A 57349-nucleotide genomic window follows, 5' to 3' on the forward strand; every position below is an offset into this window, starting at 1 on the left:
CTGATGACGACATTTGCTGCAGCCATGACCAATCGTTATCTCATCCACTACGGTGCCGACAGTGTGGCAGCCATGGGGATCGCCATTAAAGTCAGCATGATCATTTCCATGATTTTCGTTGGCTTTGCTTATGGCGCCCAACCACTGATCGGATATACCTATGGTGCCAAAGATAAGAAGCGCTACAACGAAACTATCAAGTTTGATCTCCAAGTGGTCGTAGGCTTTGCCCTCGTGATGACCATTATCATCCAAATCTTCGCCCCACAATTCATCCGTTTCTTCATGAACCGGCCAACTATTGTCCGTGAAGGTACCCTGATGGTCCGTTGGCTCGTGTCCTCAACCGCTTTTGCCGGTGCAATTTTGGTCTTCACCACCACTTTCCAATCACTAGGAAAAGCTGTTCCGGCATTTCTACTAGCATTAGCACGGCAGGGTATCTGCTTCTACATTGCCTTAGTTGTCCTGAACCATCTCTTTGGTTATACGGGAATCCTGGCAGCCCAAGCCGCCGCGGATACAGCAACCTTGATCATCGGCATGCTGCTTTACCAGCATTACCGGCCGCGTTTCAACCAGGAAAAATAGCATAAAGAAAAAGAGCGACATTTTTTTGTCGCTCTTTTTCTTTACTCATCTCTGTCATGTTTCAACTTAGCTAAATCCGCCATCTTCGGCGAATCCGATGCAATATTCGATCCTAGTCGGGCACCCATCGCCGCATCAATTGTCTGCAAATCCTTATATTGCTCTTGAAGGCGCTGTTTCTCCTGACCATGTCCCAGGTAATGACTGATATTTTGCTGCATCATTAGCTTGCAGATTGCCTCAGTGGTGTCATCATTCACGTCGTGATGAGCCAAGAAGTTCAAGGCCGCCATTTTGTCGTCTTCATAACCTGCATCTTTACCAAAGTACACGTCCAAATACGCACGCTGCGTCGGCCGAACCTGCTTTAACAGTTCTTGGTGTAGATGATCATATGCTTTGTTTTGACTATCGTTCATTTTTGCTTCCTCCCTATCCCAAATATCCAGCTTTAGTGTACTCTTGTTAGGCATTAGGAAGCGAACAAAGAGTATTTAGTCACGATCCAAAGCTTCGCGAACTTTTTCACCCGTTGGGATTGATGGCATGGCGCCCATCTGTTGAACCGTCAGACTGGAAGCCCGTTGCCCATAAACCAGGGCATCCTCAACGTTATCAAGGTTCTTATGCAGCTGTGACACTGTTGCGCCGATGAAGGTGTCACCAGCAGCAGTCGTGTCAACAGCCTTAACCTTAAATGCTGGTACTAAGCCATGACCCTCAGGAGTTGCGTAAAAGACACCCTTAGATCCAAGAGTAATCAGTGTGTACTTTACGCCCTGACTTGCAAAGAACTTAGCGGTCTTAACCATACTGTCTTCGCCGTCCAGCTTGATTCCTGAAAGCAAGGCACTTTCGGTTTCGTTTGGGGTAACCATGTCAGTGTACTTCAACAGATCTGGATGGATCGTTTTAGCTGGAGCAGGATTAAGGATAGTCGTTACGTTATGCTTCTTAGCTTCCTTAAAAGCCGCAGTCGTAACAACTTGTGGAGTTTCAAACTGACTGATCAAAAAGTCGACGTCGTCCAAAACGCTATCTGTACCCTTCAAGTCATCAATTGTCAGGGCCTGGTTAGCACCACCATAGACCATGATGTCGTTTTGCCCATTAGCGTCGAGAGTGATAGCCGCCGTGCCAGTGCCGTGGCCATGATCTACACGGATGCATGACGTGTCAATGCCTTCGTCCTTCAAGGATTCCAGCATAAACTCGCCTTCATTATCATCCCCGACCTTACCGATAAAGTAAGTCTTGGCACCAGAACGAGCAGCGGCAACGGCTTGGTTGGCACCCTTGCCACCAGCTGCAGAGCTCTTGCTCAGTGCGGCAATCGTTTCACCAGGTTGTGGGAACCGCTCAACGTGGTAAGTGGTGTCGACATTAATACTTCCTAAAATTGCAACTTTGTTTGACATTTCGTTCCCTCCTCAAAGGTCTACTTCCATCTTGTAAATCGTTTTACGTCTATCTGTAAGATACCATATTATGGAAACGATTGCAATATATAAGCTGAAAAACCACCTTCTCGGAGCTCCGGATGGGATAGCCTAGGACGGACGTTGGCACGTTCACGTGTCGGCGTTCGTCTGTAGCTATCCTCTAGGAGCTCGGTGGGTTTTCGCGATTGGGAAGTGCGACCAACTCGTACAGAGAGCCCGGTGATCTAACCTAGAACGGGAGCTGGCACAGAATGGGGCGGCTGCCGTTCGTAGTTAGATACTTAGGGCTCTGAGTTGGGAGCACGTTATCTGGGCAACCAACTCGTACAAAGAGCCCGGTGACCTAACCTAGGACGGACGTTGGCACGAAACGGGGCGACGGCCGTTCGTAGTTAGATACTTAGGGCTCTGAGTTGGGAGCACGTTATCTGGGCAACCAACTCGTACAGAGAGCCCAAACAAAAAAGCAGAACCAGCAAACTCATTGCCAGCCCCGCCGTAAATGTCATTCTGCTATTTTGCGTTCTAAGTAGTGTGCCAATTTGTCGTATGGATAAACACCTGTCACCTTTTCTTTGGCTTTTCCATTGCGAAAAAGTACTAGTGACGGCACACTGTAAACTTTAAATTTCGTTGCCTGATCCTGCTGACCATCGACGTTAAAACGCACAAATTTGATCTGCGATCCATAATTTTCTTCCAATTTTTTAAGCACTGGTTCAGTCATCTTGCATGGACCACACCAAGGTGCCCAGAAATCAACAATGGTCAGGGGACCAGCAACTGCTTGATCAAAGTTGTCGGTCGTTGCATCAGTCGCCATTATCTGCTTTTCTCCCCTTTCTTGCGTGGTTAGCCCGCCGGATAAAGTGGATAACCAGCGTCACTGCAAAGATCCCCACAATAAACAGGCCAAACCAGTCTGAAGGAATTTCAATACCGATTGCTGGAATCGTCAGGAAAAGCTTAACCGCAATGATGGCAATCAAGACGTAGGCCATGGGTTCCAACTCTGGAATCTTTCTCATCAGTTTGATAATCACTTCAGCAATTCCTCGCATGCAGAGAATCCCAATCATCCCACCGATCAGCACCACTACCGGATTGCTGGAAACAGCAAGTGACGCCAGCACTGAATCAATGGAGAAAATGATATCCATAAATTCGATCTGTGCGACAACCGACCAGAAGAACTTACGTCCCTTTAGCTTTGAACGCAGCCTCGCCGTCTGTTGTCGACTACGGTGGTGTGCTGGCTTTTTACCGAAGAATTTACTACTAAAGAAACGGTATACCAGGTAAATCAGATAAGCCGCCCCAATTACCTTAATTTCCCAAAAATGGATAAGGTAGGTCCCGACACCGATAATTAGGAACCGAAAGAGGTAAGAACCCCAAATCCCGTAAAAGAGAGATTCTTCTTGTTCCTTCAATGTCGGCAACACCCGAGTCTGAGCCGCCAGTACAATCGCATTATCTACCGAAAGCAAACATTCAATCATCACCAACGATAAAATGATCAACCAGTCCTGGCCGGATGTAATGACGTTCTCCCAGTTTTCAAGACTGAAGAACGGGCCATAAAGTTTGGCTAAAAGTGACAACTAATTCCTCCTTATTGAGTTCTATTTTCTAAGTCAAAGTCTATCAGTTTTTGCTTGAAAAAGCGAGGAGTTGGAGCATGAATAGCTAAAGTTTGCATACTAAAGGGCAATACAAGCCGCAGAGCATAACCATGCAGCATTAGCCGCTTGACTGGTGATGCCGGATTGTACAATGGATCGCCAACTAAGGGGTGCCCCGAATGAGCCAAATGCACCCTAATTTGATGAGTGCGGCCCGTCGCCAACCGCAACTTGACGAGACTAGCACGCGTGCCTAAGCTCAAAACCTGATAGTTGGTAAGCGCATGCTGAGCATGAGTGCCGTCGACCATCCGCTTGCGTTTATCTTCCGGATCGCGACCGATCGGCCACGAGAAGCGACCACTATCTGGACTCAACGATCCCTCCACAATTGCTAGATAATAACGATGAATCTGACCGCTACTAATAAGTCGGTCAAGAATCGGCACCACCACTGGGTTTTTAGCCACGATCATTGCCCCGCTGGTCTGCTGATCCAAACGGTGAACCATGTAAGCCGCACTAGAAGAGGAACTTTGCTTCAGATAGCCAGCCACATCGTTCATCAGTGTTCCTGGTTCACCGTCATAATTAGGATGCGATTTTTGGCCTGCCGGCTTATTGACTACCAATAAATCGCGATTCTCGTAAAGAATATTCAAACGAGGATCTGTCGATGGTACATATGAAGACGTTGCCGTCCGAAATTCGTTTCCCAGGAAATTTAGTTGAACATGGTCGCCAGGATGCACCACCGCATTCATCGATTGATAATGGTCATTTAAAAGCACCCGGCGACCAATTCTCAAAAAATGCACAAAACGTCGCGGTAACAGCCACTGCTTCTGCAACAAATCACGCAATGTTATCTGCTGTTGCTGCTGAGAAAGTTGCTCATCAATTGTCCACCGTACTTTCATCAAAATTCCTCCTGTTTCGAACCATTATAGCAATAATCTCCCGATTGTTAGCTTTACTTTTTCGAGATTAAATAGTTCAATTAGTTAGGTACAGAGATTGGAGGGAATCGCATGCTCAGCACAGAAAAAATCAATAGCAACAGCCAATGGATCAGTGTCTTTGAGCCCTTGCCCAACGAACGACAAGCCTTGATCAATAAGTACGAAGTTACCCAGGAAATGCTTGGCTACGCTATTGACCCGTACGAAAAAGCCCGGGTAGAAGTTGACCCAGCGGCTGGCGTGACCCTGCTGATCTTCGACGTCTACGTGCCAACACATTCCCAAGCTTCAGCGCAAACTGCTCCCATCGGCATTATGCTGACGCGTAACAACCTCATCACGTTTACCAATGCACAGACCAACTTTGTCAACGGATTAATTGCCAAAGAATTAGCCTTGTTACAAAAAAATGGCAGCATTTCCGATCGCTTTAACCTGGTTTTCCCGGTCCTCTACCAGTTGTCAACGGCCTATTTTGGTCCGCTCCGCAAGGCTGACCAGCAGCGACAACAGCTCCAGGAAAGTCTGGGCAAGCATACTGCCCGTAAAGCCATTACCGAGATGACGGAAATTGAAACTGGTCTTGTTTATATTTTGACGTCACTCAAAGGCAACGTTTCTTTGTTGGAAGAACTGAAGCGGCGTTACCCCGATCTTTCCACCAAGCAACAGAACGACTTGGATGACGTCATTGTCGAAGCCCAGCAAGGTCTAGAAATGGCCCAGATGACATCGGACGTTTCTGAGCGGGTGTCCAATGCCTATACCAAAGTTTTGGACAGCAACCTAAACGAAACGATGAAGTTCCTGACTGTCTACTCGATCGTCCTGTCAATTCCGACAATCGTGTCTGGTTTCTATGGGGAAAACGTCAAAACATTGCCATTTGCCAATTCTGCTTTTGCCTGGCAAATCACCGTCCTGATCGCCCTCATCTTAATGGGCATTTGCCTCTGGATCATGTTCAACAAACGCTGGTGGCACTGAAAAGATTGGGTGCGTTATAATTAAAGTGTTTACATTATCGTTTTAACGCGAAAGGGGTATCTCAATGTCAAAGCATAAAATTCAAGGTTCATCATGTACTGCCATCCTCGTTGGCAAGTGCGCATCCATGGACGGATCAACCATTATTGCCCGCGATGAAGACGGCTACGACGGTATCAACCCAAAGAAGTTCGTTGTCATCCCAGCCAAAAACTACGATGGCGTTCACTACGTTTCAAAGTACAACGGCTTCGAATGCGACCTTCACGGTGATGGTGCCCGCTACACCAGTACACCAAACGGCAACGAAGACCAAGGTATGAAGGGAATCTGGGGCGAACAAGGCATCAACCAATATAACGTTGCAATGAGCTCCACCGAAACCGAACTGACCAATCCCCGTTGTCTGGGCCACGACCCGCTGGTCAAAAACGGTGTCGATGAAGACTCCATGTTCTCCATCGTGATGCCGTTTATCAAGACGCCACGTGAAGGGGTTGAATTGCTGGGTAAGTACATCGAAAAGTACGGTACTGGTGAATCAAACGGGATCGCCTTCTCCAACAAAGACGAAATCTGGTACTTCGAAACGGCTGCTGGTCACCACTGGGCTGCTGAACGGATTCCGGATGATTGCTATGCAATTTGTCCCAACATCATGTGCATCGAAGACTTTGACTTCAATGACCCTGACCACTTCCTGTGCGACCCCGACCTGAAGGACTTCGTTGAACGTCACCACCTCAACCCAAACCCTGGCACGTTTAACTTCCGCAACATTTTCGGCAGTCAGAATGAAGCTGACTCCACCTACAACACACCGCGGACTTGGTACGGTCAAAAACTGTTTAACCCATCGATTGAACAAGATCCTACCAGTCAGGATATTCCGTGGTTACGCAAACCTGAAAAGAAGATCGCCATCGAAGACGTTCAGTACTTCCTGAGTTCCCACTACAATGGTACCAAGTACGATCCATTCGACACCTTTGCTTCTGGTGACAAGAAAGATATGCAAAAGTTCCGTCCGATCGCCCTTGACCGTAACCAGGAATCCAGCATCTTGCAAATTCGAAACGACGTCCCTGCTGAATATGCTGCTATCCAGTGGATTGACTTTGGCTTCTACGCCTACAGTCCGTACGTTCCGTTCTACACGAACATCAACGACACCCCAACCAACTACAAGACTGCTGACGAAAAATTTGATATCAACAGTGCTTACTGGATGCACAAATTGCTCGAAGTCGTCGTTGAACCACGCTACCACGACTACATCAACGAAGTTAATGCTTTCCGCGATGGCTGCCAGAGCTATGGTGTTGGCCGGGTCGATGAAATTGACGCCAAGGCTGCTAAGCTATCCGGTCAAGAGCTACAGGACTTCTTGACTAGGGAAAGCATCGCTACGGCTGACCACATCAGTGATAAAACACGTGAATTGTTGGACAGCTTAATTCACCATACCCTGCTGAACTCCAAGTACCAGTATGAGTTGGGTGATAACCTATAAGCTTTATCGATAGTCAAACAAGATAGTCGCAAGAGGTCTTCGATTTCCTGCGACTTTTTTATTCACTGTTTTGAAATAAAAAAGATAAAAAATGTTTCATTTATTTCAAAAATGTGTATAATAACCATCAAGGTGATCAAAATGAAACAAGATAAACGCAAACAGTTAGTGTACCGAATTTTAAATCAGCTTCTCAAAACTGGTTTTGAAAATTTAAAAATGGACGATTTTATCAACATGATGTCAGCTAGTCGTTCGACTGTCTATCGCCATTTCAAATCACGTGAAGACATTATTGACGCCGTTGTGGATGAATATATCCAGTATTTACAACAATTTACTGCCCCACAATTTCCCACCAGCGCTGACGAGTGGGTCAAATCACTCGAACAACAGCTAGAGAAAACATTGGTCTTAAACAGTCATCTATCTTCAATTTTTTTGCATGATCTTCATGATGAGTTCCCCGAAAAGCTAGAGCGATTGCAGACACACATCAGTCAATATGATGACCAACAAATTGCCTTCTTTAATGAGGGCCAGCGACAAAGTATCTTTAACAAAACGCGGCCCGAATTATGGATATTACAGGATCGCTTAATGATCCCCAAACTAATCGACCCCAATTACCTGGTGTCGCATAAGCTCACCGTTAACACCGTCATCGATGACTACGTCTCAATGAAAAAAAGTCAAATCTTGAAGACTGAGTATCAAAACAAGTTTGATCCATCTTTTACCAAGTCCATCATTAGCAAAATTACTAAGGAAATCAGGATGGAATGAAGGTGATCAATATCTTTAACCGAAATTGTGTATTCTGCCATTTAGATGATAACAAGATCATTCTCCAAAACGATGGTGCCAAAGCTTTCTTTGATATCCATCCGATGGCTAAGGGACACTTGCTGGTCGTTCCAAAACAGCACTTTGTAACTTGGTTTGACATTCATCAAGACATTCAAATTCAAATGATTGAGTTGCTAAACCAAGCCAAAACCAAGCTAGACCAAGAATTTCATCCCCAAGGATATCAAATATTTAGTCACGTCGGACGGGTCGCTGGCCAACGAATTGGTCATGCCCATATTCACCTAGTCCCAGTATATTAAGGAGGCCTCACTATGCGTCTTTTTAGTAAAACAGCCAACTCATTCACTGACAGTGATATCGATCAACTGGCAAAGTTAATCAACCAATCACAACATACCTACGCCATTACCGGCGCTGGCATTTCCACTGCTGCCGGTATCCCAGATTTACAACATCTGTCTGGTCTTACGAGCATGTCATTGTCCTCAGAAAGCAATCTCGAACAACACCCTACCAGTTTTTATCGCGGCTTTCACCGGATTTTCATCGATCCCATCTTTGATAACGGCCCAACAACTAGTCACCGTGCCCTAGCGAAACTGGAAGAAACCGGCAAACTCGACGGGGTGGTAACGACCAACGTCGATTACCTTCATGAAATTGCTGGAAATAAGCACGTCGCTGATATTTGGCGATCATTGAATGTCAATCACTGTCTCAATTGTGGAAAAATTTATGACATCAATATTCTCAAAGAAGCTGTCCCACGGTGCCCAGCATGTGGTAGCTTAATCTCGCCAGATCCCATCTTTCATCACATTGGCATCGACGATCATGCATACGAACAGGCTAATGAATGGATGGCCCAGGCCGATCTCGTCATTGTGGTAGGTTCCAACGGTTATTACAGCAACGTCAACTCACATGCAACCGTCGTTAACATCAACCGGGCAGCTAACGATTTTGATAGTCGAGCAAATCTGACTTTGCGTGGCGATGCTGACCAAATCATGGCAGCCGTGATGAAAAAAGTAGCTTAAGCAATAAAGGAGGAAAATCATGAAACGAGCAAAAGTAATTATCCACATGTACGTCTCAATCGATGGCAAGTTCCAAGGTCAATATGGGTCCACAGAATCAGGCGCTTATTATGGTCCAGCCTTGTTTAAAATGAGTAATGCCAATGGCAACGGCAGTGCCACCATGATCGAAAATGCGGCTCCAGCTAAAGATGACTTTAGTGAATATGATGCTACCGGCATCAATTATGACGACTATCTTCCCAACCTGCCTGACACAACTACGTGGGCAATCTCTTTTGACCGTCATGGCAAGTTAAACTGGGCAACTCCTTACTGGAATCAGGATGGTTTTAAGATGCGGGTTATTGAAGCCGTCACAAAAAGTGCTTCCCTGAACTACTTAGCATTTTTGCGGCAGAAAAACATCCCCTACATCGTTTGTGGTGAACGTGAATTCGACCTCAACGAATTGCTAGTGAAGTTAAAAGAACACTATGCCATCGACCCGCTGGTTGTTTCTGGTGGCGCCATTATTAACGGTGTCTTCCTGCGGCAACACTTAGTCGATGAATTATCCTTAGTAGTAGCACCGCACATCAATGGTAACGATGAAATCCGTTCATTCTTTGATACGATGGGTGAGTACGTCGACGACACTTTTGCATTCACCGGTGCTCAAAAATTAGCAGACGGTGGTGTGCATCTGCATTTCAAACGCGTCCGTTAATAACTGCTTCATAGGTATATTTTCATCAAAGGAGTCTCTGAGATGACTAGACGTCGTAAAATAATTACCCTTGTTCTCGCTTTTGTGATTATCATTGGCGGAATCTTCTTTGCTGGGCGATTCATCCACCGAAGCATCCACAGCAAACAATACATTTCTTCAACCACCCCTACCCTCTTCGTTCACGGCTGGGGCAGCAGCTACCGTGCAGAACGTCAGATGGTCAACTACGCCAAAAATGAAGGTGTCTCCAATACTGTTGTTCGGGCCGATGTAGCTAAATCAGGTCACGTGTCTTGGCACGGTAGTATTCCTCGTGGCGCACGAAACCCAATCATCGAAGTTAATTTGCTAGATAATAAGAGCATTACCAGCGCCAAGGACAATAATGCCAAAGGCTACCAACACGTCAGTCGTTACGTCACTGATGTCGTCCTGGCCATGCAAAAGAAGTACCATTTTCAAAAGATGAACTTAGTTGGTCACTCCATGGGTAACATGCAGATTGCTTACTATATTCTTGATCATGGTAACGATCCACATATGCCAACCCTTGAGAAACAAGTTTCCATCGCCGGTCACTACAATGGCCTCAATGCGATCGGCAATGCTAAGCATTACAAAATCATCTCTCAGTCGTTAGGTAAACCCAACCACATGGTTTCAGAATACAAGGGATTACTGAAATTGCGACACAACTATCCTCAAACTGCCAAAGTTCTTAATATCTATGGTGATTTAAAGGATGGCAGTCATTCAGACGGCCAAGTTCCCGTCAATTCAGCTAAATCATATAAGTATCTGGTGAAACCACGGGCCAAATCTTATCATGAACTAGAAATAACTGGGCGAATGGGACAACACAGCAAACTTCATGAAAATAAGCAAGTTGATCGTGCCTTAGTCAATTTCTTGTGGAAAAAATAATAGCACATCAAAAAATAAGATCCATCCAGAATTTGATCACAAATTCCAGAGGGATCTTTTTCTATGTAATTGGAATTAAATTATCTTTTTACAGTTCCTTAGCAATGGCTTCATTGACGGCCTTGCCTTCGTCCTCAACCAGAGAAGCCTTCCCCGCGATGATGTTGGTGTCCATCTTGATTTCACGGGTCAAGCCTGGTGTGTTGATCTTTGGATTGAAGAAGTCTTTAAATTCGTTCAAACGCTTGGTTGTGTGGAAGATACCGGCTGTCACCGTAATGTAGGTAGCAAATTCCATGTCACCACCGACGGTCTTATCCAACCAATCCCACTGGTCACGCAGCCAATCCCAGGCACGCTGCTGGCCCTTTTGGTTGGCCAGGACACCACGGTACCAGGCACGCAGGTCTTGTGGCTTAATCGTAGCTGCATCTTCAAACTTATCAACTAACTTAGCCAGCAATTGGTCATCTGGTGTACTGGTCAAAGCAGCGCAGATGTCTTCCTTGTAGGAAGGATCAGACGTCTGAACATAGTCGTTCAGCAGATGATCGAAGAGAACTCCGCTGCCGTAATTCTGCACTTCATTGCGCAGAACAAAGAGCCGCACATCGGCTGCCAGATCAGCCGGCTTGTCCTGGAAAGCTTCGAAGAGACGGTGAGCCGCTTGAATGGCATCCTCATCCTTGGCGTACAGGGCGGCGCTGAGGATGTAAGGACGGGTCAGTTGGTCATCGTTGCTCTCGCCTTCCTGGCTTTCCCAACCCAGACGTTGCATCTGTTCGTGGCTGAGTTTGCCAAAGAGTTTGCGCAGCTGATCTTCAGTTTCACCTGGGGTGACGAAGTTCTTGAGGTAGTTAGCAATCCGGTACAAGGCGTTGTTAACCACGGCAGAATGGCTGTTAGCAAAGCGCATAATCAGCGGAACCAGTTCTGCGTAAGAACGTTGCTGACCCTGAGCTAGTAACCGGGCATCCTGTAAGATAGCCAGTTGGTCAATTGGGGACAGTGCATCCAGATGATCCAGAATATCTTTCATCAACTGGTCATCATATTTCACGATAAAGTGTGAATTGTTGCCATCATTGATGATTAGTGGCTTGCCAGCTTGCTCGCGCAGCTTGCTGTAGTCACCCACTTTGATTTCTGAGTCTTTCATGATTTCTGGAAGACCATCATAGTTGGCATTCAACGGGATCTGCCAAGTCCGACCGGCATCCTTGTGTTCACCGATGAAGAACTGCTGTTGACGAAGCAATAACTGGCCGTCTTCAACGGTGGCAGAGACAACTGGGTAACCGGGTTGTTCCAGCCATGAATGCATGATCGCCCCGATGTCCATCCCTGAAGCGTCACCAAGGGCTTTCCACAGATCGTCACCGGCAGCGTTGCTGTATTTGTGAGCGGCAAAGTAGTTCTTCAAGCCCTTGCGCAGAGCGTCGTCACCCAGCAAGGAGCGAACCATGACTAGCATCCGTGAACCCTTGGCGTAGACAATGGCTGCGTCAAAGATGGAGTCAATTTCCGCCGGATCGTTGACGTCGACGTGGACCGGTTGAACCCCATCGGTAGCATCACGTTGCAAAGCCATCGGAGCTTCGCTGGTCTGGAACATTTCCCAGATATGCCAATCAGGTTCGAGGGCATCGACAGCAACGTATTCCATCATGTTAGCAAAGCTTTCGTTCAGCCACAGATCATCCCACCACTTCATGGTTACCAGGTCACCGAACCACTGGTGAGCCAGTTCGTGTGTGATGACAGTAGCAACTAACTGTTTATTCTCCAAAGTAGTATTATCCGGATCAACCGTCAGGTAAGCTTCCCGGTAGGTGATCAGGCCCCAGTTTTCCATGGCACCGGCTGAGAAGTCAGGTAAAGCCAGCTGGTATGAATGATCCAGTGGGTATGGCGTCTGGTAGAAGTCTTCGTAGAACTCAATGCAACGCTTGGCAATGTCCAAAGCAAAGTCCAGTTCTTTGGGTTGGTGGGCCTTGGTACTGAAGACGCCAACTTCGACACCGCTCTTGGTGTGAGTGATCTTACTCTGCATTTCACCAAAGGCAAAGGCAACCAAGTAAGTGGACATCCGTACCGTTTGCTTGAAGTAGTGCACGCCGTCCTTAACGTGATCCTCTGGCGTGTTAGCAATGACGGTTTCGCCCTTGTGTTCGTCAAACTTAATGGCCAGGCTGAAAGTTGCCTTGGCTGCTGGTTCATCAACACACGGGAATGCCTGACGGGCTGCCGTAGTTTCGAATTGCGTTCCTACCAACTGCTTTTTTTGACCATCCACCTGGTAGTATGACGGGTAAATTCCCATCATCGTGTCAGTCAGCTTAGCGTGGTAATCGATCTTAACCGTCACTTTACCTTGTGGTGCTTGGACGTTCAGCACCTCATCTTTTTCACTAACGTCAAATGGCACGACCTGGTCATTAACGGTCACGTCATCAATCATCAGGTACTTTTGATTGATGGAAATTGGTGATTGAACCGCTTCACCAGTAATCGTGGTGGTTCCTTTGATTGTCTTGTCTGCCCGGCTGATATCTAAATAGACATCGTAGTGTTCAGGCTTAAATGTATCTAATAAACGTTTATGTTCACCCATCTTAGCTGACTCCTTTATATTCTTTTTTCAGCTTAACTCCTTTATTATAACCTTGATTGTTGAGAAAATGCACATATGTCGCACCACGATACGCAAAAAGCGCTGCAGACCGTTTGAAGTCATACAACGCTTTGAATTGTAAATTAGTCCTTGAAAGAATTCGTCACGTGGTAATTGCCCATCTCAACATTGGCCGGTTGGGTAATAATCCATGATCCCGTGTCCACACTGCGAATCAGCTGCTTAAGTGCTGGTAACTCGCCACGTTGCACAACGATTAGGATCACGTCGGTCTCCTGTTCGGTATAGACACCAGTTCCGTGCAATAAGGTGGCACCATGAACATAATGCTTAAGTACACGTTGTACCTCCTGCCGATGCTTCGTCAGGATCAAGACGCTAGTCTCCTTTTGCATCACAAACAGGTAATCCATCAACCAGCTGACCACGATCATCCCAATCAGGCTGTAGATGATGCGACCCGGGCCAAAATAGATGGCTGCACCTAGCAAAATCAGGCCATTGATGACGTTGTTAATAAAGCCGACTTTCCAGTGATAACGCGACTGGAAAAAGGTCGTTAAAATGTCAGCTCCGCCCGTCGTAAATCCTTGATTAAAGCACAAGCCAACACCAGCCCCAATCAAAGCGTTGCCCACGATTGTGTTGGTTAAGGGATCTGTCACCAGCGTTGCCGACGGAATGACCCGCAGGAAAATAACGTTAGCTAATAAGGCGAAGAGCGAAAAAATAATGTAACGCATCCCAAAGACCCGCCAGGCAAAGATAAAGAGCGGAACGTTGAGTATCAACAGCCACTCTCCAATCGACAGCGGAATCCCGAGAGGATGCAGAATGGCATTGAGTAATTGAGCAATCCCGATGAATCCTACAGAATACGAATGTGCATTGCTCAAGAAAAGGTTTACGCCCATCGCGGATAAGACACCATAAAGCACGGCAAAGAAACTTTGCTTGCTATAAAAGCGCCACTTAGAGTTTGGCTTTATCATCATGTCCTCCGTTATCTTCAAAATTAGCTAGCTGCTCCTGCAATTCTACTAAGAGCTTAAAACTCGGTTGCATCATCTGCTCTAGTTGGGTAAAGATGGGCAAGATATGCTGGTAAACATCTGCAGGCTCTGCTTGTGGCGAATAATGCTGTTTTTTGCCGATGAAATTCTGGACAGCTCCCAAATCATCAACCATTCCCAGACTTTGCATGGCCATTACAACAGCACCCAAGCACCCAGATTGGAAACTGGCTGGAATTTCCACATCACAATCCAATACGTCCGGTAACATTTGCCGCCAAATAGAAGAACGTGCAAAACCGCCCGTCGCAGTAACCTTCTTTGGTTTGCCAACAAGATCAACCAGTAAGCTGTAAACAGAAGCAATGTTCATGTTAATGCCTTCCATCACGGCCCGCAGCATGTCCGCCCTGGTATGTAATTCGGATAAGCCATAAAAACTGCCACGTGCATCAGCATCCCACAATGGAGCTCTCTCACCGCCCAAAAATGGGTAAAAAAGCAATCCATGGGCTCCAGCTGGTGTTGAAGTAATTAATTGATTGGCTCGTGCATAACGTTGTTCCCGGTTTTCCGCAGTCATATGACCATCGAGCAGTTGATCGACAGCCCACTGGTAAACGTCGCCACCGTTATTTAACGGCCCGCCGATGACCCAGTGGTACTTGTCGAGGGCATAGCAAAAGAGTCGTTGCTGGGGATCGATGACCGGATGATCTGTTACCACCCGGACGGCAGCAGATGTTCCGATCGTGATGGCAATAGTGTTAGAGTGCAGAGCCCCCACCCCGAGATTAGCCATTGCACCATCGAAGGCACCATAAACAAACGGTGTTGCGGGTTTCAGCCCCATTGCCTTAGCTATCTCAGGTCGTAAACCCTTCTCCTGGGTCGTTCCGTTAACAATTTCCGGTAATTGATCGATTTTTACGCCGGCTCGTTTGATGGCATCAGCATCCCAGTGGCGTTGGTTAATGTTAAACATCCCCGTTCCACTGGCAACCGAAATATCAACCCGGAAGCAGCCAAAGAAACGGTAAAAGAGATAAGACTTAATATCGGCGACATATTTAGTCCGAGCCATCACGTCCGGGTGAGCTTCTTGGAGCCACATCAGCTTAATCAGTGGTGACATCGGGTGAATTGGCGTCCCCGTTCGCGTGTAGAGTGATTCAGCCGCCAACGATTGACGTAAGCGATCGGCCACGTCAGCTGCCCGGGTATCAGCCCACGTTATTACCCGGGAAATAGTCTGGTGATTTCGATCTAACAAGAGCACACTCTGGTTGGCACTGGAAAAGGCAACAGCCGCCACGTGATTAGCAGCATTGGGCACACTGTCAACAGTTTCACGAATGACAGCCACCACATCTTGAACCAACTGTTCCGGATCTAGTTCTGCCATTCCAGTGGAATCCCGAAAAAGCCGACTATAGCGACTGGCCTGTCCTAAAATATTGGCATGCTCATCATACAGCACAGCCTTAATACTCGTTGTACCAACATCAACACCAATTAGATATGCCATCTGCTCCCTCTCTCCCTACGAATTATTCGTTCAATTTTGTTAAATTATAAGCGGTGACGCTGATCTTGTCACCGTCCATCAACAGCTTCGTCAAACTGCCGTTAGCTGGGCGCTTGGTAACGTCATATTTACCTCCGCCAAAGCGTTCAACCAAGCTGAGCAAGGTATTACCATGGCTGACCCACAAAACATTGTCGCCATCGTGAAGATCACTATTTTGAATCAAGGCCAGTCCTTTGTTGACCCGGTCCCAGTACATCTGATTATTTTCTGCTTGGTGGAAGGGGTCGGCATCATGCAAGTAATCCTTAGCAGTACCGATGGAATGTGCAGTCACAATGTCTTTAAAGGATTTATAGCCGTGTGGTAATCCGGCCATTTCCCAAGCTAGGGACATATTAGTGCCTTCGAAGACACCATAGAATTCCTCCCGGAAGTATGGAGAATAAGTAGCCTTTTTCACTGAATCTGCCTGGTTCATTTCCAGAATTTTTTTGATGGTTTCCTGGGCCCGTGTGGTATCACTGCAAAAAGCCGCTGCAAAGTGAACATTCTTCAGCATTTCACCAGCATGGACGGCGTTTTCCTTACCCTTTTCTGTCAGTGGCGAATTACTCCAGCCCTGCAATTTATTGTAAATATTGAAATAAGTCTGGCCGTGACGAACAAGATATAAATTCAGCTTTGTCATCATCCATTCCTCCATTCTTAATTATTCACAACTTCATTTTACCCCGCTGCTTTGACCGTGCACAATTTTTACTTTCGGTTAAGACTGATTTTTTCAAAAAGCCACTTTAGCAAAGTGTGATAGAATACCATATATAATCAATGAAATATTGAAAGAGTTAATTACGCGAGGATTATTAATCTGATGAAGAAACTCAGCAATTTTGCGGACACACGGATTGGTTTATTCACAATTCTGGTGGTCCTTTTTTGGTTGAAAACTCTGTTAGCTTACTTTGCCGACTTCAAACTCGGTGTTAGCGGCATTTTTCAATACATTATTTTGATCTTAAACCCACTGGGCACGACAATGCTGCTCTTTGGGATTGCCTTTTATTTTAAGCGTTCGCGCTTCTTCTATCCCGTCTTACTAGGAATCGATGCACTGAACACGCTTTTGCTTTACCTCAATGTCATCTACTTTCGTGAATTCACGGATTTCATGACAATTGCCACGATGACCGGCTATTCCAAGGTTAATCAGGGACTTTCTGGTAGTTCTCTGGCGTTGACAAATATCCATGACTTGCTCTACTGGGCAGATCTAGTCATCATTTTGTTATTAATGCTCTTCCGACGGATCCATTTTGATCCCCGGGCACTCAGCACACGGTTATCTTTTGCCATCACGTCAATTGCCATCGTTGTTTGTGGGCTTAACTTAATGGTTGCCGAAATGAACCGCCCACAACTGCTGGCGCGGACCTTTGACCGCACCTACATTGTTAAATACATGGGTGTTGACTTCTTTACCGCCTATGACTTAGTTAAGTCGCAGCACATCAACGATATGCGTAAAACAGCCACACCATCAGAGCTGTCACAAGTCCGAAAATACACCAAGTCACACTACGCCGCCCCTAACAAGAAGATGTACGGCATCGCTAAGGGGCGTAACGTGATCATCATTCACCTAGAAAGTTTCCAGCAATTCATCATCGACAAAAAGATCAATGGTCAAGAGGTCACGCCATTCCTAAATTCCCTGTACCACAGCAAGGAGACTTACGCCTTTGACAACTTCTTCCACCAAGTCGGCCAGGGTAAAACTTCGGACGCCGAAAACATGCTCGAAACCAGTACCTTCGGCTTACCACAAGGTTCACTTTTTGCCACTCTAGGCAGCGACAATACTTTCCAAGGCGCACCTGCTATACTCAAACAGCGTGGTGGTTATACTACCGGGGTTTTCCACGGCAACGTTGCTAGTTTCTGGAACCGCAACAATGTCTACAAAAACCTCGGCTACCAATACTTCTTTGACTCTAGTTACTTTGACACTTCTGGTGATAAGTCGACTGGTTATGGTCTAAAAGACAAGTTGCTCTTCGCTAACTCAGTCAAATACCTGCAAAACTTACAACAACCGTTCTACGTCAAGTATCTGACCGTCACGAATCACTTCCCGTTCGACCTTGACAATGAAGATAAGGATCCCAACTTCCAAACCACCAATACGGGTGACACGACCGTTGACAACTACTTTGTCACAGCCCACTACCTGGATCAGTCTGTCCAAGAATTCTTCAACTACCTGAAGAAGACGGGATTATACAACCACAGTATCATCATGATTTATGGTGACCACTACGGAATTTCCAATAGTGAAAACAAGAGCCTGGCGAGTGTCCTAGGTAAGTCCGCGGACACATGGACCGACTTTGACAACGCTCAACTGCAACGGGTGCCAATGATGTTCGTCATTCCTAATGCTGGCAATCATGGTTACATCAGCCACACGTATGGCGGCGAAATCGATGTTTTGCCAACACTAATGCACCTATTAGGGATCAGCACGAAGCGTTACATTCAATTCGGGACAGATCTCTTCTCGAGTCACCACGACCAAATCGTGGCCTTCCGTAACCAAGATTTTGTCACCCCACACTACACCAGTGTCAGTGGCACAATCTATAAGAACAGTGACGGTCACGTTGCCAAATTGACTAAGGCACAAAAGAAGCACTTAAAGGCAGATCACAAGCACGTCATCAATGAGCTTCGTCTATCCGATTCACTGAACGAAAAGAACTTGCTGCGCTTCTATCATCCAAAGGGCTTCAAGACCGTCAAACCATCTGATTATAACTACTCGGGTGGACTAAAGCGGGAAAAGCGGATTGAACGCAAACTGGGGAATAAATCAACTAGTTTGTACAACAAGAATGGTAACAAGAGTACGGTCAGCGATTACCAGACCAATGCTCCGGAAAAGAACCACAAGTCCACGGATTCCAACCGGATTAAGATTACAAACCCTGATAGCAATAAGGGGCAGTAATGATAATTAAGCTAAGAAGCTGAAAAGGCAGAGCCGATAAGGGCCCCGCCTTTTTCTTTACATCACAATCAACCAGCCAATGATGATTGACAACAACACCATCACCACAATGCCAGCTGGATTCATCTTCAATAAAGCTCCGTATTCACGGACAATTTGGTTAATTAAGCATGGCACTGGCATCACCGCCCCAGCACCACTGATCTGCCAATTCAAGCGACGTACATAGACCAAGGCTCGCAGGACGTGATAGTCATTGGTGACGAGCGTAATAGTCGCATCCTGGTTCTCTTGCCAATCCCGTTGAATCAATTGGCGAGCAAAAAGCAGGTTTTCAGCGGTCGAGGTCGATCGTTGATCCAAAATCATTCGTTCCGCTGGTACCCCTTGCGAACGCAAATAACGAAACATCGCTTGCGCTTCAGACATGGCCTCATCACTGCCCTGCCCACCGCACAAGACTAATTTGGTTCGTGGCGAACGCTGGTAAATTTTAAGGGCCAAATCACAACGCCACTTAAGAAATGGGGAGAGATAATGACGGCCGATGAAACAGCCCAGAACAATGATATAATCCCTATCGGTTGGCAAAGAACTGTGGCGCACCCGCCAAAAATAGGCAAAATAAGTCAGCCAAATAACATCGAGGATGGCACCTAAACAGGATAATGAGGTGAGTGCCCACCGAACGATCCACGGCATGAAAAAGCCAATTTCCAGTTCAAAGATAGTAAATGCGAATGGTAGTAGCAGCAAAATATTAATCAACAATAGGCCCCAAGCCTGATGCCGTGGCCGCCAGCCAATCCGTCTGGCCCGTCGATCTGCAACAGCAAAAGCTAACCAGATCATAATAGTCAATATTCCAGCTGCTAATGTCAGTCCTTCAATCCCAGTCATCATTCACCACCTCACTGAAAAGGAGTCTCCTTGTCAATTACACTCCAGTTATAAAGATACTATAGTTAAAGCCCCAATCTTCGGTAACGTCGGAGACTGGGGCCTTATTATTACTATTTTGCTAACACGTTAGTTGGGCTTCTTCAGGTCCAAGGAGCTGCTGTGACCAGAAACAGTCCGTTCTGGGTAAAGCAGCTTAGTGATCGCCGTGGCAGCAATTGGCGCTTCACCAAAGCCAGTAGCGATCAATGGCGTCCGTCCTTCGTAGTGGACCCCATCCCCGATGGCATAAACGCCCGAAATATTGGTTGCCATCGACGTGTTTACCGTCAGCTGGTTGCGTTCACTAGCCAGATCCAATGACCAGTCTCGCAAAGCGGCATTATTAGCGGTGAAGCCATAGTTAACGATAATGTAGTCCACCGTCAGTGTCTGTTCCTCGTCATTACTGTGCATCTTGCGCAGTGTCAGTTGTACTGAGCCATCACCATTGAGCGTGATCTCACGTGGTAAATAAGGGGTGATTAAGTTAACGTTTTCTGTTGAGCGCAATTCGTCAACAACTAACTTGTGGCCACGGAAGTTATCGCGACGGTGAATGACGTCGACTTCTTTAGCGACCGGTGCCAGCATCTGGGCGTTGTCCAAAGCTGAGTTACCACCACCAAGAACGGCTACCCGCTTACCAGCAAATTCTTCTTTATGACGAACGAAGTAGCGAATTTGCTTGCCAGTCATTTCATCAGCGCCAGGTAATGCCAAGGGACGCGCCTTAAAGGCCCCGTTGCCCAGAGCAATGATGACAGCCTTGCTGTGGGAAACACGGTTACCACTGACAATCTTAAAAGTACCATCGTCTTCTTTAACGACATCCGTTACTTTTTCACCAGTAAATTTGTCGACTGGTACTAACTGCAGCTGGTCTTCAAGCTTTTTCACCAGGTCTGCAGACTTCACACCAGGCAGTCCCGCTACGTCCCAAATCTTCTTTTCCGGATACAGAGCCGTCAGTTGTCCGCCAAATTGTGGCAAAGCCTCAATTAACTGAACCTTCAGTTTATTCAAGCCACAATAAAAAGCCGCGAACATCCCTGCAGGGCCACCACCGACAACAGTTGCATCATACATATCACTCATTATCCTGTCCCTTCTTTTCTCCCCAGTTGATACGACCATTATTGTATCAGATCATTGCCGATCGATGAAATATTCTGCCAGTTTTGGTAAAACATTTTACTTTTTTGCTTGTGTTTGCGCTTCCAAGTCTGTATCATAATAGATGTAACAAGAAAAACGTTTAACGGGAGGACTTAACAAATGGCAAAGAAAAAAATGATCCTGGACCTCGACACCGGTGTTGACGACTCACTGGCCATTGCCTACGCCACCGCTGCCCCTGACGTTGACCTAATTGGGATTGTCGCTTCATATGGCAACAACCTCTTAGACGTCTGTGCCGAAAACTCACTGAAGCTACTGGAACTGCTGGGCCAAACCCAGGTGCCTGTTTACAAGGGGCTGCCGCATTCCAGCACTAGTGACCACTTTGATGTCATGCAGGTTTCCAAGGATATCCACGGTAACAACGGGATTGGTGAAGTACAGCTGCCAAAGCCGAAGCGCCAAGTCGAAGAAGAATCTGGCGTTGACTTCTTCATTGAAGCTGCCCACAAGTATGGCAAAGACCTGATCATCGTTCCAACTGGCCCGATGACCAACTTGGCCGCTGCTATCGAAAAGGACCCGTCGATCACCAAGCTGATCGGCAACGTCACCTTCATGGGTGGTGCCCTGACGGTGGAAGGTAACGTCACTGACGTCGCTGAAGCTAACATCAACCAAGATGCTAAAGCGGCTAACACCGTGCTTTCTAGCGACCTGCCCGAAACTATGGTTGGTCTGGACGTTACCCTGCGGACCCTCTTAACCAAGAAGGAAACTGCTAAGTGGCGGGCACTCGGCACCAAGGCCGGCAAGGCTTACGCTGATATTACCGACTTCTACATCGACGCCTACTACAACCTCGACATCGACAAGAACGGCTGTGCCCTGCACGACCCACTGGCAGTCGGCGTTTCACTTGACCCATCATTCGTCACAACCATTCCAATGCACATGAAGGTTGTTTACGAAGGCCACAACTACGGCCGGACTATCGGTGACAACAAGAAGCTCAATGATCCTAACCCGAACGTCAACGTTGCTGTCAACGTCGACAAGGATCGCTACCTGAAGACCTTCATGGATTACCTGACTGGTCTGTTCAAAGAACACTAATTACAACGACATAATCTAACAAGCCGGAGAAATTCGATTTCTCCGGCTTTGTTGTTTCGCGGCCATCATGTCTTCGCTTATAATAAAAGCTAGCTTGTGTCCGTCTAAGAACGCAGAGAAAGGAAAAAGAGCATGGAAACCGTCGCCGGAATATTCTATTTGATCGTCGCTGTCGTTGCCGCCAACATTGTTCACATGATTTTGCCACGCCTACCCCTGGCCATCTATCAAATCGCAGCCGGGATTATCCTATCCCTATTACCCCTGCACGCCAGCATGTTTCGCTTGCACCCAGAACTGTTTATGATGCTGATCATTGCACCACTGCTGTATAACGATGGGCAAAGGCAATCGGCCCGGCACCTAACTAAAAACATCAAAACCATTATGTCCATGGCGGTGGGACTAGCCATCGTTACGGTCGTCATCCTGGGTCTCGGTCTCCACTTAGCCATTCCTAAGTCCTTTACCCTGCCCCTCTCATTCATGCTGGCTGCGGTTATTACCCCGACGGATGCGGTTGCGGTGAAGTCCTTGACGACTACCGTCAGCATGCCCGAAAATGTCAATAACACCCTCGAATACGAATCGCTATTTAACGATGCTTCAGGCATTGTGCTTTTTAATCTCGCTCTCGCCTCACTTACCGATGGCGTTTTCTCGCTGGGCAGCGGCATCGGTACTTTTCTCTACGTCTTCTTCGGTGGCATTATTTTCGGATTAATCCTCGGTTTTATCATCGTCCGTCTGCGGTTGTGGCTAATGAGCCAATACGCCGACATCACTTCCATCGTCCTGCCAATCGACATGATGACTCCCCTGGTGGTCTACTACCTGGCTGAAGAACTGCATCTCTCTGGCATTTTAGCGGTCGTGGCGGCTGGTGTTGCCCACAGTATCCTCTACAATCGTCTACAACTCACTTCAACCGAAATGCAGGTTGTCGGGGCTGCTTCGTGGAACATCGTTCGCGACATTTTAAACGGCTTGGTTTTCGTTTTCCTTGGCGCTACGCTGCCCCAAATCCTTCATGGCATTGACGTCAAGCTGCTCCTCATTGCCTTGGAAATTGGGGTTGGACTATACGTAGCCATGACCTTGATTCGCTTCCTGTGGGCGCGCTTCGGTTTAGTTAAACTTAATTTTGAAAAATATCAGCAATCACCTAACCGGGGATCGTTTTTGCTGGCAATCGGCGGCATTCACGGAACCATTGCTTTAGCGATGGCCTTTTCCATCCCCGTCGCTATTCGCAACCACGTTGACTCCTTCCGCAACCTGATGATCATCATTACGGCAGTGGTCATTCTGACCAGTCTCTTCGTCGGGGCCGTCATCTTTCCTCGTGTGCTGCCAGCCAAAAAGTGTGGCTATAACAGTGAAGAATTCCAGAGTCACCTGGTAGCCGCTGTGCAAACTGCCATCACGTACCTGCAAACCCACTATGGCGTGCACAATAACCAGGAAACCGGCATCGTCATCAACCAACTGACTAGTCAAATGACAGAAATGACAAGTATTGATAAAGAGGAGTACGAAAGGATTCTGGAAGGAACCCAAAGCGTTGAAATTGCTACGGTGGATCAACTGAACGCCACCGGACAAATTTCAGACGCCACGACGGACTTCTACGAAAAACACGTCACCCGGATGCTCGTTTTCAACGGGCACCACGTCCTGCGCAATATCATTTCTACCTTCCGGCGGCGCATGAAACGGCGGCACTTCCAACGCAAAATGAAGGCCAACAAGGAGAAACTGCATAACGTCAAACCAATATCTTTCTCTAAAATTTTAAAAGAAGTGAACTTAACCGTTGAACAGTACCTATCAGAAGTCCAAACACCTGATAACGTCAACGAAGTAGCCGCTGTCCGGCAAGTATACTTCAATCGCCAACGTTTCTTTAACCAACACGGCACCGTCGACGATGACCTTGTTACCAGTCTCTTTGTCGAAGCATTCCAGCAAGAGCACAGTTACGTTCGCTCGCAGCTTAGTGACGGTCAAATTAACCAGGCTTTGGCGAACGCGCTCAATGCCCGGATATCAACGGACGAAATGGTTCATTCCCAGTCAATAGACTAGAAAAATCCCGGCCAATCGCCGGGATTTTTTAGCCAATAGTTTATTCTTGTTTAATTGCCCCAAACTTCAGTAGCGATATCCTTAACTAGTTTGATCTTAGCCCACTGTTGATCTTCCGTCAGGATGTTACCTTCTTCCGTTGAAGCAAAACCACACTGGGTACTCAAGCAAAGATGATCCAGTGGGTGGAACTTAGCGGCTTCCTGAATGCGTTGTTTGATCTTTTCAGGATCTTCAAGATCACCAGACTTAGAAGTGATCAATCCCAGTACAACGTACTTGTCATCAGGAACCTTAGCCAGTGGTTCGAAGCCTCCGGCACGATCACTGTCGTACTCAAGATAAAAGGCATGCACATTTTCCTGTGCAAAGAGCGTGTCAGCAACGGGTGCATAGCCACCACTGGCTGCCCAAGTTGAGTGGTAATTCCCACGGCAAACATGGGTATTCACGGTCAGATCATCCGCTGGCAAGTTATTTAAGACAGCATTGTTGAGGTCAACAGATTGTTGTTCCAATTTGTTTAATTGATCTTTGTTTAAATTATTAGTAGCATGATCTGGATGTGCGTTCCAGTCAGCGTAAGTGCCCCAGGTACAGTCATCAAATTGCAGCGTCCGACACCCTGCATCGTAGAATTCCTTCACTACCTGTTGGTAAGCCGTAGCTAGATCAGCGGTCAAATCGTCAAATGAACCATAAACTTTTTTAACTCCCGGAATATTTTCGGGACGCAAAAATTCCAGCAAAGCCTGTGCCGGTGACGGAATCGTTTGTTTGACTTGCGTCCCCGCCTTAACGTGGTCCCGCACAAATTTGAAGTGATCGACAAATGGGTGATTGGTTCCGCTGACTTTACCAACCACTTTAGCCGTTTCGGCTCGCGTGGTCTCATCATTGAATTCATACCCTTCATCAGCCTTAGCTTTCGTGATGCCGTTCAGGCCCCAGATAAAGTCGAGGTGCCACCAGCTCCGCCGAAATTCACCGTCAGTCACCGCATGGAGGCCAGCCGCTTCTTCCTTATGCAACAGATCGACGATGGCGTGGTTTTCTACTTCGGTCAACTCATCGTGGCTAATTTCACCCTTAGCATATTTAGCGCGTGCGTCCTTCAGTTCAGTCGGTCGCAGAAAACTACCGACAATGTCATAACGAAATGGTGAAACTGTCCGTTTAGTAAATTCAGTCATTAACAAGAACCCCTCTCAAATAAAAAAGCCCCTAGGATCAGCACTGCACTGATCCTAGGGGCGCTACATCAAAATTGACTTAGCGTGTTACCACCCTAATTAGTATCACTCAAAGAGTCATACTCTCTCAATGGGCGCTCCAAATGGAAAGCCCAGATACGATATCGTGTATCAACCCGTCAGTCGCTAACCAAAAGCTCACGGCTGCCATCGCTCCAAGACCATCTTCGTTACCATTACCAATACTGCATCTCACCAAACACAGCTCTCTGGAAAAGGCGCCGGCAATTACTCATCTCTTCAACGCGGTTTCTGAATGATTGACATTATAATATTAGATATTTCTCATAATGTCAACACGATTTTTTAATTAAAATACTTTTTTGCCTTAACGAACATAGCGGTTCACAAAAGCCTTCACGTGCTGCTGATACTGGTGCGGCTTAGTTTGGTACGAACTAGCATGTTTCGCACCAGGAACAATCCATAATTCCCGTGGTCCCCGCGTTGCATGGTAATTTTGGTAAACCATTCGCGTCGGCACAAAATCATCGCGCGAGCCATGGATGAAGAGCATTGGACGGTAGTTATGGTGCAATGCTTCTGTAGAGCTAGCCTGGCGCAAATAAAAACCATTGAGGACCCTGTTGTATAAACTCATCGCCGTTTCAAATTGTACCGTCACAAAAGCTGGCAAGTGGTAACGTGCCCCAGCTTCATAACTCAATTCATTGAGCACACTGCTGTAGCCACAGTCTTCAATAAAGCATTTCACCTGCGGAGGTAAGTTGAGGCCACTTGTCATCATCGTCGTGGCACCGCCCATACTGACACCAAACATGACAATTTTGCTATTCTTGCCGTTGTGCCTGATGATTCGCCGAATCCACAGTCGTTGGTCCTGCCGTTCGGGCCAGCCATAGCCGATCAACTTGCCAGTACTTTGGCCATGTGCCCGTGCATCAGGAATCAGGACGTTATAGTCCATCTGGTGAAACATCGCAGCGTATGCTCCCATCGTTTCCTTACGGTTCATGAAGCCGTGGCAAATCAAAGCCGTTTTCTCTGTCCGGTGACCTGCTGGAATATAGTCGGCCACTAAGCGGTCGCGACCGTTGGCGGCCGTCATTCTTCATTGCTGTTTATGGATATCCCGGAACCATACTTCCTGGTGATACAGACGATCGGTCCGTCTGATCGGGTGCTGGTGAATAAAACTTTTATGACTCCGGACAAACGAAATTTGAAAAAAGATGGCTCCCCCAATTAAGTCCAGCAGGACGATAATAGCCACGATCCAGCCGATGATCTTCGGCCAGCGTTTTTTATGTCGAGCGGTGGCAGGCATAATTCTCCTCCTCAGCGTAATTCTTTGATTATCAAACTATTTAGCCATTCTAACATCTTTTCCCCTTTCGGTCACGCTCTGTAGAAAATGTTAAAATAGATATTATTGAGATCAATTTAAGGAAGTGATCACACATGTTTCCAGAAAGGCTTCGGGCCCTCCGTCGAGGACAAAAAATCACACTGAAAGAATTAGCAAGCGCACTGAACGAACACCTAGCACCAGGCGAACACGCTAATACTGCTTCACAGATTGGCAATTGGGAACGTGGCATCCGAACACCTAACTACATTGAAGCACGCAAACTAGCTGAATACTTCGATGTCAGTTTAGACTACTTAACCGGTCGCAGTGAACGCGACGATTACGACTTAGGCAAACTTTTCTTTTCCGGCAAAAACCTTACCTTTAACCACCAAAAATTAACTGATGAAGACCGTTACGAAATCTTCCAATTGATCGATGGTTACCTCAAGGGACGCAACAACCGTAAAGACACTGACAAATTCTACGGCAAACAAGAAGAATTGAACCTGCACTTCTAGGAGGCTTCGGGATTGAACAAAAAACAACTCAAACACCTCAAAAAGATAGCGCGTCAAAATCAACAAAAAGAACAGGAAGGCTACATCGATCAGCTGAAGCGCTATGCCCAACTGTTTGATGGCATCCCCCAAATTAAGCTACTCATCAATAACGTCTTAGAAAGCGATCGACTAATTCAGCAGGGGCTGTTACCACAACCACTTCCTAAACTCCTATTACCAGATAACATCCAAGACGTAATTTACCAACAGGTCCAAGCCAAATATCCACCACACGACAAAAAGGGGGACCAGCTTTGGGATCAGTACACCAAGGCTTTGCCACAACTGGACAAGCTTTTGCGCAACTACCGCGATTACTTAGAGGACCGCTATGGCATGTGGTCTTACGTCAATGCCACCTACATCAAAGCATTGAGTGAATACTTAGATGGTGCTCCCGTCCTCGAAATCATGGCCGGTAATGGCTACATTTCTGCTGGCTTACAAAATCTTAATCCTGGCCAAAAAGTCTACCCCACCGACAGCAAAGACTGGACTAAGGAAAACCAAACCGGTCGTCATGATGTGACCAAGGTTGAAAAACTGGATGCCCTCTCGGCTATTCAAAAATATGGCCATGATGTCCAATATGTCATCATGTCTTGGTCGCCTGACAAGCTCACGATCGACATGGATGTCCTTAACCTGATTCGGCAGGATTATCCAGACTTGCACCTACTGGTCATTGGCGAAAAAAACGGGGCCACCGATTCTCCCCAATTCTGGAAAGAAGCGCACCTCTCGCAGAAAGGACTCGAGAAAGTCAACCAACAACTGAAGTCCTTCGATTTAATCGACGAACAAATTTATTTAGCTAGTTAATTTGACAGAAAAACAAAAGAGGCGTTGGCAGCTCATTGCCAACGCCTCTTTCTATGTATTGATACTATCTCAGGAACACAACGCAGTTCACATACGTTCTGCTCCGGGCACCCCGCAATCCGGCGGGTTAACGTGCCCCACTCGAAAAATCAAAATCCGCTCGCGCGGAACAACCAATTATGGGTTGGTTGTCTGACCTCTCGGCTCATCGCAGTATCTAAACTAACACGCGAATGGCCAAAATTCAACTATTTGCTACTCTTAGCCCGTTTGGTACGCTTGGTTGAGGCCTTTTTGGTAGATTTCTTGGTCGACTTCTTAGTTGATTTCTTCTTAGCCTTTTCAGCAGCTTCCTGGTGATTCTCATTGATCATCGCTAGCTTTTCGGTAATCCACTGCTGAGCAGGTTTAACTAAATCACTGGCCTTCTTTGTAGCTAGGACATCCGCGTCAGCCAAGATATCAATACGAAAACCAGAGCGGTTAACGTCATCGTTTTGGATAGTGAGGTAGAGGTTAACTGCCTGTGGTTGGTCAACGCCCTCGATTAGCTTGGGCAACAGCCGTTCGCTCTCACCCATCGGAATGTTGATTAAGTTGGCTTCTAGACGAATTACGGCTGACATCTTGTGGACCAGACTGACGTCCCATTCGTAGCTAGCGAGATAACCACTATCAAGCTGATCCATCACGTATTCCAAACCGGTTTGAATTGTCTTTACTTGTTGTACCTTGGCACCCGTAACCGCGGTCTGTTCTGCATGGACTTGGTCGGCTTGCAACTGTGCTAAGTAATCACTTACGCTGATTTCCATTTGCTGACCCCCTATTGTTAATTCGGTCAACATCGTACTGGCGTCGTTGCTGGATGCCATACCAAATGCCGACTACAGAAATGATAATCCCGAGAATGCTCAGAACTTCAATTGACAGCCCATAAGCTGAAGATTTTGGACTAACGGTGATAAAGCCCCCAAAATCAGCCGCTGCGTAGTAGAGCATCACCAGAATGGTGACGTAGCCACAAAAGCGCATCCGTAATGCAGCCAAAGCCGTCACGACGATCCATAGAACGACGATCAACCCTGCTCGCCATAATACTTCCTCGCTCAATAGATTGGTACCCATTTGGTGAAACATTACCAGATCAATAACCAAAGCAATGATCATCGAAATGAGGGAGAAAGCAATGACTTTTGATACGTTCTTCATCAAAAAACTCCTCTTCAGTTAACTAAAAGATGACAACGGGTTCATCCTTATCAACATTGCTCCATACCTGATCAATTTCACTTGGCCTTACGTTCAAACAACCGTGTGAACCGTTGCTTTCGTAGGCAGTGGAACTCCAGTCATTACGCCAGCTAGCGTCGTGAATCCCACAACCGTCTTCGGTAAATGGCATCCAGCGACTAACCTTGCTGGCATAGGCAGAACCGTTGCTGTTTTTACCCCGCAGAACGCTCGGGCTTTGCTTATAACCAATGTAGAAGACACCAGTTGGCGTGTTGTCGCTACCATTATTAGTCCCAGAAACAATGTTAATGCTAGTAACCACCTTATTGTTCTTGTAAACCCACAGGTGCTGTTTAGCAAGTGAAACGGCAACGTAGTTCTTACCAATGCCGCCATTATCTTTAACGCCATAGCCAGTTCCGTAAATATTAAAGGCATTGCCCTTTAGGTAGTTGCCACCATTAACACTTTGCTTGTTAGAAGTCAGAGCGTTTGAGATGGCGGTAGATGCTTTAGGCACATTAATTTCCCAGCCATAAGTCTTAGCTTTGACATCTTTGTCCCCATCAGGGGTAGTAACATGGTAAGTCTTACCCATTGTGGACTTTTCGGCATTGATCTTGTTTAACTGAGCAGTGATTGCTGCCGGATTGACATGGTAAGCCCCATCTTCATAAGTAGTACCATTCAGCAAGTCGTTAGCCTTGAAGGTATAGGTTGAACCATTAAGTTGGTAACTAACCTTGCGTCCAGCTAAAGCCTTCAGGTGACTCCGCGAACTTTCTGTTCCCTGGTAATACTTTTGGAAGTGCTGAGCTCGCCCAGGCAAAATCTTTCGTTGAGAATTAAACATGGTCTGAACTTCAGCCGTTGACAATTTTTGTTCAGATCCTAATTTTTTATCACGTTTAACTTTGCCATTTTGGAATACCAACTTACCTTCCTGGTTGGCATTGACCTTATCCCGTGCTTGGGCAACGGTCATTCCACCAACGTTAATCCCGTTGATGGTAACATTGTGGCGGAAATGGGTATGTGCACGCATTTGGTAGCCACCGAAAAGAACAACTATTAGCAGAATAACGAGCCCGATAATCAGGTTTTTATTCCTCTTCAAAGTATCCACTTCCTAAAAATCAATTTGAGTTTTACATAGATACGATTATATTACCATATTTCATAGTATAATTAACTCCGAAAAGTTTCTATATATAAGAGGAGTTATCAATTAATGGATAAAATTCATTATCAGCGGATTTTGGCACCAGTGGATGGTTCCAAAGTGACTTCCCGTGTCGTTGACCACGCGACAGCCATTGCCAAACGGAACCACGCCCATTTAGATTTATTGAATGTGGTTCAAATCAACCAGATCAATGACGGTTACGCCAAAGCAGGGTCCATTAGTGGTGACCAAGCTTACAACCTCGTCACCCTTACCCATGCCAGGTTAAACGACCTCAAACGACGGGCAAAGAAAAATGGACTTGATGATGTTTCTATTCACGTCCGTTTTGGCAGTCCAAAACGAGTAATCGCCAAGGATTTCCTAAAAGATCACCAAAACGATTTAATCGTGATGGGATCGACTGGTCTTTCCGGTGTCGAACGGATGCTCGTTGGTTCCGTTACTAACTATGTAGTTCGTAACGCTTCGTGTGACGTTATTGTCACACATTAGTTCAGACATCCATGTCAACAAAAAACCGCCAGCGCGCTAAGCGTTGACGGTCTTTTTATCTGTTCAGATTAGTCCAGGTGCAGTTCATCCTTAACTAACTTTTGAACTTCTGGAGTAGTGTGGCATTCATTGATAGCCTTGTCAGCTAATGCTGCACATTCCTTGGTGTCCAGCTTGGACATCATACTCCGGGTCCGCAGGATGGACGTAGCACTCATTGAGTATTCATCAAGACCCATACCCATCAGCAGTGGCAGTGCCAGTTGGTCACCAGCCATTTCACCACACATTGCGGCCTTAGTGCCATGTGCGTGAGCTGAAGTGATAACGTGCTTGATCAGCCGCAACAGAGCTGGGTTAAGTGGCTGGTAGAGGTAAGAAACAGAATCATTACCACGGTCAGCAGCGAAGCAGTATTGGATCAAGTCGTTAGTGCCAATGCTGAAGAAGTCAACGTGCTTAGCCAATTCATCTGCATAAATAGCAGCCAGAGGAACTTCGATCATCATACCGATCTTAATGTTGTCGCCCAGACCTGGCTTGTCTTTTTGTAATTCAGCCTTGCATTCGTTGAAGATCTTCTTAGCATCCAGCAATTCTTGAAGGGTAGCAATCATTGGGAACATGATTTGGATTGGCCCAAATTCAGAAGCACGAATCAAAGCACGCAACTGAGTCTTGAAGATTTCGGTGCGGTCCAAGCAAATCCGGATAGCCCGGTAACCTAAGAATGGGTTCATTTCTTCAGGAAGTGGCAGGTAAGTCAAAGGCTTGTCACCACCGATGTCCAGGGTCCGTACCACAACGGCCTTACCATTCATGCCCTGAACGGCCTTCTTGTAAGCATTGAATTGTTCATCTTCGGTTGGCATGTGGTCAGAACCCATGTAAAGGAATTCTGAACGGAACAGGCCAACGCCGTCAGCGCCCTGCTTAACGGCATCAGCAACGTCATCAGGAGTACCAATGTTGGCACAGATTTCGAAATCCTTGCCGTCCTTAGACTTGGAAGGTGCGTCAACCAGCTTTGCCCATTCAGCACGTTCCTTTTCAAAGGCGTCAGCCTTAGCCTGGTATTCCTTAACTTCGTCGTCACTCGGGTCAACGATGGCATTACCATGCAGACCGTCGACAATAACCGTTTGGCCATTCTTAACGTCCTTGGTAATTGATTCAGAACCAACGATGGCAGGAATCCGCAGAGTCCGTGACATGATGGCAGCGTGGCTGGTCCGGCCACCCATGTCAGTTACCATACCCTTAACGTACTTCTTATCCATTTGCGAAGTATCGGATGGGGTGATTTCGTGGGCAATGATGACAACTGGTTCATCAATTGCGGCGATGTTTGGCAACTTCTTACCAAGCAAGTGACTCAAAGCACGCTTAGAAACGTCCTTAACGTCGGCAGCACGTTCTTGCATGTACTTGTTGTCCTTCATGGCTGCCAAAGTTTCAGCAAAGCCATTCATTACGTCACTGGTTGCTTCTTCAGCAGATACCTTCTTGGAGTCAATTTCAGCCTTGATTTGCTTCTTCATTTCTGGGTCAGAAAGAATAGCAATGTGGGCATCAAAGACTGCCAATTCGTCGTCGCCCAGACGACCCTTAGCGTTTTCCTTGATAGTGTTCAATTCAGTGATTGATGCATCGAATGCCTTTTCAACACGGGCATATTCAGCGTCGGTATCACTAATCTTCTTCTTATCAAAACTAAGGTCAGGATCAACTAACAAGTAAGCCTTGGCAATACCAATCCCATCACTTGCGGCAATCCCTTTTACAATTTTTGACATAACAAATGTCCTCCTTATGTCTCTCATGAAATACATTAAATGTACCGTAATCTAGTTAATTATACAACCGTTTTCAATAAAAAAGGGCAAAAGTCCGATTTTTTCATCAAAAAAAGACCCCCTGCGGTGCAGGGAGTCAATTTTTTAGTAGTTGGTATTAACCAAACTCAACAGAGAGCTTAGTTAAGGCCATGCCACTTCCAGTCCTTGATTTCAGGAAGGTCAGTACCTTCGTCACGGATGTATTGGTTGTGCTTTGCAACCATGTCATCCATCTTCTGGCAGAATGAAGCTGACTTTTCAGCGTAGCCAGGGATGCTTTGGATAGCGTCCTTAGCCAAGTGCCAGCGGTCAAGTTCGTTCAGAACACGCATGTCGAATGGAGTGGTGATGTCACCATTTTCTTCGTAGCAGTGTACGTGAACGTTGTGGTTGTGACGGTCAAAGAAGATGTCCTTGATCATTGAGTCGTAACCGTGCCATGCGAAGATGATTGGCTTGTCAGTAGTGAACAGGTCATCGAATTCTTCGTCTGACAGACCGTTCTTGTTGATCTTCTGAGTCTGAAGACGGTCGATGTTAACAATGTTAATGTAACGAATCTTCAGTTCTGGGAAGTTCTTGTGCAGAATTTCAATAGCGGCCAGTGATTCTTCAGTTGGTTCCGTGCAAGTTGATGCAAAGACAATGTCAGGGTCAGAGCCTTGGTCCGTAGATGCCCAGTCGATGTACTTGAGACCGTTGTTTACGATTTCAGTAGCTTCGTCGATTGAGAACCATTGTGGACGTGGGTGCTTTGAAGTAACAATGATGTTAATGCATTCAGTGTCGTTAAATGCCTTGTTACCAACAGCCAGAAGTTCGTTGGTGTCAGCTGGCAGGTATTCGTGTACCAAGTCTGGACGGTTCTTTTCGAACATGTGAGTCAACAGACCTGGATCTTGGTGAGTGTAACCGTTGTGGTCTTGTTGGAACACAGTTGAAGTGTTAACGAAGTTCAGAGCTGGGTAGTCCTTACGCCAGTAGTTTTCTTGAGCCTTACGCATCCACTTCATGTGTTGAGTCAGCATTGAGTCAACAACACGTGAGAATGATTCGTAAGTTGCGAAGAAACCATGACGACCAGTCAGAGTGTAACCTTCAAGGAAGCCTTCACACTGGTGTTCTGAAAGTTGTGAGTCAATGACACGGCCTTCAGGTGCCAGGTTTTCGTCGTTTGGTTCGTGAATGTCTGCTTCCCATTGACGCTTGTCATCGTCAAGAAGAGCATACATACGGTTTGACTTAGTTTCGTCAGGACCGAAGCCACGGAAAGTAGTTGGGTTCAGCTTGGAAACTTCAGCCAACCACTTGCCCCATTCGATCATGTCTTGCTTGATAACCGAACCAGGCTTGTCAAACTTGATGGCAAACTTACGGTAGTCAGGCAGGTTCAGTGGCTTAGGGTCAAGTCCACCATTAGTAATTGGGTTAGTGGACATACGTTGGTCAGGAGTTGGAACGTTTTCTTCAACGAGGTCTACTGGGTGACCATTTTCGTCGAACAGTTCTTCAGGCTTGTATGACTTCATCCAGTCAACAAGCATGTCCTTGTGTTCCATGTGTGCTTGGTCAACCGGAATTGGAATTTGGTGAGCACGGAATGAGTTTTCAATCGGGTTACCATCCAAGTCCTTCTTAGGACCAGTCCAGCCCTTAGGAGCACGCAGAACGATCATTGGCCAACGAGGCATCTTTTCGTCGTTGTTTTCACGAGCATTCTTTTGAATGTTCTTGATTTCTTCAACAACAGCGTCCATCGTCTTAGCCATTTCTTCGTGGGCTTCCATGTGTGACTTGCCATAAACATTGACAAAGTGAGGATCCCAACCCATACCGCCGTAGTACTTGGTAAGGTCGTCATCGCTCATCCGAGAGATGATGGTTGGGTTTGAAATCTTGAAGCCGTTGATTTGAACGATTGGCAGAACAGCACCGTCTTTAATTGGGTTGATGAAACGGTTGGAGAACCATGAAGTTGCCAGAGGGCCAGTTTCAGATTCACCGTCACCGATTTCAACAGCGGCAATTACGTCAGGGTTGTCAAGAATGGCACCAACACCGTGTGACAGTGCGTAACCAAGTTCCCCACCTTCGTGGATTGAACCTGGAGTTTCAGGAGCAGCGTGTGAAGCAGTCCCACCTGGGAATGAGAAGTGCTTGAACAGCTTTGCCATACCAGTTTCGTCCTGGGTGAATTCTGGGTAAATGTCCGTGTATGAACCATCCAGGTATGAGTTGTTAACCATAACTTGGCCACCGTGACCGGAACCTTCAATGTAGAACATGTTCAGGTCATACTTCTTAATTACACGGTTCAAGTGCGCGTAAATGAAGTTTTGTGGAACAATAGTGCCCCAGTGACCAATTGGCTTAGGCTTAACATCTGAAGCCTTGAGGTCACGACGGAGCAGTGGGTTATGCATCAAGAACAGCGTACCAACTGAAAGGTAGTTTGCAGCACGCCAGTAAGCATCAACACTTTCCAAGTATTGCTTGGAATCGTAATCAACTGCCATCTTAATAAACACTCCTTAAATCAAATCTGTTTAAGCTGACACAACGTAAATCATTCAATCAATTTACACTAAGTATCATAACGCATTTCTTCTATAAGTCAACCTCTTTAGGAATTGATACGGTCCAATTATCAAAGCGCTTCACTATACCATTTAACGTGCAATAGCTTATCTAATTTTCTACTTGCTGACATAATCAAAAATAATTGGGTCGTCCCAACATTTTGTCAACTTTACCGCTTAGTCAAAATCCCACAAATAAAAATTAAATTTAGTCATAAAAGAACCCCTAAGCCGGATTTCTTGTCCAACTCAGGGGTTAATTCTCATGTGGGCATCTTTCGCTATTCTTCATTTAAATTAACGAAGGTATTGTACTTCATGTACTTATAGTGAACTCGCATATTGGATACTTCAAACGGTGTGCCATCGTCCAGAAAGAAAATCCCTTCCATTAACGCAACTGGTTCCTTAGCGCTCAGGTTCAAATACTGTTGGTCTTCCTCTTCGGACGGAGAAACCGAGATTGTCATAAATGAGCGGGTAACCGACTTACCCTTAGCCTTCTCCAGGTAATTGAAGATCGAGCCCTTAACGACTGCCGGTGAAAGGGTCGGGGCAATGCGAATAGGAATATAACCTGTTTCAATGATAAACGGATTGTCATCAGCTAAACGCAGACGACGGATTTTGTACACAAACTCATCAGGTTCTAGGAAAAGATCTTGCTGCATCTCCGGACTGGCTGGAATCACCTGGTAGTCGAGCAGCTGAATACCCTGCCTTTTACCATCCAGTTGAAAACTATCGGTAATCCCGATGTTACTGCCTTCGTAATTGAACATCGCCCGGTTTTTTAAATAAAGAGGGTTGATAAAGGTGCCAGAACCACGCTTTTTAAATATAATCCCCTGCTGAGCTAAAATTCCTAAGGCACGTTTGATCGAACTGCGGCTAACTTTGTAAATCTTGCTGAGCGTTCGTTCATCGGGAAGCTTCATTTTCGGATATTCACTATCCAGAATCTTCTTCTTAATATCCCGCATTACTTTGCGATACACCAAATCTGCCATCGTATTCTTTCTCCTTACTTTCTTCCGACGGTTAATGGGATATAATCATTCATAGTATAACAGACATTTAGCAGTGGGGTGCATTATGGATAAAATTGGTCCGCCCCAGAGCTAAAATTTTTTCTTGAAAAGGGAGCTACATTAGCATGAGCAAGAAGAAAAAACGTCTCAAAAAGACCCAGGTTGAGCAAATCCTGGACAAAAACGGCGTTAAATATGAGTCAGCTGTTTTTCCAACCCACCAGGATGGTGATGTCCGCACTTTGACTGTCGACCACGGTTCATTGGAAGAGCATACTATCTATAAAACACTGGTTCTTTCCGGCAATAAAACCGGCCCTTTGGTCGGCGTAGTGCCGATTGACACCCGCTTAAACGAAAAAATGCTGGCTAAGGTGTCAGGAAACAAAAAAGTCGAGATGGTACCATTAAAGAAGTTGTTGGCTACTACCGGTTACGTTCACGGTGCCAATACTCCGGTTGGCATTTATGAAAAATACCACTATCCGATCTTCATCGATAACGACGCTAAGGTCAGCAGGCAAATCTACGTCTCTGCTGGACAGATCGGTAGGTCAGTCAAAGTTGACGCCGAAGATTTGGCAAAACTTGTCCACGCAGAATTTGCGGACTTGCAACAACACTAAGATTTCAACTAAAGATATTAGCGAAAGGCGGTACATATTTATGGAAAGAAAACGTTCAGCTTGTACAACTGTCCTGGTCGGCAAAGACGCCACCATCGACGGCTCAACCATGGCGGCCCGAAACGACGATACTGGCAAGCCGCTTAATCCTTTAAAACTGGTCTCATACCCGGCCTACCATGACCACCCTAATCAGACCAAAGCTTACCTCAACCACTTCATCGGCGAACGTCCAGCAGACGGCTATCGCTACCAAGGTGTTCCTAACGTCGACCTGCGCAATGAAGGAACTTACGACGAAAGTGGCTTTAATGAAAAAAACGTCGGCATGAGCGCCACAGAAAGTGTTTACGCTAATGAACGAGTGCTCGCCGCCGATCCATTGAACACGGAGAGTGGAATTAATGAGGATGCCATCGTCGCAATGACCTTGCCGTTCATCAATAGCGCTCGCCAGGGTGTACAGTACCTGGGTCAGCTCGTTGCCCGGTATGGTTCCGCTGAAGGTAATGGTGTCATCTTCGTCGACAAAGATGAAATCTGGTATATGGAAATTGTCACCGGACACTGCTGGGTAGCAGAACGCATCCCCGATGATTCCTATGCCGTCACTGGCAACCGGATTGCCATCCAGGAAGTCAACTTCGATGACCGGGACAACTTCATGTGGTCCAATAACATCCGTGAATTTGTGGAGAAGCACCACTTGAACCCCGATCTGCACGGTTGGAACTTCCGCCGGATCTTTGGCACTGCCGATGTCTTTGACCAGCATTACAATACCTGCCGTCAATGGTACGGTCACAAGGTCCTCAGTCCCAATGTCAAGCTGGATCCGCTGGACTTTAACCTCCCATTTATCATGCGGGCTAGCCACAAGATTACCCTGGAAGAAGTTCAAAGCGTCCTCAGCAGTCACTACCAAGGTACTCCTTACGATCCGTTGGGTCACTTGGGAACCGAAGAGCAAAAGCACCTCTTCCGGCCAATTTCACTGAACAGGACCCAAAACTCTCACGTTCTCCAGGTCCGCAATGACCTTCCAGAAGCAGCTTCGTGCATTCTCTGGCTGTGCTTCGGGATCCCGTCGTTCACCCCATACGTTCCATTCTTTAACAACGCCGACGACATCGACATTAGTTACCGGCAAACACCGATGAAGATGAACATGGATTTGAAGAGTGCTTACTGGATGTACCGTGGACTTTCAATGCTTGTCGAGAGTCACCACCCCGAATTTACAAAGCCTGATCTTGACTATCTCAAGAGTGCCCGTCAATTCTTCTACAGTTGGATCGACAAAACGGCTCCAAAGGTTGAGGGCATGGAAGACAACCAAATTAATGCCTACCTCAGCAAGAGCGAAAAGGAATTAGTTGCTGAAATGGCAAAACGTACTAAGAAATTGATGGCCGACTTGATGATGCAAGGGCTTGGGCTCTCTAAACTCACCTTTGTGATGGACGAAAACCTATAAAAACTAGATAAACAAATATCGCTCCGGCAACTATCTCAAGCTGCTGGAGCGATTTTTTCGTTTAGTCCTTTTTAATTTCTTGCGGTTGCTGGTGTTTCTCCATCAAGCGGAGCATCTCCGCTGAACGCAAGCGGTAAACAAAGGCGTTGACGACGAGTTGAATCATCTGTTCATTCTCAGGAACCAGGTTTTTGTTAGCTGGCGCCTCTGTCCCGGCTAGCTGAGCGTTGAGCAGGTCGATAAAACGGTTATAGATCTGCTGAGGATAGTTATTGATCGTCAATTGGCTAATTGCCGAGCTGATCGACGAAAGGGAATACAGATTTTTGAATAATGAAATAGTCAAAATCGTGGCAATCTGGTAACGAGCATATTTCTTTTTAACGGGTGCCAGTACCAAGCCATGCTTAACGTAGTTATTGATCATCGACCGGGTGACATCGACTAAGCCCAGGGTATTGAGCTGCTCATTCACTACAGCCACTACTTGATCAACATAGAGATCGATGCCAGGTAAGTCGTCCCAGTGGCCAAAGCTAATTTTGCTGAGGCGTTTTTCCCATTCTTGATATTCTTCACTAACTGTCATTATTTTCCTCCTATGCCGATCGATTGGTTGAGATAGCGATCAGTCGTCATCACTGTTGCTAAGAATGATGCTAATTGTCCTTGCCCTACTCTGAGACCAGCTAACGGCTGTCCTTCTGTCGTCACTTCAGCAGACACATCATCTCCAACTATTTTGGGAACCCGGACTGCAGTATAAGGAAGCTCTAATTCATCAATCATCTTGATGGCATACTGGTGAGCATATAGTACGTCTTGAAAATTATTGCCGTAAAGCTGCTTGGCCTGGTCATCAGTCAGATCATCACAAATCCCTGCTGCCGTCAAAGCAATAATTTTAGCTGGTGCTTGATCTGAATGATCCACGTAACGAACAAGCCCATCTACCAACTCATCCACCGGGGCTAAAGTTGCCGGCAGCCAGCAGAGTGTGGCAGCAGGTGGCAACTGAGAATCAAAAGTTGGCTGCATACCCACTGCCCGTGGTTGCAATGTCTTAGCAAGGGCATGGGCTAATTCATCCTGATGTTGATTAACAATTTCCAGTACCATCTAAGCATCCCTTCATCTTAATAAGCCATCAATTCATCCTTAATTGACGCGTCCGTAATCCGAACGTCAGTAATTGTATTTTGCTCTAATAGTGGCAGTAGTGCCTGAATATTACCAGAAAAAAGCATCCGCGTTTCATTCGGTGCCTCTTCCAGCATCTGTGCTCCCAGACGCTCCGCCGTCTCAGCCGGAAAACCTGTACCGGTCACCGTTACCACACAGTCACTGCTATCATGGGTTGGCAACTGCCTAGTAGATGTCAAATGGCCACGGTCAAAATAGTAGATAACGTCCGCCCACTTCAACATCGTGGTCACATCATTGCTGGCCATCACCACGAGCGAACTCGTTTTATGAGCATAATCACGAAGCAGAGACCATGCCTTCACCGTATTGGCGGAATTAAGCTTATCGAAGCGTTGGTCACACATAATAAAATGCCGCTGAGCAAATACCGGCAAAACAAGCTCCAATAACAAGTGTTGCTGATCATCCAAATCACGGCAACGAAGATCGGCTGGAATCCCAAGCTCTTGCAAAATGGCTGAAGCTTGCTGTTTTGAAACCGGATCTTTCTCGCGTTTAATCAGCCGCTCAACTAATTTGTTCACCTTCATCCGCGGTCTCATCGGGCGATCACTGACCCAAGCAATAACTTGGTCAGCATGGCGACGCAGTTCGGAAGCCGGTTGTCCGTTGACCGTCAATTTTCCTTCGGTCAAAGGCAGTTGACCACTGATAGCAGCAGAAATAGTGATTAATAATTCCGAATCATTACTGCATAACGCAATCAAGTTTGGCGAACGCCAATTAAAACTCGCATCCGTTAGCTTCGTTCCGTTTTTAGCGGCCACGTTGACCCCATCAGCAATTATTTCTGCCACGATATTTCCCCCTAATAATTCGCTTTACTTCATATGATAATACAAGAGACTAGGTCATGGCCATAAAATTAGGATGTGAATCTTCAGCTATTGAACTCACCACCAGATAACCGTGATATACTAGGAGCAATAGTCGCTAAAAAATAAACTTAATTATAAGAAACGGGGAATCAATAAATTGAACGACGGTCAGATATTAAGCAATTTTGCTATTATCATCGTTACATTTATCTTTGCTGCGTTTTTTGTCTTTGCGGAGTTTGCTCTGGTCCAAACGCGTGTCACGGCACTACGTGAAATGCAGGCCAAGAGAAACAAACCCTCGACAAAAATTAACCGTGCTTTGAACATGGTGACTAACCTTACCGAATACCTATCAACGACTCAGGTCGGGACATCCGTCTGTGGGATCATCCTCGGTTGGGTTGGTGAAGATACCATCGAGTACTTGCTGGCTGCCCTCATTAAGGCACCACAATTGTCCATTAACAACACTGCTGTGCACGCCATTAGTTCCGTGCTTGGTGTGATTATCCTGACCTACTTTGAAGTGGTCCTAACGGAAATCGTACCAAAGAACATCGCCATTGATTTACCGGTAAAAATCTTGATGCTGGTGGTAACGCCACTGCATTATTTCCACGTCATTTTTTACCCATTCGTCTGGTTGCTCAATATCTCAGCTAACGGCATCGTTAAGCTCTTTGGCTTACAGCCCGCAGATGAAAGCAAGCAGGTTCTTTCGCAAGGTGAAATTATCAGTCTTTCTCGTAATGCCGTCCGTGGCGGAGAAATGGACCGGGCCGACCTTGTTTACATGGAGCGGGCTTTTGATTTTACTGACAAGACTGCCCATGATGTCATGATTGACCGGACGCGTCTGACGGTCATTGATGTCAATGCTTCACTGGAAGATGCCATTAAGTTGTATGTCCAAAGTCAGTACAGCCGTTTGCCAGTCGTAGCCGACCACAATAAGGATAAAATCCTGGGCTACGTCTTTAATTACGATTTGATTCGCCAGAGTCGTTCTAATCCAGATGTTCCACTAACCAAGTTAATTCGGCATTTACCGACGACTCCGGAAAGCACCCTCATTACCGATATCCTGCGGCAAATGATCCGTACCCGAACGCCAATGGTCGTTGTCGTCGACGAGTATGGTGGGACCAGTGGGATCGTCACCGATAAGGATATCTACGAAGAACTATTCGGCACCGTCCGTGACGAAATCGACAATGTTTCTGATGACATCATTAAAAAGCGTGACGATGGCACCTTCGACGTTGCTGGTAAGACTACCACTTATGACTTTGAGCGTTTCTTTAACGTGGATTTTGAAGAGTTCGAACAGATGAACTCAGTCACCCTGTCTGGATATATTCTCAGAGCACATCCCCACATCCACGAAGGGGACAAAATCAGGCTCCATGACTTCATCATCACCATCACTAAATACGAAAATTCATTCGTATTATGGATGAACGTCAAACGTGTTCCGGCTGAGCAAACTAAGTCCCAGCAGAGCCAGAGTAGTGATGATAGCCTTGCGGATAGTGATAGTAAAACCAATTAACCACAATGCTATCCCACATACTGACCCAAATTAGGACAAAATGGATTATAATGTTTTAGTAGTTTAAAATAATTACACATAATCAATTTTAAGAAGAGGATTTCCAATGGCAGCTATCAACATTCTTTACATTTCAATTGAAGGCAATACGCGGTCCTTCTTAACGCACCTGCAGACATTTGCCAAACAACAACATAGCATTAACCCCAAAAACGCGGAAATTACCCTTCGTGAAATTACTAATCAAACCATTCCGGCTCCGGAAAGCAAGCCTTTCTTCGTCTTTGTGCCAACATACTTAGATGGCGGAAACGGCATCGATTCTGGATTTACGGAATTAATGACCAATTCACTGGGGGAATATATTGCGTCAAACAACAATGCAGAAAAGTGCTTGGGCATTGTTGGCAGCGGCAATAAAAACTTCAACGAGCAGTATTGCTTAACCGCGCGGATGTATGCTCATCGTTTCCACGCTCCATTCTTGGCAGATTATGAGCTTCGGGGGACATCCCAAGACGTCGAGCGGATTTATGAAATCTTGGTTAAGCGCCTGAATGAAGTTGAATCTGAAAAAGACGATTCTGACAGATAAATATCAAGAATTGTAAATCTCAGACAAAATAAACGCCCAACAGTTGGTAATTGCCAGCCGTTGGGCGTTTTGCTATGTCAATTATTGTTCGTCTTCATCGTCATGGTTAATGAGCCCAGCACTGATGGCCCAATTGACACCAAAGCGATCAACGATGTAGCCTAGTTTGCCACCCTGTTGGTGAGGGCCAAACGGGATTGTCACTCGTTGCCGATTGGAAGCACTAACCCGATCAAAAAAGGCTTTAGCCGCCCCCTCATCATCTCCAAAGTCCAACATAATGGCCACCTGAGATGATGATTGTGGCTGACCCATGATAGCATCGGCACAGATCAGCCTCTGTCCCGCAATGCTAAATTCTGCATAGGCAGTGGTAGTGGAAAGATCATCCACCTGTAAGCCTAAATGCTCAGCCTGTTCTTCCGTAAATGGTCTTTCACTTAAAACCGTTGCACCAAATTCTTCTTGGTAATATTGAAGGGCCTCCCCAGCATTTTCAAAAGTCAGGTATGGGTATAATTTCGCGTTCATAATTTCCTCCGTTTTGATTCACAATTTGATTATATGTGTGAAAGCGGACTCCGTCAAACAGCTGACCTCAAATGTTCAATGAATGTACAGTAAAACGGATCCGTTTTCATCGCCAATAAATCAATTCTAAAAAGATAATCATGGCAGTACGTAAAACGTTTTAAATTACACCGTTCTGTGCTATAATGGCGTGAGTTTAGAACACGAAAGGACATCAGTCAAATGAATAATTCCGTAAAACACAGCCGTTTGCTGATCCCTGGCATATTTTTACTTGGTGCTTGCATGCGGACACCAATCACGTCTATCCCTTCCATTGTGAAAGAGATCGCTCAATCATTTAATATCCCAGAAACAAGTCTTGGAATCCTCACCACGATTCCCCTCATTTGTTTTGGACTATTTTCCGTCATCATCCCCGCCATCAGCCGACGGTGGGGTAATGAAACCACGATTGCCATTAGTTTGGCACTGTTGACGATTGGCTCACTGATGCGGATTGCTAATTACTCCATGCTTATCTGGGGCACAATTCTGGTGGGGGTCGCCATCACCTTTATCAATGTCTTATTGCCTGCGCTGATCACCGACAATTTACCAACCCGTGTCGGTTCTATGACTAGCCTCTACAACGTTGCCCTATCACTATTCAGTGCAATCGGTGCTTATGCAATCACGCCACTGGCACAAGCTTCGGGGTGGCACTTTGCCGTGACGATTCTGAGCTTGCTGCCTCTTATAACGTTATTGCTGTGGATACCTAACCTGCGCTTCAATCACCATGATCACCAGTCAAGCACGAAAGGTGCCAATATGTGGAAGAATCCCCGTGCTTGGGCCATGCTCATCTATTTTGGGGCATCTTCATTTATTTTTTACACGATCGTCGCCTGGCTACCGGCAATGTCCGAAAGTGCCGGTATGAGTCATACCACCGCCAGCATCGTAGCTAGCCTCTTCCAACTGTTTTCTTTACCAGCATCTTTTGCGGCACCAGTACTGGCTGCCCGTCTGCAAAACCGGCAAATCATGGTTTGGGTTACAGGTGCCTTGGTTGTCATCGGCACGATCCTGCTGATGCTGCCAATCAGTGGGTTCCCCTACTATGCCTTGATTAGCGCCTTACTCGGGTTAGGAACAGCCGGTACATTTTCCTTTACGATGACGCTCTTTAGTCTGAAAACCACCAATGCCGCCGATACCAGCAGCCTCTCGGGGATGGTTCAATCTCTCGGTTACTTTATTGCCGCCATTGGGCCGGTTATTATCGGTCAACTCAAAGCCATGACGAATAATTGGGCGTTGAGTGAGATTGTGATGCTAATTGTGACCGTTCTCTTCATCATTGCCGGATTGATTACTGAACATCGACGTCTGATTAACTAAAAGCTGGCGCAGCCCTCTGAAGTTGTGATATATTATCATCGAACGTATGTTCAAAAACGACTAAAGAAGGCTCAGCATGAAAGTATCTCAATATCCTACCAAAGAAGCTGAGCAACTAGCTCAGCATTTTTTTATTCACCGCTATCACGATCGGGGGATGCTCAAGTGGCAAGGATTTTTCCTTTCTGACCACACTGCTGCCCTCAACCGTGCCGAGAAGGCTAAACCGGAGAAACTTCACAAGGCACAGAAAGCTACAGAACTCAATCAACGACTAATGCAAGCCTGGCAAAGTCAGTTCCTAGTACACATTCAGCTCAATGTCCTTGATGAAAATCACCACCCCTTAGCAGTTGATGGACAAGTGGTGGGCATTAACAGTGACCGCGTCGTTATCCAAAAACCGGATCATCACTACTGTCAGTTGCCGCTAACCATCCTTCGCAATGTTATCTCTGAGAAAATCTAAATAAGGTCTTGCCTTGAAGCACGCTGGAAGGTTTATATTGAATGACGTTGGCGATAGCAACTGAAAAGCTCATTTTTCGTGCATTTAGCCATTGGTAAGTCTATAATAGGATGCGCGTTTTATAGCTAATATGTATAACTTTTTGAGGGAGTGAATGAATTGGCAGAAAATCGAGTAGTTATCACCTTGTTCGGGGGTGTTGGCGACCTTGCACGGCGCAAGCTCTACCCTTCATTATTTAGCCTTTACAAGAAGGGCTACTTAGGCGAGCATTTTGCCCTGCTAGGAACCTCACGTCACCCGTTGAGTGATGAAGAATTCCAAAAGATCGTTAGAGAATCAATCAGCAAAGAAACAGAAAATCAAGCTGGTCAAGCTGATAAATTCTCAACTCACTTCTTCTTTCAATCGCATGACGTTACCGATGCCGAACACTACAAGGTACTTTACAAACGGATTGCTGACCTGGACGAAAAATTTGGTGCTGAAGGCAACCGGCTCTTCTACATGTCCGTTGCTCCACAATTCTTTGGCACCATCGCCCGCAATTTAAACAACAAGCACTTGAAGCCAAGCAAGGGCTTCAACCGGCTCATCATCGAAAAGCCATTCGGTAATGACTTTGACTCAGCTAAGAAGCTGAATGACGAGCTTTCCGAGACTTTCCGTGATGACCAAATCTTCCGGATCGACCACTATCTGGCTAAGGAAATGATCCTTAATATCGAAGCACTACGCTTTGGCAACCCGATCATCGAATCCATGTGGAACAACAACTACATTGACAACATCCAGGTAACACTGAGTGAAGACCTTGGTGTTGAAGAACGTGCCGGTTATTATGACGAATCCGGTGCCCTCCGTGATATGGTCCAAAACCACATCATGCAAATTGTTGCCCAGTTAGCCATGGAAGAACCTGTTGCCTTTACCGATAATGACGTCATGTATGAAAAGGTCAAAGCACTGCGGAGTCTTCGCCGGTACTCACCATCAGAGGCTGACGCCAACTTTGTTCGTGGCCAATATGATGCTGACGACAAGGGTGGTCACCAGTACCGTGAAGAAAACGGTGTGGATCCTCACTCTAATACCGAAACCTTCGTGGCTGCCAAATTGATGTTTGATAACTATCGCTGGTACGGTGTGCCATTCTACATTCGGACTGGTAAGAAACTAGCAGACAAGTTTACCCGAATCGACGTTGTCTTCAAGAAGCCCGTTATCGACATCTTCAAGAACCCTCATGGGCAGGACAATGACAGCCAAAACCTGCGTTCTAACGTTTTGACCATTTATGTCGAACCAACTTCTGGCTTCTCCCTGCGTTTGAATGCTAAGAACGCCGGGCAAGGATTCACCACGATTCCAGTTGATTTGGATTACAAGCAAAGCGACGAGGCCCACGATGAAACACCGGGTCCTTACGAGCGTCTTTTCCTCGATGCCCTGGAAAACAACCACACGAACTTCGCTTCTTGGCCACTGATTGCCTACTCCTGGAAGTTCATCGACGTTATCCGCAACCTCTGGGACATTGAAAAGCCCGACTTCCCTAACTACCGTCCTGGTACGATGGGGCCAAAGGCTTCCGATGATCTGTTGGCACGTGATGGTCGTCACTGGATCTACCAAGCTCAGAATCATCAGGATGAAATCAATAAGAATCATCACTAATTTAATGATTCATTTTTTGCATTGGCAGTCTTTCATAAAAAGCAACTATATTCGTAACACTTTATTATGTTTGCAAACGGTTGTTTGCTATAATACAAATAATTAATTTAAGGAGCGTGAATTTGATGTCTGATCAAAAAGCACAAATTGGTGTTGTCGGCTTAGCCGTCATGGGTAAAAACTTGGCACTCAACATTGAAAGCCGCGGTTTTACGGTCGGTGTCTTCAACCGTCACCGCAACCGGACTGATGAAATGATGAAGGACCACAGTGACAAGAAGCTGATCCCAAGTTACACGATCGAAGACTTCGTTAAGTCACTGGAAACCCCTCGGCGGATTTTACTGATGGTTAAGGCCGGTGCAGCTACTGATGCTGTGATCAATCAATTGCTGCCACTGCTGGACAAGGGTGACGTCCTGATTGACGGTGGTAACACTAACTTCCATGACACGATGGCCCGTAATGCCAAGCTGGACAAGTCTGGTATTAACTTCATCGGCATGGGTGTTTCCGGTGGTGAACTGGGTGCCCTGCACGGCCCGGCTTTGATGCCTGGTGGTCAAAAAGAAGCTTACGACCTGGTTGCCCCAATTCTTACCCAGATCGCTGCTAAGGCTAAGGATGGCAAGCCATGTGTTGCCTACATTGGTCCTAACGGTGCTGGTCACTATGTTAAGATGGTTCACAACGGTATCGAATACGGTGATGAAGAGCTGATCGACGAAAGCTACAACATCATGCGTAACGTCCTGAAGATGCCTGTTAAGGACATCGCCGCTACCTTCCATGACTGGGACCAAGGTGAACTGAACAGTTACCTGATCAACATTACGGCCGACATTCTTACCCGGACTGACGACCTTGGCGACGACAAGTCTAAGCCAATCGTTGACATGATTCTGGACCGTGGTGCCAACAAGGGTACTGGTAAGTGGAGTTCAGAAACCGCTCTGGAAGACGGTGCCCCACAATCAGTCATCACGGAAGCCGTTTACGCTCGTTACATCTCCATGATGAAGAAGGAACGTCTGGCTGCCAACAAGGAACTGCCTGCAGAAGTTGAAGAAGCAAAGCTTTCTGACGACGAAAAGAAGGAATTCGTTGAAAAGATTCGCCAAGCCCTCTACTTTGGCAAGGTTATGTCATACGCCCAAGGCTTCGAACAAATGCGGATCGATTCCGAACACTACAACTGGGACCTGAAGTTCGGTGAACTGGCACAGATCTGGCGTGAAGGTTGCATTATCCGTGCCCAATTCCTGCAAAAGATCACCGACGCCTTTGAAAAGAACCCTGACCTGGACAACCTGTTGATGGACGACTACTTCACGGACATCGCCAAGAAGTACCAGATGGCTATCCGGGACGTCGTTGCCCTGGCCGTTAAGGCTGGTGTTCCAGTACCTGCACTGTCAGCTGCCATCAATTACTACGACTCCTACCGTGCTGCCGTTCTGCCAGCTAACCTGCTGCAAGCACAACGTGATTACTTCGGTGCTCACACTTACGAGCGTGTCGACCGTCCTGGTCACTTCCACTACACTTGGTACAAGGAACAATAATTAGCTAAATATTCCTATGTTAGCCTTTTACTTAGTGATATTTGAAGGGCCTAGCATGACCCAGATAATTAAATTTGCCCAAGAAAAGGCTTTCATCAAACTATGTGGTTGACAAATTGTCCCTGAACGCAGACAATATAAACGTACAAAAGTTAATGTTTCAACTCAGTACACTGTTTACTTTCATGCATATTGGAGGAAAAAATAATGCAGGATCTTAAGATCAAGGTATTTTCAGACGGTGCCGTACTTGACGACATGAAGAAGATGGCTAAGCACGACTACCTTAAGGGCTTCACCACTAACCCATCACTGATGAAGCGTGCTGGCATTAAGAACTACATGGACTTTGCCACTGAAGCTGTAAAGGACTTCCCTAACTACAGTATTTCATTCGAAGTGTTCAGCACTGACCCTGACACTATGTTGAAGGAAGCTCACAAGATTACCGCCCTTGGCGACAATGTCTTTGTTAAGGTTCCTGTATGCAACGAAAAAGGTGAACTTAACACCAAGGTTATCAGCAGCCTTTCACACGAAGGTATCAAGGTTAACGTTACTGCCATTGCTACTGCCGACGAAGTTAAGGCAGCTACTGAAGCAGTTGACCCTAACGTTCCTTCATACATGTCAATCTTCGTTGGCCGTGTTGCTGACGCTGGTAACGAATGGGTTGACTTTGTTAAGAAGTCTGTTGAATATGCTCACAAGCTTCCTAAGTGTGAAGTTCTTTGGGCTTCAACTCGTGAAGTAGCCAACATCTTTGACGCACAAAAGATGGGCGTTGACATCATCACTGTTCCACCTGCAATTCTGGAAAAGTTCAACGCTAAGCGTGGCCAAACTCCAATGGAGATTTCAAAGAACACTGTTGATGGCTTCAACAAGGACATCAAGCAACTGGGCTTCAGCATCTTGGACTAAATTAAAATACGTTAGTTAATACTAACTTTTTAAAGCTCCGCTATCATGGCGGGGCTTTTTTTGTACGTAAAAAAGGCCGGAGAGGCAAAACCTCTTCGGCCTTTAGTTTGTCAAAGCATCTATTACTTCTTATCTTTTGGCAACTGGTTGTCATCATTTGTGCGGACAACCAGAACGTCGATGCGGGCGTTGCGGTTAACAAATGACGTAACAGAACCAATCATTGCGCGTTGCATCCGTGACAGACCACTAGCACCAATCATAATTAAATCATTGTGGTGATCGTGCGGAAAATCGAATGAAATAACGGTCTTGGGGTTGCCGAGCCGAACGTGGATATCAATGTTGTCAAAATCCACGTTTTCCAGCAGACCGTCCAAGTAATCCTTTGCTTTTTCTACTAACTGGTAAGCAATGCTCCCATTGGACATACCGGCAAAATTGTATGCCATTGCCCGCGTATCAATAACGTTTAAAACATCGATGTGGGCATCATTACGCTTAGCAGTTGCAATTGCCTTATGAAAGGCTAATTCTGCTTCCTTAGAACCGTCTACCGGAACCAGGATGTTTTCATATTCTTGGCTCATCATCAGACCTCCAATCCCTCTTTAGTTTAATTGTACTACCAACCTCGCCTGAAACAAAAGTACAAAGCTGATTTTCTCTTTCGATTGACTTTAACGAATAAAGCCCCTACAATTTGGTTAAGATTATTAAGTTTTAAGGGAGCTTTTCAAAGCTATGGATAAGATTGACCGTCAAATTATTAATATGTTGCAGCAGAACGCACGCGTATCACTGAAGCAAATGTCGCAGACTTGCTATATTTCGTCACCAGCTATTGCTGCCCGGATCAGTAAACTCGAAAAAAAGGGAATTATTACTGGCTATCACAGCACCGTCAACCTCGAAAAATTGAACTTCCACGTTAAAGCCTTTGTACAAGTCCAATTGGAGCCACGGCAAAAGAAAGAATTCTACCCTTACATCCAACAGATCCCTAACGTAATCGAATGCAACTGTGTGACCGGTGATTTCTCCGAAGTCATGGAAGTGGTCTTCCCATCCACGTCCGATTTAGATGATTTTATCAACGTCATTCAACAAAAATTCGGCAAAACCAGCACCCAAATTGTCTTTAGCACCAGTGTGCAACACCGCGGCGTCACCTTGAACATGCCCGAAGATAATCAAGACGAGCAAGCTCAATGAATTTATCAGCCACACAAATCCCACAATATTGTGAACTGTTTGGTCGTTGGCAAGTGAGAACTATCCACGGACAACAGGTGCTGTACACTACCAATTTAGGTAGCTATTTACGCTTTCGGGTGCTCAAACACGCAGCCATTACCATCAACGCACTCAACAATGGTAATCCCTTGGCAAATCCCCAGGTCTACGCTTGGCGAATTGCGGGTCGATCGTGGCAACGAGTGGCAGTCGATGAAATGCCTCTGCACATTGTCGTGGACCATTCTGTCAATGTCGAGATCATGACCGCCGGCAATAACGACATCGACCAAGTCTGGACTGGCAATCAGGGCTTTGCCATCACTAGTATGGCTATCAGCGGAAAGATCACCAAAGCTGAACCTCGTCAACGCCTCGTCGCCATTGGTGATTCCATCACTGCCGGTTGCTGGGTAGCTGGTAAAAATTCGTCCTTTGACTACCGCCCGGAAAGTAACTATCTCCAACTGGCAGCTGACCAGTGTGGTTTCGACGTCGACCGGATTGCCTACTCTGCTAGCGGCGTGCTTGCCCCGGGAACCGGTGGCGTTCCGTCAGCGGACAAATGGATCGATCACATCGATCGGGATAATGTTTGGCAAGCCCGGCCTTGTCAACTAGTCTTGGTGAACCTAGGAACCAATGATCACCAGCCTGATCCGGCTGTCTTTTGCCAACGCTTTGTGGCCTTAATCAAACAAATTCAGAAGCAGTGGCCTGCTCCGGTGATCGTTCTTACCCCCATTTCACAACGCAACGCATCATTAATCGCAAATGCCGCGCGACAAACTGGCTGCCAGCTAGTCAGCACCCAGGGCTGGTGCCATCACTTTACAGACCACACTCATCCTAACCAGGCCGGATCGGTTGAAATTGCCAAACACTTAGTTAATGTTATTCAGAAAATGAAGGGAGCGTCGACTAATGGAAAATAAACGAATCATCCCCGTCCGCCATGGCTATAACTTCCGTGACCTCGGTGGCTACGAAACCGCAGATGGTCACCATGTCCAATGGGGACGGCTTTACCGCACCGGACGGCTGAACATCCTCGATTCTGACGAACAACAGGGATTCATCGACCGCCACGTTGACCGCATCCTCGACTTGCGTGACAACTGCGAAGTTAAATCAGAACCCGATCCCCAGTGGGATGGGGCCCAGTATCGTCATCTACCCGTTTTTATCTCCGATGAAACCGGGGCTAATCTTCCCTGGTTTTCTTCTAGTCACGATCTGGCAACCGATCCCCACCTGGGCGATCAATTGATGAAAACTGCTTACCATGACATGCTGGCTAAGCCCATCGGTCAAAGAGCCTACCACAACTATTTTGCCAACCTGCTCGCTGATAAAGATGGAGCAGTCGTCTTTCACTGTGCGGCGGGTAAAGATCGGACTGGCGTTGCTGCCTACCTGACATTGCGGTTGCTCGGCGTATCTAAAGAGCTGGCACAACAAGATTACCTGTTGACCAATGACTGCTCAGTGGAACATCGTCAACGACGCGTCCAAGAAATCAAGGCTGCTGGTGGTAACGACATTACCGTCAGCAATGTTATGCAGATGGCAACTGCCAAGACGGAATTTCTTCAAGCTGCACTCGATGTCATTCGCCGGGAAGCCGGCAGTGTCGAAGGCTACTTCAAGGATGTTCTCGGTTTTTCAGATAACGACATTGCCGATTTAAAGCGACTTTACCTGGCATAATCGCGTCACCAGTGAAAAAACGGTATAATAATGATAAAGAGACACGACTCCGCAGCCGCGTAAAGGAGTGATTTGATGGAAACACGTATTTTCTTTAATCCGGGCGACTCAATCGCTAACATCCATGACTACAACGAAGCAATTCGGAAGGGCCAAATTTACAAGAAAGAGAAGAAAGTCGACGACCTGGTTATTGCCAAGGGGCCTAATGACGAAGAATATGCCATCTTTTATGCCAAAGACGAAAAGCCGGCTAGCCAAGAAAAGGCGAAGGCTTACGACGTTAAGAAGCACCTATAAAATACAAGTACCGTTCAGCTCACCAGCTGAGCGGCCTTTTTTCTTCTCACCACTTGCCTTCGAGTCCACTATAGGGTTTATATTAAACACCGTAATGTAAGAAGTTTAATTTAGGAGGCAATCATATGAAAGCAGCAGTTTTCGTTGAACCAGGAAAGATGGAAGTCCACGAAGTCGACAAACCAACACTGCAAAAGCCAACTGACGCCATTCTGAAGATCGTCCGCGCCTGTGTGTGCGGATCTGATCTGTGGTGGTACCGTGGCATTAGTGAACGTAAGCACGGTTCCCTCGTCGGCCACGAAGCTATCGCAGTCGTTGATCAAGTGGGTTCAGCCGTGAAGGATATCAAGCCTGGTGACTTTGTCATCGCTCCATTCACCCATGGCTGTGGACACTGTGCCGCTTGCAAAGCCGGCTTTGACGGTGATTGCATGAACCAGGAAGCTGGTGGCAACGGTGGTTACCAAGGTGAATACCTGCGTTTCACTAACGCTAACTGGGCCCTCGTTAAGATTCCAGGCAAACCTGATGATTACAGTGACGCACAGCTGAATGACCTGCTGACGCTTGCCGACGTAATGGCTACTGGTTACCACTCTGCCGCTAGTGCTGAAGTGAAAGATGGTGACACCGTCGTTGTTATCGGTGACGGTGCCGTTGGTCTATGCGCCGTTATCGGCGCTAAGCTGCGTGGTGCTAAGCGCATCATTACCATGAGTCACCACGAAGACCGGGCCAAGTTGGCTAAAGAGTTCGGAGCAACCGACATCGTTAGTGAACGTGGCGATGATGCTGTTAAGAAGGTGCTGGAACTGACTGACGGCAACGGTGCCGACGCAGTGCTCGAATGTGTAGGTGCGGTTTCTGCCATCGAACAAGCCGGCAAGGTTGCCCGTCCAGGTGCCATCATCGGTCGTGTCGGTGTTCCACAAACGGAACCATCTTCTAACACCCTCTTCTGGAAGAATATCGGTCTCCGCGGTGGAATTGCTTCTGTCACTACGTACGACCGTGAAGTTCTTCTCGATGCCGTTCTCAGTGGCAAGATCCATCCAGGGAAAGTCTTTACTAAGCGCTTTACCCTCGACCAAATTCAACAGGCCTACGAAGCCATGGACAAGCGTGAAGCTATCAAGTCCCTGGTTATCGTTAGCCAATAATGCCAACCATTAATATCATAAGAGCTAGCAGTCAATGCTAGCTCTTTTTCGTCCGATGCCCTATCTGCATGGCTTAATATTAAAAATAGCAATTTCACATAGTTATATGAACATGATACGCTGGAAGCAAATCAACTAAGGAGTGTTTGAATATGTCCAAACCTTACATTATCGTCCACATGATGATGTCTATCGACGGGCGCATCGACTGCGGAATGACTGCCCAGTTGGATGGCAATGATGAATATTACTCCACCTTGTCAGCGATCGATGCCCCAACACGGGTCAGCGGCGGTGTTACGGCTGGCACTGAAATGGCTGATGGTCAAATTAAACAGCAGGATGGCACACCACTAGGTAAAGAAGAATTTGCCAAGAATAACGACGCCAAAGCATACAACATTGCGACTGATTCCAAGGGCTGTCTGCGTTGGTCTGACGAATCCCATGCTACCTTCCCACATCTCATTCTGACGACGACCAATGTCAGCCAGGATTACGTTGACTACCTTAATAAAAACCACATTTCATGGATTGCAACAGGTAACAAACACGTCAATCTTCAACGCGCCATGGAAATCCTAGGTGATCAATTTGGTATCAAACGGCTGGCAGTCGTCGGCGGTGGCCGTATTAACGGCGGCTTTTTAAAGGCTGGTCTGGTAGATGAAATCAGCGTTGTGATCGGTCCCGGCGTCGATGGGCGAAGCAACCAGCCAGCCCTATTCGATGGTCTGACTGATGGACGTCCGGTTCCGTTGAAATTAAAGAATGTCCAGAGTTACCCTGATGGTGCTGTCTGGCTACGCTACCAAGTTAAATAATTTGAATCTATTATTATTCCCCAACTCGCCATGATAGACGGATTGGGGATTTTTTGTCTTATAATCATTTAAAGTTCATAAAACTTCGGAATGGGATTGTTATCAGAACTGCAACTAATATTTTTGCCATCAATAAGCGAACATTAACTAAATATCATTGCTTATTAGTTCGTATAATGCTAAAGTGAAAGTATCTTATTAGACGAACGGGTAAGGATCCATGAAAATTACAATTTTATCGACGAGCGATATCCATAGTCATATCTTTCCAACGAGCTTTCGCAAAGCGGACGACAACCAACCTTTTGGCTACCTTAAGGCAGCTCAGGTTGTCAACGACATTCGTCAGGCCGCTAATCCGAACGAGATGGTCCTGTATATTGAAAACGGAGATTTCATCGAGGGCAATCCCATGGCTGAATATGCTCACGACACTAGACAGAGTAAACATTATGATCAGTTATATTCCCAAATCTTAAATCATATGCACCCGACAGCAGCGGTGCTCGGCAATCACGAATTCAGTTTCGGTCAAGATTACCTCAAACACGTTTGGGCACACCGCCACTTCCCTATTCTCTGTGCGAACATCGGTTATGCCCAAAAACACGGACTGGCGGACAGTCAATATCTGCTTTTGCAAAAGCACGGCGTGAAGGTAGCCATTCTCGGTCTTACAACCCAGTACGTCCCCGAATGGGAGCCAGCACAACACATTACCGGTCTCAAGTTTAGGAGTGCGCTCAGTGCTGCTAAAAAGTGGGTCCCACTCCTTCACCAAGTCGCTGATATTGTCATCGTCGCTTACCATGGCGGTTTTGAAGGAGATCTCGAAACTGGTAAGGCCGTTGAAGCACTCACTGGTGAAAACGAAGCCAGCGCCATCTTAAAGCAAGTTCCGGGGATCGACGCGCTGGTCACTGGTCACCAGCACCGAGAAATTGCTACTAAAGTTAACGGCGTCCCTGTCACCCAACCGGGCTTCCGGGGAGCTAAAGTGGGCTGTATTTCATTGGAAATCGACCAGAATAAGCAAGTCACCAGTAGCCAAAGTCAACTCATCTCGACTAGTGATGCTCCGTTAGAGCCTTACCTGCAGCAGATTACCACCGCGTGGCAGACTGACGTCGAACATTGGCTGAGTCAACCACTTGCTACCATCGATGGTGATATGTTGATTCACGATCCACTTCAGGCTCGCTTACATGGTCATGCTTACCTCGATTTGATCAACCGTGTCCAAATGGATGCTACTGGCACCGATATTGCCGCGACATCCCTCTTCAACGACGAAGTGCGCGGTTTTGACCACCAAGTAACCATCCGCAACGTCCTCAATAGCTACGTCTACCCTAATACCCCAGCCGTTGAGAAAACGACGGGTGCCGACCTGAAAGCCGCCCTCGAACGCTGTGCTTCCATGTGGGAACTCGACGCAGACGGTAACGTGATCGTTGCCGACAGTTTTCTGCACCCGAAGCAACGCCTCTATAATTACGACTATTATTCTGGGATCGACTACACCTTTGACCTGCGAAAACCAGTAGGTCAGCGTGTCACCCAACTGCAATACCACGGCAAGGACGTCCAGCCAAACCAGGTCCTTGAATTCACGACGGGTCGTTATCGTGCTAGCGGTGGTGGCAAGTACCCGATGTTTTCGGCCGCTAAGATCACCCGCCAGATCCATACCGTCACCAGCAAACTGATTATCCAGTACTTACAAAAGCACCCGCAGATCAAAGCACAACAGCCGCATAATTTAACCATCATTAAATAAAACAAGGCTCCAGTATTCGGTCAACCCGAACATTGGAGCCTTTTGTTCAATCAAGCATAATTGGTCACATCATGCCAACTATTCTTCTGGATCATCTTGGTTCTGCTTTTCCAGCATCGCCTTTTTACGTAATTCGTAGTAATTCTTTTCCTCGAGGAAGGGAATTACGTGATCCTCGAAGTGATCTAATTTGTATTTCAGATAATTAATGGTTTGGTTCATTGCGTCACGGCGAGCAACTAGTTGTTCGTACTGCTCTTTGACTAATGATTTTTGGGCCGCACGACTGCCCTTGTGTTCACGGTAGACTTTCACAAAATCAACCAGGGATTCCACTGACATTCCGCCATTGCGCATTGCCTTGATAAAAAGCACCCACTTGATTTCGTTTTCGGTGTAGTCCCGGTAACCACTGCTATTACGGGGAACTTTTGGCAAGAGACCGATGTTTTCCCAATAACGCAGTGTTTCCCGTGAAACATCTAATTGCTCACTAACATCTTTAATGTTCATAATCCATCCTCCATCCTGAACTATTAAGTGTGAAGGTAGTTACTACCTATCTTCAGCTAATTTTTCCAATTGGTCAATAGCCGTTAATAAGCAGTGATGATTATTCTGAATTTTAGCAAGTTCTTCCTTGATCAAAGAGTGTCGTGCTGGTTCGGCCTGATTGCCAAGTGATACCAATTTCATGTATTCACGCTGGAAATCATCAGACACCCCTAGTTGATTCAATATCTTGACGCACTTGAGCCAATCGACATCACGGTCGGAAAAAATGCGTAAACCATCACTATCACGTCGTACTGGCGGAATCAGACCTACCCTTTCCCACCGGCGAATGGTATCAGGTTGGATTGCCAACTGGCTGGCAACTTGTTGAATTTGCATAGTGGTCCCCCATTTTGCTGATTAGTTTGCAGACTGGTTGACAAAACTGAGAATTAGTAAACTGGCCGGTCGTTGCCTTGCGTATCTGGATCAGCAATACCCAAACTATCGTTGGCACCGAATGAAGGATCTGCTACAATCTTCAGAACAACATCGGCAATGGACTTCCGAGAGCCAGATACACCGACAAATGGTTCATCCTTGTGGGTCAGGGTGTACTTCACCTCATCACGGTCGT

General features: G+C 46.5%; 58 protein-coding genes (2 of these 58 running past the window's edge). 30 read left to right on the forward strand and 28 right to left on the reverse strand.

Translation table 11 applies throughout. The features are described from left to right. Positions 1–591 carry the final stretch of an MATE family efflux transporter gene (locus AB3114_RS00660; protein WP_367341333.1) on the forward strand. Its footprint begins 741 nt before the window's first position, so only the last 591 of its 1332 coding nucleotides appear in the window; its start codon lies off the left edge, out of view; the stop codon is at positions 589–591. A gap of 41 nt (positions 592–632) precedes the next feature. Here AB3114_RS00660 and AB3114_RS00665 read toward each other — a convergent pair whose 3' ends face one another. From AB3114_RS00665 to AB3114_RS00685, 5 genes are all read right to left on the reverse strand, one after another. Beyond that, positions 633–1010, reverse strand: coding sequence for a hypothetical protein (locus tag AB3114_RS00665; protein WP_367341334.1), 378 nt, complete (start codon positions 1008–1010; stop codon positions 633–635). A gap of 75 nt (positions 1011–1085) precedes the next feature. Beyond that, positions 1086–2009: a ribokinase gene (gene rbsK / locus AB3114_RS00670; RefSeq protein WP_367341335.1), complete on the reverse strand. Its 924-nt coding sequence runs from the start codon at positions 2007–2009 to the stop codon at positions 1086–1088. Between the two features lie 529 nt (positions 2010–2538). Further along, positions 2539–2856 carry a thioredoxin gene (gene trxA, locus AB3114_RS00675; protein ID WP_367341336.1) on the reverse strand — a complete coding sequence of 106 codons (318 nt, stop codon included), beginning with the start codon at positions 2854–2856 and terminating at the stop codon, positions 2539–2541. Then, a complete protein-coding gene (locus AB3114_RS00680; RefSeq protein ID WP_367341337.1) occupies positions 2846–3637 on the reverse strand; it encodes a TerC family protein in 792 nt (263 codons plus the stop codon). Before AB3114_RS00680 ends, trxA begins: the two co-directional genes overlap by 11 nt. 11 nt (positions 3638–3648) lie before the next feature. Then, entirely contained in the window at positions 3649–4578 is a 930-nt protein-coding gene (locus AB3114_RS00685; protein WP_367341338.1) for an RluA family pseudouridine synthase, read from the reverse strand. Positions 4579–4689: 111 nt separating this feature from the next. On the opposite strand from AB3114_RS00685, the gene AB3114_RS00690 reads away from it, so the two are divergent. The 7 genes from AB3114_RS00690 to AB3114_RS00720 all read left to right on the forward strand — a co-directional run bounded on the left by AB3114_RS00690 (position 4690) and on the right by AB3114_RS00720 (position 10609). Next, on the forward strand, positions 4690–5607 hold the full coding sequence (locus AB3114_RS00690) for a magnesium transporter CorA family protein (protein WP_367341339.1): 918 nt from the start codon (positions 4690–4692) through the stop codon (positions 5605–5607). A 64-nt stretch (positions 5608–5671) separates the two neighbouring features. Then, positions 5672–7120: a C69 family dipeptidase gene (locus AB3114_RS00695; RefSeq protein WP_367341340.1), complete on the forward strand. Its 1449-nt coding sequence runs from the start codon at positions 5672–5674 to the stop codon at positions 7118–7120. Between the two features lie 141 nt (positions 7121–7261). Further along, on the forward strand, positions 7262–7906 hold the full coding sequence (locus AB3114_RS00700) for a TetR/AcrR family transcriptional regulator (RefSeq protein ID WP_367341341.1): 645 nt from the start codon (positions 7262–7264) through the stop codon (positions 7904–7906). 2 nt (positions 7907–7908) lie between these two features. After that, the gene (locus tag AB3114_RS00705; protein ID WP_367341342.1) at positions 7909–8232 is read left to right on the forward strand and encodes an HIT family protein; all 324 of its coding nucleotides are present in this window, start codon (positions 7909–7911) and stop codon (positions 8230–8232) included. A gap of 12 nt (positions 8233–8244) precedes the next feature. Continuing rightward, the gene (locus tag AB3114_RS00710; RefSeq protein WP_367341343.1) at positions 8245–8973 is read left to right on the forward strand and encodes an NAD-dependent deacetylase; all 729 of its coding nucleotides are present in this window, start codon (positions 8245–8247) and stop codon (positions 8971–8973) included. A 19-nt stretch (positions 8974–8992) separates the two neighbouring features. Then, positions 8993–9682, forward strand: a complete 690-nt coding sequence (locus AB3114_RS00715) for a dihydrofolate reductase family protein (RefSeq protein ID WP_367341344.1) — start codon at positions 8993–8995, stop codon at positions 9680–9682. A 42-nt stretch (positions 9683–9724) separates the two neighbouring features. After that, positions 9725–10609: an alpha/beta hydrolase gene (locus tag AB3114_RS00720; protein WP_367341345.1), complete on the forward strand. Its 885-nt coding sequence runs from the start codon at positions 9725–9727 to the stop codon at positions 10607–10609. Positions 10610–10697: 88 nt separating this feature from the next. Here the strand turns inward: AB3114_RS00720 and AB3114_RS00725 are convergent, their stop codons facing one another. From AB3114_RS00725 to AB3114_RS00740, 4 genes are all read right to left on the reverse strand, one after another. Further along, positions 10698–13223: a M1 family metallopeptidase gene (locus tag AB3114_RS00725; RefSeq protein WP_367341346.1), complete on the reverse strand. Its 2526-nt coding sequence runs from the start codon at positions 13221–13223 to the stop codon at positions 10698–10700. 143 nt (positions 13224–13366) lie between these two features. Next, positions 13367–14236, reverse strand: a complete 870-nt coding sequence (locus AB3114_RS00730) for a YitT family protein (protein ID WP_367341347.1) — start codon at positions 14234–14236, stop codon at positions 13367–13369. Then, positions 14217–15785, reverse strand: coding sequence for a gluconokinase (locus AB3114_RS00735; RefSeq protein WP_367341348.1), 1569 nt, complete (start codon positions 15783–15785; stop codon positions 14217–14219). The genes AB3114_RS00730 and AB3114_RS00735 overlap by 20 nt, the downstream gene beginning before the upstream one ends. Positions 15786–15807: 22 nt before the next feature. Then, positions 15808–16476, reverse strand: coding sequence for a histidine phosphatase family protein (locus tag AB3114_RS00740; RefSeq protein WP_367341349.1), 669 nt, complete (start codon positions 16474–16476; stop codon positions 15808–15810). Between the two features lie 183 nt (positions 16477–16659). Here AB3114_RS00740 and AB3114_RS00745 point away from each other — a divergent pair, with 183 nt between their 5' ends. Beyond that, positions 16660–18795 (forward strand): LTA synthase family protein, encoded by a 2136-nt coding sequence (locus AB3114_RS00745; RefSeq protein ID WP_367341350.1) that lies wholly within the window; start codon positions 16660–16662, stop codon positions 18793–18795. A gap of 57 nt (positions 18796–18852) precedes the next feature. On the opposite strand, the gene AB3114_RS00750 is transcribed toward AB3114_RS00745, so the two are convergent. Next, the gene (locus AB3114_RS00750) at positions 18853–19695 is read right to left on the reverse strand and encodes a YdcF family protein (RefSeq protein WP_367341351.1); all 843 of its coding nucleotides are present in this window, start codon (positions 19693–19695) and stop codon (positions 18853–18855) included. A 129-nt stretch (positions 19696–19824) separates the two neighbouring features. Further along, positions 19825–20835 carry an NAD(P)/FAD-dependent oxidoreductase gene (locus AB3114_RS00755; protein ID WP_367341588.1) on the reverse strand — a complete coding sequence of 337 codons (1011 nt, stop codon included), beginning with the start codon at positions 20833–20835 and terminating at the stop codon, positions 19825–19827. Between the two features lie 177 nt (positions 20836–21012). Between AB3114_RS00755 and AB3114_RS00760 the strand changes: the two genes are divergently transcribed. Beyond that, the gene (locus tag AB3114_RS00760; RefSeq protein ID WP_367341352.1) at positions 21013–21972 is read left to right on the forward strand and encodes a nucleoside hydrolase; all 960 of its coding nucleotides are present in this window, start codon (positions 21013–21015) and stop codon (positions 21970–21972) included. A 132-nt stretch (positions 21973–22104) separates the two neighbouring features. After that, positions 22105–24060: a cation:proton antiporter gene (locus AB3114_RS00765; protein WP_367341353.1), complete on the forward strand. Its 1956-nt coding sequence runs from the start codon at positions 22105–22107 to the stop codon at positions 24058–24060. 50 nt (positions 24061–24110) lie between these two features. Here AB3114_RS00765 and AB3114_RS00770 read toward each other — a convergent pair whose 3' ends face one another. From AB3114_RS00770 to AB3114_RS00780, 3 genes are all read right to left on the reverse strand, one after another. Continuing rightward, positions 24111–25253, reverse strand: a complete 1143-nt coding sequence (locus tag AB3114_RS00770) for a 5-methyltetrahydropteroyltriglutamate--homocysteine S-methyltransferase (RefSeq protein WP_367341354.1) — start codon at positions 25251–25253, stop codon at positions 24111–24113. A gap of 388 nt (positions 25254–25641) precedes the next feature. Next, complete coding sequence (locus AB3114_RS00775) at positions 25642–26382, reverse strand: alpha/beta hydrolase (RefSeq protein WP_367341355.1); 741 nt, start codon at positions 26380–26382, stop codon at positions 25642–25644. A gap of 3 nt (positions 26383–26385) precedes the next feature. Next, positions 26386–26601 (reverse strand): hypothetical protein, encoded by a 216-nt coding sequence (locus tag AB3114_RS00780; RefSeq protein WP_367341356.1) that lies wholly within the window; start codon positions 26599–26601, stop codon positions 26386–26388. Positions 26602–26735: 134 nt separating this feature from the next. On the opposite strand from AB3114_RS00780, the gene AB3114_RS00785 reads away from it, so the two are divergent. Both AB3114_RS00785 and AB3114_RS00790 read left to right on the forward strand, forming a co-directional pair. Beyond that, positions 26736–27146 (forward strand): helix-turn-helix domain-containing protein, encoded by a 411-nt coding sequence (locus tag AB3114_RS00785; RefSeq protein WP_367341357.1) that lies wholly within the window; start codon positions 26736–26738, stop codon positions 27144–27146. A 12-nt stretch (positions 27147–27158) separates the two neighbouring features. After that, on the forward strand, positions 27159–28010 hold the full coding sequence (locus tag AB3114_RS00790) for an SAM-dependent methyltransferase (protein ID WP_367341358.1): 852 nt from the start codon (positions 27159–27161) through the stop codon (positions 28008–28010). A 248-nt stretch (positions 28011–28258) separates the two neighbouring features. Here AB3114_RS00790 and AB3114_RS00795 read toward each other — a convergent pair whose 3' ends face one another. Genes AB3114_RS00795 through AB3114_RS00805 form a run of 3 tightly spaced genes read right to left on the reverse strand, consistent with a single transcriptional unit; the run spans position 28259 to position 30363 of the window. After that, entirely contained in the window at positions 28259–28825 is a 567-nt protein-coding gene (locus AB3114_RS00795; protein WP_367341359.1) for a hypothetical protein, read from the reverse strand. Continuing rightward, a complete protein-coding gene (locus AB3114_RS00800) occupies positions 28806–29222 on the reverse strand; it encodes a hypothetical protein (protein WP_367341360.1) in 417 nt (138 codons plus the stop codon). The genes AB3114_RS00795 and AB3114_RS00800 overlap by 20 nt, the downstream gene beginning before the upstream one ends. 22 nt (positions 29223–29244) lie before the next feature. Further along, complete coding sequence (locus AB3114_RS00805) at positions 29245–30363, reverse strand: L,D-transpeptidase family protein (RefSeq protein WP_367341361.1); 1119 nt, start codon at positions 30361–30363, stop codon at positions 29245–29247. Positions 30364–30477: 114 nt separating this feature from the next. Between AB3114_RS00805 and AB3114_RS00810 the strand changes: the two genes are divergently transcribed. Continuing rightward, complete coding sequence (locus AB3114_RS00810) at positions 30478–30927, forward strand: universal stress protein (protein WP_367341362.1); 450 nt, start codon at positions 30478–30480, stop codon at positions 30925–30927. Positions 30928–30995: 68 nt separating this feature from the next. Here AB3114_RS00810 and ptsP read toward each other — a convergent pair whose 3' ends face one another. The 3 genes from ptsP to AB3114_RS00825 all read right to left on the reverse strand — a co-directional run bounded on the left by ptsP (position 30996) and on the right by AB3114_RS00825 (position 36354). Beyond that, a complete protein-coding gene (gene ptsP / locus AB3114_RS00815; protein ID WP_367341363.1) occupies positions 30996–32723 on the reverse strand; it encodes a phosphoenolpyruvate--protein phosphotransferase in 1728 nt (575 codons plus the stop codon). A gap of 179 nt (positions 32724–32902) precedes the next feature. Continuing rightward, positions 32903–35281: a phosphoketolase gene (locus AB3114_RS00820; protein ID WP_367341364.1), complete on the reverse strand. Its 2379-nt coding sequence runs from the start codon at positions 35279–35281 to the stop codon at positions 32903–32905. Between the two features lie 344 nt (positions 35282–35625). Continuing rightward, positions 35626–36354: a GntR family transcriptional regulator gene (locus AB3114_RS00825; protein WP_367341365.1), complete on the reverse strand. Its 729-nt coding sequence runs from the start codon at positions 36352–36354 to the stop codon at positions 35626–35628. A 146-nt stretch (positions 36355–36500) separates the two neighbouring features. On the opposite strand from AB3114_RS00825, the gene AB3114_RS00830 reads away from it, so the two are divergent. Then, on the forward strand, positions 36501–37001 hold the full coding sequence (locus AB3114_RS00830) for an aminoacyl-tRNA deacylase (RefSeq protein ID WP_367341366.1): 501 nt from the start codon (positions 36501–36503) through the stop codon (positions 36999–37001). Positions 37002–37041: 40 nt separating this feature from the next. Continuing rightward, complete coding sequence (locus tag AB3114_RS00835) at positions 37042–38478, forward strand: C69 family dipeptidase (RefSeq protein WP_367341367.1); 1437 nt, start codon at positions 37042–37044, stop codon at positions 38476–38478. A gap of 61 nt (positions 38479–38539) precedes the next feature. Here AB3114_RS00835 and AB3114_RS00840 read toward each other — a convergent pair whose 3' ends face one another. From AB3114_RS00840 to AB3114_RS00850, 3 genes are read right to left on the reverse strand one after another with little or no spacing between them, the layout of a single operon-like run. Next, positions 38540–39067 carry a DUF1836 domain-containing protein gene (locus AB3114_RS00840; RefSeq protein WP_367341368.1) on the reverse strand — a complete coding sequence of 176 codons (528 nt, stop codon included), beginning with the start codon at positions 39065–39067 and terminating at the stop codon, positions 38540–38542. Beyond that, positions 39067–39597 carry an NAD(P)H-binding protein gene (locus AB3114_RS00845; RefSeq protein ID WP_367341369.1) on the reverse strand — a complete coding sequence of 177 codons (531 nt, stop codon included), beginning with the start codon at positions 39595–39597 and terminating at the stop codon, positions 39067–39069. The genes AB3114_RS00840 and AB3114_RS00845 overlap by 1 nt, the downstream gene beginning before the upstream one ends. Before the next feature lie 17 nt (positions 39598–39614). Beyond that, positions 39615–40481 carry a multidrug ABC transporter ATPase gene (locus tag AB3114_RS00850; protein WP_367341370.1) on the reverse strand — a complete coding sequence of 289 codons (867 nt, stop codon included), beginning with the start codon at positions 40479–40481 and terminating at the stop codon, positions 39615–39617. A 178-nt stretch (positions 40482–40659) separates the two neighbouring features. On the opposite strand from AB3114_RS00850, the gene AB3114_RS00855 reads away from it, so the two are divergent. Continuing rightward, positions 40660–42057 carry a hemolysin family protein gene (locus tag AB3114_RS00855; protein WP_367341371.1) on the forward strand — a complete coding sequence of 466 codons (1398 nt, stop codon included), beginning with the start codon at positions 40660–40662 and terminating at the stop codon, positions 42055–42057. A 106-nt stretch (positions 42058–42163) separates the two neighbouring features. Next, a complete protein-coding gene (gene nrdI, locus AB3114_RS00860; RefSeq protein ID WP_367341372.1) occupies positions 42164–42652 on the forward strand; it encodes a class Ib ribonucleoside-diphosphate reductase assembly flavoprotein NrdI in 489 nt (162 codons plus the stop codon). 81 nt (positions 42653–42733) lie between these two features. On the opposite strand, the gene AB3114_RS00865 is transcribed toward nrdI, so the two are convergent. Further along, positions 42734–43183, reverse strand: coding sequence for a VOC family protein (locus tag AB3114_RS00865; protein WP_367341373.1), 450 nt, complete (start codon positions 43181–43183; stop codon positions 42734–42736). A gap of 222 nt (positions 43184–43405) precedes the next feature. Between AB3114_RS00865 and AB3114_RS00870 the strand changes: the two genes are divergently transcribed. The 5 genes from AB3114_RS00870 (at position 43406) to AB3114_RS00890 (ending at position 49204) form a co-directional block, all read left to right on the forward strand. Further along, positions 43406–44569: a CynX/NimT family MFS transporter gene (locus AB3114_RS00870; protein ID WP_367341374.1), complete on the forward strand. Its 1164-nt coding sequence runs from the start codon at positions 43406–43408 to the stop codon at positions 44567–44569. Between the two features lie 76 nt (positions 44570–44645). Next, positions 44646–45038, forward strand: a complete 393-nt coding sequence (locus AB3114_RS00875) for a hypothetical protein (RefSeq protein ID WP_367341375.1) — start codon at positions 44646–44648, stop codon at positions 45036–45038. A gap of 150 nt (positions 45039–45188) precedes the next feature. Continuing rightward, positions 45189–46715 (forward strand): glucose-6-phosphate dehydrogenase, encoded by a 1527-nt coding sequence (gene zwf, locus AB3114_RS00880; RefSeq protein ID WP_367341376.1) that lies wholly within the window; start codon positions 45189–45191, stop codon positions 46713–46715. Positions 46716–46840: 125 nt separating this feature from the next. Continuing rightward, positions 46841–48280, forward strand: a complete 1440-nt coding sequence (gene gndA / locus AB3114_RS00885) for an NADP-dependent phosphogluconate dehydrogenase (protein ID WP_367341377.1) — start codon at positions 46841–46843, stop codon at positions 48278–48280. Between the two features lie 207 nt (positions 48281–48487). Then, positions 48488–49204 (forward strand): transaldolase family protein, encoded by a 717-nt coding sequence (locus tag AB3114_RS00890; protein ID WP_367341378.1) that lies wholly within the window; start codon positions 48488–48490, stop codon positions 49202–49204. 122 nt (positions 49205–49326) lie between these two features. Here AB3114_RS00890 and AB3114_RS00895 read toward each other — a convergent pair whose 3' ends face one another. Then, positions 49327–49794: a universal stress protein gene (locus AB3114_RS00895; protein WP_367341379.1), complete on the reverse strand. Its 468-nt coding sequence runs from the start codon at positions 49792–49794 to the stop codon at positions 49327–49329. Between the two features lie 154 nt (positions 49795–49948). Here AB3114_RS00895 and AB3114_RS00900 point away from each other — a divergent pair, with 154 nt between their 5' ends. The 7 genes from AB3114_RS00900 to AB3114_RS00930 all read left to right on the forward strand — a co-directional run bounded on the left by AB3114_RS00900 (position 49949) and on the right by AB3114_RS00930 (position 56217). After that, a complete protein-coding gene (locus AB3114_RS00900; protein WP_367341380.1) occupies positions 49949–50419 on the forward strand; it encodes an Lrp/AsnC family transcriptional regulator in 471 nt (156 codons plus the stop codon). Further along, complete coding sequence (locus tag AB3114_RS00905; protein WP_367341381.1) at positions 50416–51375, forward strand: GDSL-type esterase/lipase family protein; 960 nt, start codon at positions 50416–50418, stop codon at positions 51373–51375. Before AB3114_RS00900 ends, AB3114_RS00905 begins: the two co-directional genes overlap by 4 nt. Next, on the forward strand, positions 51365–52150 hold the full coding sequence (locus AB3114_RS00910) for a tyrosine-protein phosphatase (protein WP_367341382.1): 786 nt from the start codon (positions 51365–51367) through the stop codon (positions 52148–52150). Before AB3114_RS00905 ends, AB3114_RS00910 begins: the two co-directional genes overlap by 11 nt. 75 nt (positions 52151–52225) lie before the next feature. Further along, complete coding sequence (locus AB3114_RS00915; RefSeq protein WP_367341383.1) at positions 52226–52450, forward strand: hypothetical protein; 225 nt, start codon at positions 52226–52228, stop codon at positions 52448–52450. A 125-nt stretch (positions 52451–52575) separates the two neighbouring features. Further along, positions 52576–53613 carry a zinc-dependent alcohol dehydrogenase family protein gene (locus AB3114_RS00920; protein ID WP_367341384.1) on the forward strand — a complete coding sequence of 346 codons (1038 nt, stop codon included), beginning with the start codon at positions 52576–52578 and terminating at the stop codon, positions 53611–53613. Positions 53614–53765: 152 nt separating this feature from the next. Further along, the gene (locus AB3114_RS00925) at positions 53766–54437 is read left to right on the forward strand and encodes a dihydrofolate reductase family protein (protein ID WP_367341385.1); all 672 of its coding nucleotides are present in this window, start codon (positions 53766–53768) and stop codon (positions 54435–54437) included. A 220-nt stretch (positions 54438–54657) separates the two neighbouring features. Then, positions 54658–56217, forward strand: coding sequence for a bifunctional UDP-sugar hydrolase/5'-nucleotidase (locus tag AB3114_RS00930; protein ID WP_367341386.1), 1560 nt, complete (start codon positions 54658–54660; stop codon positions 56215–56217). Between the two features lie 78 nt (positions 56218–56295). Here the strand turns inward: AB3114_RS00930 and AB3114_RS00935 are convergent, their stop codons facing one another. The 3 genes in view from AB3114_RS00935 to AB3114_RS00945 are tightly spaced (at most 53 nt apart) and all read right to left on the reverse strand, a layout consistent with a single transcriptional unit that may run on beyond the window. Next, positions 56296–56730, reverse strand: coding sequence for a MerR family transcriptional regulator (locus tag AB3114_RS00935; protein WP_367341387.1), 435 nt, complete (start codon positions 56728–56730; stop codon positions 56296–56298). 42 nt (positions 56731–56772) lie between these two features. Continuing rightward, the gene (locus AB3114_RS00940) at positions 56773–57111 is read right to left on the reverse strand and encodes a MerR family transcriptional regulator (RefSeq protein WP_367341388.1); all 339 of its coding nucleotides are present in this window, start codon (positions 57109–57111) and stop codon (positions 56773–56775) included. Positions 57112–57164: 53 nt separating this feature from the next. Next, positions 57165–57349 carry the 3' portion of an NAD(P)H-binding protein gene (locus AB3114_RS00945; RefSeq protein ID WP_367341389.1) on the reverse strand. The gene runs 481 nt beyond the window's last position, so the window shows 185 of its 666 coding nt (coding positions 482–666); the start codon falls outside the window, past its right edge — the gene reads right to left on this strand; the stop codon is at positions 57165–57167.

The sequence above is a fragment of the Limosilactobacillus sp. genome (assembly GCF_040772465.1).
Lineage (GTDB): Bacteria > Bacillota > Bacilli > Lactobacillales > Lactobacillaceae > Limosilactobacillus.

What these genes read in the sequence shown, in the direction of transcription:
- AB3114_RS00715 (WP_367341344.1), top strand. Translation starts at nt 8,993, where the DNA reads ATGAAACGAGCAAAAGTAATTATCCACATGTACGTCTCAATCGATGGC.
- AB3114_RS00825 (WP_367341365.1), bottom strand. Translation starts at nt 36,354, where the DNA reads ATGGCAGATTTGGTGTATCGCAAAGTAATGCGGGATATTAAGAAGAAG.
- AB3114_RS00785 (WP_367341357.1), top strand. Translation starts at nt 26,736, where the DNA reads ATGTTTCCAGAAAGGCTTCGGGCCCTCCGTCGAGGACAAAAAATCACA.
- AB3114_RS00905 (WP_367341381.1), top strand. Translation starts at nt 50,416, where the DNA reads ATGAATTTATCAGCCACACAAATCCCACAATATTGTGAACTGTTTGGT.
- AB3114_RS00800 (WP_367341360.1), bottom strand. Translation starts at nt 29,222, where the DNA reads ATGAAGAACGTATCAAAAGTCATTGCTTTCTCCCTCATTTCGATGATC.
- AB3114_RS00870 (WP_367341374.1), top strand. Translation starts at nt 43,406, where the DNA reads ATGAATAATTCCGTAAAACACAGCCGTTTGCTGATCCCTGGCATATTT.
- AB3114_RS00820 (WP_367341364.1), bottom strand. Translation starts at nt 35,281, where the DNA reads ATGGCAGTTGATTACGATTCCAAGCAATACTTGGAAAGTGTTGATGCT.
- AB3114_RS00930 (WP_367341386.1), top strand. Translation starts at nt 54,658, where the DNA reads ATGAAAATTACAATTTTATCGACGAGCGATATCCATAGTCATATCTTT.
- AB3114_RS00835 (WP_367341367.1), top strand. Translation starts at nt 37,042, where the DNA reads ATGGAAAGAAAACGTTCAGCTTGTACAACTGTCCTGGTCGGCAAAGAC.
- AB3114_RS00720 (WP_367341345.1), top strand. Translation starts at nt 9,725, where the DNA reads ATGACTAGACGTCGTAAAATAATTACCCTTGTTCTCGCTTTTGTGATT.
- AB3114_RS00875 (WP_367341375.1), top strand. Translation starts at nt 44,646, where the DNA reads ATGAAAGTATCTCAATATCCTACCAAAGAAGCTGAGCAACTAGCTCAG.
- AB3114_RS00895 (WP_367341379.1), bottom strand. Translation starts at nt 49,794, where the DNA reads ATGAGCCAAGAATATGAAAACATCCTGGTTCCGGTAGACGGTTCTAAG.
- AB3114_RS00840 (WP_367341368.1), bottom strand. Translation starts at nt 39,067, where the DNA reads ATGACAGTTAGTGAAGAATATCAAGAATGGGAAAAACGCCTCAGCAAA.
- AB3114_RS00765 (WP_367341353.1), top strand. Translation starts at nt 22,105, where the DNA reads ATGGAAACCGTCGCCGGAATATTCTATTTGATCGTCGCTGTCGTTGCC.
- AB3114_RS00710 (WP_367341343.1), top strand. Translation starts at nt 8,245, where the DNA reads ATGCGTCTTTTTAGTAAAACAGCCAACTCATTCACTGACAGTGATATC.
- AB3114_RS00725 (WP_367341346.1), bottom strand. Translation starts at nt 13,223, where the DNA reads ATGGGTGAACATAAACGTTTATTAGATACATTTAAGCCTGAACACTAC.
- nrdI (WP_367341372.1), top strand. Translation starts at nt 42,164, where the DNA reads ATGGCAGCTATCAACATTCTTTACATTTCAATTGAAGGCAATACGCGG.
- rbsK (WP_367341335.1), bottom strand. Translation starts at nt 2,009, where the DNA reads ATGTCAAACAAAGTTGCAATTTTAGGAAGTATTAATGTCGACACCACT.
- AB3114_RS00810 (WP_367341362.1), top strand. Translation starts at nt 30,478, where the DNA reads ATGGATAAAATTCATTATCAGCGGATTTTGGCACCAGTGGATGGTTCC.
- AB3114_RS00690 (WP_367341339.1), top strand. Translation starts at nt 4,690, where the DNA reads ATGCTCAGCACAGAAAAAATCAATAGCAACAGCCAATGGATCAGTGTC.
- AB3114_RS00890 (WP_367341378.1), top strand. Translation starts at nt 48,488, where the DNA reads ATGCAGGATCTTAAGATCAAGGTATTTTCAGACGGTGCCGTACTTGAC.
- AB3114_RS00775 (WP_367341355.1), bottom strand. Translation starts at nt 26,382, where the DNA reads ATGACGGCCGCCAACGGTCGCGACCGCTTAGTGGCCGACTATATTCCA.
- AB3114_RS00845 (WP_367341369.1), bottom strand. Translation starts at nt 39,597, where the DNA reads ATGGTACTGGAAATTGTTAATCAACATCAGGATGAATTAGCCCATGCC.
- AB3114_RS00900 (WP_367341380.1), top strand. Translation starts at nt 49,949, where the DNA reads ATGGATAAGATTGACCGTCAAATTATTAATATGTTGCAGCAGAACGCA.
- AB3114_RS00770 (WP_367341354.1), bottom strand. Translation starts at nt 25,253, where the DNA reads ATGACTGAATTTACTAAACGGACAGTTTCACCATTTCGTTATGACATT.
- AB3114_RS00830 (WP_367341366.1), top strand. Translation starts at nt 36,501, where the DNA reads ATGAGCAAGAAGAAAAAACGTCTCAAAAAGACCCAGGTTGAGCAAATC.
- ptsP (WP_367341363.1), bottom strand. Translation starts at nt 32,723, where the DNA reads ATGTCAAAAATTGTAAAAGGGATTGCCGCAAGTGATGGGATTGGTATT.
- AB3114_RS00915 (WP_367341383.1), top strand. Translation starts at nt 52,226, where the DNA reads ATGGAAACACGTATTTTCTTTAATCCGGGCGACTCAATCGCTAACATC.
- AB3114_RS00685 (WP_367341338.1), bottom strand. Translation starts at nt 4,578, where the DNA reads ATGAAAGTACGGTGGACAATTGATGAGCAACTTTCTCAGCAGCAACAG.
- AB3114_RS00920 (WP_367341384.1), top strand. Translation starts at nt 52,576, where the DNA reads ATGAAAGCAGCAGTTTTCGTTGAACCAGGAAAGATGGAAGTCCACGAA.
- AB3114_RS00910 (WP_367341382.1), top strand. Translation starts at nt 51,365, where the DNA reads ATGGAAAATAAACGAATCATCCCCGTCCGCCATGGCTATAACTTCCGT.
- AB3114_RS00745 (WP_367341350.1), top strand. Translation starts at nt 16,660, where the DNA reads ATGAAGAAACTCAGCAATTTTGCGGACACACGGATTGGTTTATTCACA.
- AB3114_RS00940 (WP_367341388.1), bottom strand. Translation starts at nt 57,111, where the DNA reads ATGCAAATTCAACAAGTTGCCAGCCAGTTGGCAATCCAACCTGATACC.
- AB3114_RS00695 (WP_367341340.1), top strand. Translation starts at nt 5,672, where the DNA reads ATGTCAAAGCATAAAATTCAAGGTTCATCATGTACTGCCATCCTCGTT.
- gndA (WP_367341377.1), top strand. Translation starts at nt 46,841, where the DNA reads ATGTCTGATCAAAAAGCACAAATTGGTGTTGTCGGCTTAGCCGTCATG.
- AB3114_RS00730 (WP_367341347.1), bottom strand. Translation starts at nt 14,236, where the DNA reads ATGATAAAGCCAAACTCTAAGTGGCGCTTTTATAGCAAGCAAAGTTTC.
- AB3114_RS00925 (WP_367341385.1), top strand. Translation starts at nt 53,766, where the DNA reads ATGTCCAAACCTTACATTATCGTCCACATGATGATGTCTATCGACGGG.
- AB3114_RS00665 (WP_367341334.1), bottom strand. Translation starts at nt 1,010, where the DNA reads ATGAACGATAGTCAAAACAAAGCATATGATCATCTACACCAAGAACTG.
- AB3114_RS00735 (WP_367341348.1), bottom strand. Translation starts at nt 15,785, where the DNA reads ATGGCATATCTAATTGGTGTTGATGTTGGTACAACGAGTATTAAGGCT.
- trxA (WP_367341336.1), bottom strand. Translation starts at nt 2,856, where the DNA reads ATGGCGACTGATGCAACGACCGACAACTTTGATCAAGCAGTTGCTGGT.
- AB3114_RS00935 (WP_367341387.1), bottom strand. Translation starts at nt 56,730, where the DNA reads ATGAACATTAAAGATGTTAGTGAGCAATTAGATGTTTCACGGGAAACA.
- AB3114_RS00750 (WP_367341351.1), bottom strand. Translation starts at nt 19,695, where the DNA reads ATGACTGGGATTGAAGGACTGACATTAGCAGCTGGAATATTGACTATT.
- AB3114_RS00700 (WP_367341341.1), top strand. Translation starts at nt 7,262, where the DNA reads ATGAAACAAGATAAACGCAAACAGTTAGTGTACCGAATTTTAAATCAG.
- AB3114_RS00795 (WP_367341359.1), bottom strand. Translation starts at nt 28,825, where the DNA reads ATGGAAATCAGCGTAAGTGATTACTTAGCACAGTTGCAAGCCGACCAA.
- AB3114_RS00760 (WP_367341352.1), top strand. Translation starts at nt 21,013, where the DNA reads ATGGCAAAGAAAAAAATGATCCTGGACCTCGACACCGGTGTTGACGAC.
- AB3114_RS00865 (WP_367341373.1), bottom strand. Translation starts at nt 43,183, where the DNA reads ATGAACGCGAAATTATACCCATACCTGACTTTTGAAAATGCTGGGGAG.
- AB3114_RS00780 (WP_367341356.1), bottom strand. Translation starts at nt 26,601, where the DNA reads ATGCCTGCCACCGCTCGACATAAAAAACGCTGGCCGAAGATCATCGGC.
- AB3114_RS00740 (WP_367341349.1), bottom strand. Translation starts at nt 16,476, where the DNA reads ATGACAAAGCTGAATTTATATCTTGTTCGTCACGGCCAGACTTATTTC.